The organism is Flavobacterium sp. WC2509 (genome assembly GCF_052683105.1).
Genome location: NZ_JBQZFG010000001.1, coordinates 3,863,986 through 3,921,656, shown reverse-complemented (window position 1 = coordinate 3,921,656; position 57,671 = coordinate 3,863,986). Strand labels below are relative to the sequence as shown.

At 34.0% G+C, this 57,671-nt stretch carries 31 protein-coding genes and 1 pseudogene (2 of these 32 only partly in view); 4 read left to right on the top strand and 28 right to left on the bottom strand.

All coding sequences use genetic code 11. From position 1 onward, the window contains the following. The 19 genes from ACUN3A_RS16385 to ACUN3A_RS16295 form a co-directional block, all read right to left on the bottom strand. Positions 1-109 carry the start of a glycoside hydrolase family 2 TIM barrel-domain containing protein gene (locus tag ACUN3A_RS16385; RefSeq protein WP_445552360.1) on the bottom strand. 2,285 nt of this gene lie to the left of the window's left edge, so 109 of the gene's 2,394 nt are visible here — the first part of the coding sequence; the start codon lies at positions 107-109; its stop codon lies beyond the left edge, outside the window. A gap of 156 nt (positions 110-265) precedes the next feature. Continuing rightward, entirely contained in the window at positions 266-3,649 is a 3,384-nt protein-coding gene (locus ACUN3A_RS16380; protein ID WP_445552359.1) for a polysaccharide lyase family protein, read from the bottom strand. Positions 3,650-3,818: 169 nt separating this feature from the next. Next, the gene (locus ACUN3A_RS16375) at positions 3,819-5,390 is read right to left on the bottom strand and encodes a T9SS sorting signal type C domain-containing protein (protein WP_445552358.1); all 1,572 of its coding nucleotides are present in this window, start codon (positions 5,388-5,390) and stop codon (positions 3,819-3,821) included. Positions 5,391-5,816: 426 nt separating this feature from the next. After that, on the bottom strand, positions 5,817-9,476 hold the full coding sequence (locus ACUN3A_RS16370) for a hybrid sensor histidine kinase/response regulator transcription factor (RefSeq protein WP_445552357.1): 3,660 nt from the start codon (positions 9,474-9,476) through the stop codon (positions 5,817-5,819). A gap of 629 nt (positions 9,477-10,105) precedes the next feature. Beyond that, entirely contained in the window at positions 10,106-11,998 is a 1,893-nt protein-coding gene (locus ACUN3A_RS16365; RefSeq protein ID WP_445552356.1) for a rhamnogalacturonan lyase, read from the bottom strand. Between the two features lie 230 nt (positions 11,999-12,228). Further along, the gene (locus tag ACUN3A_RS16360; protein ID WP_445552355.1) at positions 12,229-15,690 is read right to left on the bottom strand and encodes a polysaccharide lyase family 8 super-sandwich domain-containing protein; all 3,462 of its coding nucleotides are present in this window, start codon (positions 15,688-15,690) and stop codon (positions 12,229-12,231) included. A 415-nt stretch (positions 15,691-16,105) separates the two neighbouring features. Further along, positions 16,106-16,693 carry a CBM96 family carbohydrate-binding protein gene (locus ACUN3A_RS16355; protein ID WP_445552354.1) on the bottom strand — a complete coding sequence of 196 codons (588 nt, stop codon included), beginning with the start codon at positions 16,691-16,693 and terminating at the stop codon, positions 16,106-16,108. A 161-nt stretch (positions 16,694-16,854) separates the two neighbouring features. Next, the gene (locus tag ACUN3A_RS16350) at positions 16,855-18,198 is read right to left on the bottom strand and encodes an Ig-like domain-containing protein (protein ID WP_445552353.1); all 1,344 of its coding nucleotides are present in this window, start codon (positions 18,196-18,198) and stop codon (positions 16,855-16,857) included. Positions 18,199-18,822: 624 nt separating this feature from the next. Continuing rightward, positions 18,823-19,593, bottom strand: a complete 771-nt coding sequence (locus ACUN3A_RS16345) for an SDR family NAD(P)-dependent oxidoreductase (RefSeq protein ID WP_445552352.1) — start codon at positions 19,591-19,593, stop codon at positions 18,823-18,825. Between the two features lie 62 nt (positions 19,594-19,655). Next, positions 19,656-20,765: a formylglycine-generating enzyme family protein gene (locus ACUN3A_RS16340; protein ID WP_445552351.1), complete on the bottom strand. Its 1,110-nt coding sequence runs from the start codon at positions 20,763-20,765 to the stop codon at positions 19,656-19,658. A 17-nt stretch (positions 20,766-20,782) separates the two neighbouring features. Continuing rightward, positions 20,783-21,910, bottom strand: a complete 1,128-nt coding sequence (locus tag ACUN3A_RS16335; protein ID WP_445552350.1) for a DUF4861 family protein — start codon at positions 21,908-21,910, stop codon at positions 20,783-20,785. Between the two features lie 125 nt (positions 21,911-22,035). Further along, entirely contained in the window at positions 22,036-22,824 is a 789-nt protein-coding gene (locus ACUN3A_RS16330; protein WP_445552349.1) for a gluconate 5-dehydrogenase, read from the bottom strand. Positions 22,825-23,260: 436 nt separating this feature from the next. Then, a complete protein-coding gene (locus tag ACUN3A_RS16325) occupies positions 23,261-24,739 on the bottom strand; it encodes a sulfatase family protein (protein ID WP_445552348.1) in 1,479 nt (492 codons plus the stop codon). Between the two features lie 46 nt (positions 24,740-24,785). Beyond that, positions 24,786-26,201 carry an alpha-L-fucosidase gene (locus ACUN3A_RS16320; RefSeq protein WP_445552347.1) on the bottom strand — a complete coding sequence of 472 codons (1,416 nt, stop codon included), beginning with the start codon at positions 26,199-26,201 and terminating at the stop codon, positions 24,786-24,788. A 41-nt stretch (positions 26,202-26,242) separates the two neighbouring features. Beyond that, entirely contained in the window at positions 26,243-27,808 is a 1,566-nt protein-coding gene (locus tag ACUN3A_RS16315; RefSeq protein WP_445552346.1) for a DUF4955 domain-containing protein, read from the bottom strand. Positions 27,809-27,878: 70 nt separating this feature from the next. Further along, on the bottom strand, positions 27,879-29,003 hold the full coding sequence (locus ACUN3A_RS16310) for a glycoside hydrolase family 88 protein (protein ID WP_445552345.1): 1,125 nt from the start codon (positions 29,001-29,003) through the stop codon (positions 27,879-27,881). A gap of 157 nt (positions 29,004-29,160) precedes the next feature. Next, entirely contained in the window at positions 29,161-30,873 is a 1,713-nt protein-coding gene (locus tag ACUN3A_RS16305; RefSeq protein WP_445552344.1) for a RagB/SusD family nutrient uptake outer membrane protein, read from the bottom strand. 21 nt (positions 30,874-30,894) lie between these two features. Beyond that, the gene (locus ACUN3A_RS16300; protein WP_445552343.1) at positions 30,895-34,131 is read right to left on the bottom strand and encodes a SusC/RagA family TonB-linked outer membrane protein; all 3,237 of its coding nucleotides are present in this window, start codon (positions 34,129-34,131) and stop codon (positions 30,895-30,897) included. Between the two features lie 155 nt (positions 34,132-34,286). Further along, positions 34,287-35,816 carry a sulfatase family protein gene (locus ACUN3A_RS16295; RefSeq protein WP_445552342.1) on the bottom strand — a complete coding sequence of 510 codons (1,530 nt, stop codon included), beginning with the start codon at positions 35,814-35,816 and terminating at the stop codon, positions 34,287-34,289. A 453-nt stretch (positions 35,817-36,269) separates the two neighbouring features. Between ACUN3A_RS16295 and ACUN3A_RS16290 the strand changes: the two genes are divergently transcribed. Together ACUN3A_RS16290 and nagB are read left to right on the top strand one after the other, a co-directional pair. Continuing rightward, positions 36,270-37,649 carry a sugar MFS transporter gene (locus tag ACUN3A_RS16290; RefSeq protein WP_445552341.1) on the top strand — a complete coding sequence of 460 codons (1,380 nt, stop codon included), beginning with the start codon at positions 36,270-36,272 and terminating at the stop codon, positions 37,647-37,649. 37 nt (positions 37,650-37,686) lie between these two features. Then, positions 37,687-39,642, top strand: a pseudogene (nagB, locus tag ACUN3A_RS16285) (glucosamine-6-phosphate deaminase); the annotation flags it as partial. A gap of 367 nt (positions 39,643-40,009) precedes the next feature. Here nagB and ACUN3A_RS16280 read toward each other — a convergent pair. The 5 genes from ACUN3A_RS16280 to ACUN3A_RS16260 all read right to left on the bottom strand — a co-directional run bounded on the left by ACUN3A_RS16280 (position 40,010) and on the right by ACUN3A_RS16260 (position 48,902). Further along, positions 40,010-44,101, bottom strand: a complete 4,092-nt coding sequence (locus ACUN3A_RS16280) for a hybrid sensor histidine kinase/response regulator transcription factor (protein ID WP_445552340.1) — start codon at positions 44,099-44,101, stop codon at positions 40,010-40,012. 362 nt (positions 44,102-44,463) lie between these two features. Further along, a complete protein-coding gene (glmM, locus tag ACUN3A_RS16275; protein WP_445552339.1) occupies positions 44,464-45,846 on the bottom strand; it encodes a phosphoglucosamine mutase in 1,383 nt (460 codons plus the stop codon). Positions 45,847-45,953: 107 nt separating this feature from the next. Continuing rightward, positions 45,954-46,877, bottom strand: a complete 924-nt coding sequence (locus tag ACUN3A_RS16270; protein WP_445552338.1) for an NAD-dependent epimerase/dehydratase family protein — start codon at positions 46,875-46,877, stop codon at positions 45,954-45,956. Between the two features lie 16 nt (positions 46,878-46,893). Continuing rightward, positions 46,894-47,988 carry a phosphotransferase enzyme family protein gene (locus ACUN3A_RS16265; protein ID WP_445552337.1) on the bottom strand — a complete coding sequence of 365 codons (1,095 nt, stop codon included), beginning with the start codon at positions 47,986-47,988 and terminating at the stop codon, positions 46,894-46,896. A gap of 2 nt (positions 47,989-47,990) precedes the next feature. Beyond that, positions 47,991-48,902: a nucleotidyltransferase family protein gene (locus ACUN3A_RS16260; RefSeq protein WP_445552336.1), complete on the bottom strand. Its 912-nt coding sequence runs from the start codon at positions 48,900-48,902 to the stop codon at positions 47,991-47,993. A 197-nt stretch (positions 48,903-49,099) separates the two neighbouring features. Here ACUN3A_RS16260 and ACUN3A_RS16255 point away from each other — a divergent pair, with 197 nt between their 5' ends. Beyond that, a complete protein-coding gene (locus tag ACUN3A_RS16255; RefSeq protein ID WP_445552335.1) occupies positions 49,100-50,140 on the top strand; it encodes a substrate-binding domain-containing protein in 1,041 nt (346 codons plus the stop codon). Positions 50,141-50,143: 3 nt separating this feature from the next. On the opposite strand, the gene ACUN3A_RS16250 is transcribed toward ACUN3A_RS16255, so the two are convergent. Beyond that, on the bottom strand, positions 50,144-50,794 hold the full coding sequence (locus tag ACUN3A_RS16250; protein WP_445552334.1) for a carbohydrate-binding family 9-like protein: 651 nt from the start codon (positions 50,792-50,794) through the stop codon (positions 50,144-50,146). A gap of 277 nt (positions 50,795-51,071) precedes the next feature. Here ACUN3A_RS16250 and ACUN3A_RS16245 point away from each other — a divergent pair, with 277 nt between their 5' ends. After that, positions 51,072-54,137, top strand: a complete 3,066-nt coding sequence (locus tag ACUN3A_RS16245) for a chondroitinase family polysaccharide lyase (protein ID WP_445552333.1) — start codon at positions 51,072-51,074, stop codon at positions 54,135-54,137. Positions 54,138-54,272: 135 nt separating this feature from the next. On the opposite strand, the gene ACUN3A_RS16240 is transcribed toward ACUN3A_RS16245, so the two are convergent. The 3 genes in view from ACUN3A_RS16240 to ACUN3A_RS16230 are tightly spaced (at most 29 nt apart) and all read right to left on the bottom strand, a layout consistent with a single transcriptional unit that may run on beyond the window. Beyond that, a complete protein-coding gene (locus ACUN3A_RS16240; RefSeq protein ID WP_445552332.1) occupies positions 54,273-55,571 on the bottom strand; it encodes an AMP-binding protein in 1,299 nt (432 codons plus the stop codon). Continuing rightward, positions 55,571-57,232: a C45 family autoproteolytic acyltransferase/hydolase gene (locus ACUN3A_RS16235; RefSeq protein WP_445552331.1), complete on the bottom strand. Its 1,662-nt coding sequence runs from the start codon at positions 57,230-57,232 to the stop codon at positions 55,571-55,573. Before ACUN3A_RS16235 ends, ACUN3A_RS16240 begins: the two co-directional genes overlap by 1 nt. 29 nt (positions 57,233-57,261) lie before the next feature. Further along, positions 57,262-57,671, bottom strand: partial view of a phytoene desaturase family protein gene (locus ACUN3A_RS16230; RefSeq protein WP_445552330.1) — the end only. 1,105 nt of this gene lie beyond the right edge of the window; the window shows 410 of its 1,515 coding nt (coding positions 1,106-1,515); its start codon lies beyond the right edge, outside the window; the stop codon is at positions 57,262-57,264.

Below are 57,671 nucleotides of genomic sequence, written 5' to 3'. Positions count from 1 at the left end.
CTTTGAATTTCCAACCAAAATTAAAAAGTTGGTTTATTCGAACATTGTCATTCTGGGCAAAAAGGAATGTTGTACAACAAAAGGCAATAATAATTGATAATTTTTTCATTATAATATATTTAAGTAATTGTATCAATTCTATGATTACAAGATCAATTCTGATCGTTATAGAACTAATACTTTATTGTATGATGAGCACCATGAGGACTCAATTGTAGCTAATTTTATTTGTTAATAAATAGTTCTCATCGCTACTGAAAACAATTTAAAGCTTGATAATCTTTTCAACATACTTTCCTGCAGATGTAATGATTAAAAAGTAATAATTACCGCTATTCAAACTTTCTAGTGAAACTGTATTTTTAGATACAGTAGTAACTAATTGTCCTAAACTATTGTATACCATTATTTTCTCTAAAACAGTCGTTTCAGGTATGTCTATTGTTACTATATTACTAGTTGGATTTGGATAAGCTCTAACCAAAGTTGTTTTTTCAAAGGAATCAACTCCCAAAGTGGTTCCAGTAGCTTCTAATCTCACATAATCATACATTACTTCTCCACTGGTTGCACTTCCCGTAACTCTTAAGGTAAAAGTGATTTGATTCGTACCTGCTTTAAGATAACTGGCTGGAAAAGTAATACGAGTATCTGCAAAAGCACCGTGAATTCCTTTACGAATCATAGCATTACTGTTGTTACCTGGTGCGAAACCTGTTGTAGGTACAGTTACATTTGTACCATTTACAGTAAGAATTAATGCTGCACTGAAATTGGCTGCCAAACCTACATATACCGAAGCATTGGATCCAGTAGTTGGTGCAGTAGCTAAATTGAAATTAACATTCCATTTTGGCGAAGTACTATTAATACTTTTATTGTAAGGATGTACAAAGTTCCAGTCGGTGGCGATATTACTTTGCCCAATAGTAAAGTTTACATCGTTCGGAAATTCAAGCGGATAATTCATAAAAATTCCATAACGTTCATCAGGATACGTATTACTTGTCCACCAATCATTACCATGTTTAAATTCCATGGCATTTCTATCTGGTTTCCCAATTTCCCAAACCGTAGGTGCTACTCTTGTTGGAACCCAGTTTACATTTCCTAACATAGTTGTATTTGCCGCAGTTACTGTTGCATAATTAGCCAAAGAAAGTTGTCCTGCTGCACCTGGGCCAAATGCGAATAAACTATAAGTACCTGGTAATACGTGAGGAATGGTAAAGTTTCCACTAGCATCTGTTTTTACCCAGAATTGGTAATTTTTGCTCCAATCTTCAAAATCAGTTGTACTACTGCTACCAGATGGAGGAATCCCAAGCCCTACCCAAGTATCGGCAGCAGATGCAGATGGATTACTTGCATCATTAATAACTAATTTACCCATAACCGTACCACGACCGCTTTCTTTTACATAAGCAGAATCATTGTGCCAGCTATAAGGCCATGCTGCTTGTTCTGTTTTGGCTTGTGTTTTTGCATCTTCCCACAAAGCGATAGATGCATTTGCAGTACCAGCAGCTACTTTGTTACAATAAATCAAAAATGGACCATAGTTTTTTTGCCAATTTTCACCAGCGGCAACTGCAGTTTCATTTCCTTGTTCATAATGGGTTCCTCCCAACATATTCAACAAAACGGGATTAACATGTCCCATTAATTCTCTCTTCATAGGACCTCCAGGGTAATATTCTTTACTTGGCGCTGTCATCCATAAACCTACATTATCAGCCGTACTGCTCCATCCCCAAGTATCAATAGCACCAAAATCAGCACTGTAATCATATTTGCATTCGTATTTGTCTTTGTAAATACCCGTTGTTAACCTCGTAATTTCAGGAGGAGCACCTGTTACTGCTGCTGCGTTTAAAAGATCAGTCCCGCTTGCCATCTTTCGGTTGCGTAGGTCATCTACACTCAACCAATCGAATCTTGGATTTGGATAACTTGCCATTCTCCATTCCCCACCAGGAAGAGCTGGATAATTAGCTGGATGCGAAAGCGTTGCTGATGCATATAATCCAGAAACATTTCTCTGAAGTGAATAATAAATATCTACATCCATAGCAGCTGTAGTGGTAGTACCATCCCAAGTCATATGTAATTTTATTTCAGCTGAATTGAAGTTATTAGAACTTGGATCTGTGATTAAGGAATACGTACATCCGGATGGATTTTGATAAATAGGCATATTCCAACTCCAATAAATGGAGCCACCACCATAACCACCCTGAATCATTTCAAGTCCGTTGTAAATAAGACTAGTAACCGTTCCACTAGCTTTGGTAATGGTAGCCTTAACAATTCCGTTGTTCAAAACTACTGTGGTTCCGGTATCAGCAATTCTAACATTAGTTGGATCAGATGGCGCAAAAAGACGAACGACAGGGGTTACAATACCTCCTGAATTTGTTTTTGTATATATTATATAAGGCGTTGTAGTATCACTTCCTACAGCAATAGAGAGGTTTGCAATTTTAGGAGTTCTCGCTGTAGTAGAATTATCTCCAGTAGCATCAATACCAATACCTGATGGTGAAGTTACAGGAAGATTTTCTAATTCAGCAAAAGCATTACCTCCACTTGGTTTTTTAAATACCCTTACCGAACTGGATAAACCATTACCAATTAATGCATCCGCAAAAATATTATATAAATTTCCTGCAGTATCTGTAATCAAGTATAAACTGTTAGCATCTCTTGTACTTGTAGTAACTGGAGAATCCCAACCAGATATCGCTTTATTGTAACGAACGATAGTAGATTTACTATTATTAGATGAATTAAAATAACAAATTTCAGGATTATTATCACTGTCTATTGTAATACTGCTATAACGAGCAGTAAGAGTTGATGTAGATACTACAGGGCTTGGAGGTGATATGCTTTCCCAATTGTTACTAATATAACGATACGCTTTTATTGGTGATGGAGTAGTAGCATTATAAACTTGATTAATATATACCAAGTAAGGAACATTGCTAGAATCAATTGCAATATCAACCGCTGCTGCATAAGTGTCTGTTGATTGAACAGCTCCTGTACCGGCAGTTTCCCATACTCCATTAACCAAACGCTTCACCCAAGGATAACCTGATGTGGTACTGATACGTTCTGAATACCCAATATAAGGTATGTTATTACTATCAAATGCAATATCAAATCTTGTATCGGAAGGGCCAGTGTAGGCTACCGAATTTGTAGAAATATTCGTTCTCACCCATGCATTATTTCCATCTAAAGTGGCAACAGATAACAAACCGCCAGTTTTATCTACAGCTCCAACATAGAGCTTACCTGTATTGTCGTTGAATATTCGAATGTATGTTACCTGAGTAGCAGCAAACGGATTATTAGTCCCTACTTGAGACCAGGTCCCATCTGTGTTTCTTTTTTTTACTCTAGATGTTCCTCCGCTTACGTTACCTTCAACATAAGCAACATAAGGCACATCATCCACAACGGTAATTGATGTGAAGTAAGAAGCAACTGCAGAGATACTGGTTTCATCCCCTATCACATTCCATTTCTGGGCAAAAGCAGGTTGCACTGTCAAAAGAGTCAAAACTGCAAAAGCAAGAAGTCTAAAAGACATCATTCTCAAAAGAGATTCTACAAAATTTAAAAGCTGTTTTTTTTCCATATGATTGGTTTAATAATTTCTTTGGGGGCATGCGAATCAGAATCAGAAGCTGAAATAGAATTCTTTTATTTTGCAATTTGGACCCAACAGTTTTTAAAAACTGTTAGGTCTTCCTTGCATTACAAAAAGTTATAGATTCAATTCTTTATTATTTTTTTATTGATATTAATTATAATATTATTTTTTTGACAACAACATTTCCATCAGCAGTAGTCACTTTTAATAAATACACTACTGAAGATTTTAAAGAAAAATTAGCTTCACTTGAACCAATATTTTTTCTCTCAGCTACCAAACGACCATTTAAATCATATACTTCCACACCAGATATAACTGAATTTTCGGACTGAATATAAACGTCTTGGTTTTGCAAATAAACCGCAATCGCTTTAGCATTCGCGTTATAATCATTAATGCCAAGTGTTGCTGGTTCAAAAACACGAACAACAGGAGTTACAAAACCTGCAGTATTTGTTTTAGCATAAACAATATAAGGTTTTGAAGAATCGCTTCCCAATGCAATTGTCGCGGTTACAATTGATTTAGTTGCGGCTGTTGTAACATTTGTTCCTGCTGCGTCAACGCCAACACCAGATTCTGAAGTTATTGGCAGGTTTTGCAATTCAGTAAAAGTGGAAGCGCCAGTTGATTTTTTAAACACACGAACCGTTGCAGATGTTCCACTGCCTATTAAGGCATCTTGGAATATAGTATATAAATTTCCTGAAGCATCATTAATCAACATATTTCGATTGGTATCTCTGGTACTGATTTCTCCTAGCCAAGTCCATGATTTAGCAACTTTGTCAGTAAGACGAATGGAAATTCCTTTTGCACTTGTTGTATTAAAATAAGTTACAACAGGGCTATTAGTGTCGTCTATGGCAATACTGGTATGACGAGCTGCACTCGTTGCACCAGTTGTAGCGCTACCTGGAGTAACTGGGTTTGCTGGTGACACATCTTCCCAACTATTATTAGTTAGACGATAAGTTTTAATCACTCCTGAACCTGAATTAGATGCTGTTTGCTGAATATAAACAACATAAGGTATATTATTGGAATCAAAAGCAATACCATTTCCAGCACTGAAAAGATCAGAAGAAACAGCACCTCCACCAATAGTTTCCCATGCATTGTTAACAAAACGTCTTACATACGCATATCCTGATGCATTACCTGCAGGACGTTCTGTATAAGAAACATAAGGAATATTGTTATTGTCAAATGCTAAATCGCCTCTCATATCAGATGCACCAAATGTACCGGTTCCTTGAGCAGTTGAAACAAAGTCGTTGCCTGTACTTAATGGAACCCATGCCCCGCTAACAAGTTTTTTAACAGCTAATTTGTAACCGTTATTTCTATCGATATAAGTAACATAGAGGTCTCCTATTTTGTCCTTATATATTCTAGTGAAACCTGCAAGAGCGGATAAGTTTGTTCCTACTTGTTCCCATAAACCCGTAGTGGTATTTTTCATTTTTACTTTACCCGGACCAGTAGCACCAGCAGTATATGTAGCTTCAACATAGGCAACATAAGGTACATCATCCTTGACAACAATTGAGGTATAGCAAGTGTTGACTGTTGATATTTCGCTTTCACTCGCTAAAACATTCCATTTTTGGGCAAAAGAAGATTGTGCTGTCAAAAGAGTAAATACAGCTAAAGCAGTAATTCTAAAACCAATCTTCGGGGAAAGATGTTTCGCAAAATTAAAAAGTAATTGTTTTTTCATAATATAATTAGTTAATAGTTAAAAATTGATAGTGTTCTTTTCATTTTAAATAAAAAACAACTTGTTGATTCCATAGATTAATATTATTATGTGCTTTTATATTTATTCAGTATAACATAATCATACTACCTGTAAAAAAAGAAACACATTTTTATATCATTACTTTTTAAAATCATAAATAATTAAGAATTACCTAATTATTTATCTTATAATTCATTTACAAAATTACCTTCGGCTGCGAAAAAGGGACTATTCAAAACAAGTCAAAACAATTCATTTTGGAGCAAGTCCAGTTATTATGGCTGTTGAGCGGTCGTGAATTGAAGAATGTCTAAATATTTTTTTTCTTTAGACCAAAAAAAAATTGCTACCCGAGTTTCTCGAATAGCAACTATTTTCAGTTTGTAATAAATTATTTTAGAGCTTTTATTTCTTTATAGACTCAATGTATTTGGAAGGACTTATTCCAAAATGACGGGTAAAAGTTCTACTAAAATTACTGGACATACTATATCCAACTTTAAAGGCGGTTTCTGAAACATTATAATCTCCACTTAATAAATATTCTAAGGCTTTGTTCATCCGAATTGTAGTGACAAAATCAAGCAAGGATTTATTGGTAAGTGCTTTTATTTTGCGATAAAATTGCGAACGGCTCATACTAAGCATTTCAGAAAGAGAATCAATAGTAAAGTCTTCATCTTCCAAATTTTCATGAATACATTGAATTACTTTATTCAAGAAAGCTTCATCGGTAATATTTATGGCAATTTTCTTTATCTCAATATCCGAACCTCGTGAAAATAACTCTCGTAAACGTTGCCTTTGATTAAGAAGGTTTCGTATTTGAGCCAGAAGTACATTTGAATTGAAAGGCTTAGTCACATAAGCATCGGCACCGGTTTCGTATCCTTCCGTTTTCGATTCGTCTGACTGGCGTGAAGTGAGTAAAATTACCGGAATGTGACTGGTGCGTACATCAGATTTAAGGGCACGACACAATTCAAAACCATTCATAAGAGGCATCATTACGTCGCTTACCACAATATCTGGAATTGTCTCTATAGCCTGCTGAAAACCTTCTGATCCATCGGCAGCTATAATAATTCGGTATTCGTTGCTAAAGTTCTGCGCTATATAATTACGGATATCAACATTGTCATCTACAATTAACAATAGGGGCAAATCGGCTGACAAATCAAGCTGTTGGACTGTCTCTATATCCTCATTTTCCTCCAAAACGGGTATCACTTCCTGAGAGAATCCAATTTTAGGCACTTCTTGATCACCTGAAACAGGTAGAAAAATAGTAAAAGCAGTACCTAATCCCACTTTACTTTCTACCTCAATTTTCCCGCCATGAAGCTGGACTAGCTCTTTCGATAAAGCCAATCCAACTCCAGAGCCATCCTGTTGTGAAGTCGAATGTTCCGATTGATAAAAAAGATCAAAAACATTTTCCTGATCTTTTTCTGATATACCAACACCGGTGTCGTGTATCTTTATTAAAACAATAGGATTTTCTTCATTTAGAATATCAATACTGATCACTATTTCCCCATGCTCAGGAGTAAATTTAAAAGCATTTGACAATAAATTGTTTAATACCATATTCATTTTGGCAGTGTCAAAACGGGTGTTCAAGCTACTTACGGTTGATTGTATAACAAATTGAATACCCCTGTCTTTTGCTCTTGAATCAAAGGCGGCGGCGACTGTTTTTACAAAAGCAACAATATCTGATTGTTGCATATTTAACGTAAGATGCCCAGATTCTAGTTTTCTGAAATCCAGTAACTGGTTAATCAGTAAAAGCAACTGTTTGGCATTACGGTGCATCATGGTGTGGTACTGCTTTACAGTTTCATTATCCAGTTTTCCTGAAATAAGTTTTTCCAACGGATCAATAATCAGCGTGAGGGGAGTGCGAAATTCATGTGAAATCCCCGTAAAGAATTGAAGTTTGGATTGATGAATTTCCTCATTTTTGCTAAATTCTATTCGTGACATAATGTATTTATGAACAAACAAGATAATAGAGACACCAATAGCTATGTATATAACAATAGCCCACCAGGCAAGCCACCATGGAGGAAGCATTTTTATACCGAGAGTGGCAGGAGCATCACTCCAAACCCCGTCACTGTTGGATCCGTAAACTTTAAAGGTATAGCTTCCAGATGGAAGTTGAGAATAGGAAGCAGTTCGCATATATCCAGAAGAATAACGCCATTGACGATCATAACCCTCCAGTTTGTATTTGTATTTATTGCCAAGCGGATTGGCATAATGCAATGCCGCAAACTCTAGACTAAAAGTTTTATCCCACCAGGTAAGTATGATTTCTTTAGTGCAAAGCAGTGATTTTTCAAGGATAATATGGTCGTTAACTTTTGTCCCTGCCATCAGCTCCTGATTCATCACATTTAACCGGGTAAATACGATTTTCGGTTTGTTTTTATCAACATGAATAGTGCCGGGAAAAAATGAATTAAGTCCATTTTGACCTCCAAAAAACATTTCACCTGTTGAATTGTCTTTATAACAGGCATTTTGATTGAACTCATTACTCTGCAATCCATCGTTAACGGTAAAGTTCTGGAGTTCAAATGTTCTCGTGTTCATTCGGGTTAATCCTTTTTTATGGCTTATCCAAACGGACTCTTTTCCATCAAATAAAAGCCCCATAATAATTTCGTCAGGAAGACCATCTTTAATGAAAAAGTTTTTAACCGTATTGTCTTTGGGATTCAAGCGACTTAAACCCAAATTTGTGGCTATCCATATCATTCCGGCACCATCTTCCGCAAGTGAATAAAGCCTGTTGGAAATGAGCGAATCATCTTTTCCGTCGATATGTACATATCGTACCGATTTGAATTCGCCAGACTTGTTAGTGGTTCGTATCAATTTCGTCAAACCTTTGTCTTCTGTTGCAATCCAAAGATTTTTTTGACGATCTTCCATTATAACCCTAATTTGTAAACCTCCTATAATAGGTTGAGGCACATACACGAACTTATCATTTGCCCTGTCGTATTTTGCCAAACCACTGTAGGTTCCAATCCACAATGTGCCATTGCTGTCTTCTTTAATACTAAAAATAATTGGATTTGTAATACTTCCAGTTTTTTGTTTATCGGCAGCATAGTGCTTGAAAATTTTGGTATTAGGATCATATCTATCAAGACCTCCCTTGGTTCCAATCCACACAAATCCAAGCTTGTCACAATAAAGGGAGCGGACTCTTCTGTTGTCAATAAAAGTTTTATTATTGAAATAGGAGTATTTCTTTCCTTGAGATGTATTTTGAATAATTGTTCCCCCCATTTCTTCAGTTCCTATCCAAAGGCTACCACTTTTATCTTTGCAGATGGCTCTTACTTCATTACTGATTAGTCCTTTTCCAGGGCTGTCTGAGTGATAATAATTAAAGGGCTTGATATTTAGGTTTGCCTGATTTACTCCTCCTCTTCGCGTACCTATCCAAAGGTTGTCGGAATTGTCTATATAACTGGTGTAAATTGATATGTCGTTGATTGAAAATGGATCATTATGATTGACCTGATAGAGTGTTTTTTTACCAGTAATTTTGTTCAATTGCAATAACCCAGATTCACTGAAAGTAAATTTATATTTGTTGTTTTCCGCCGCTTTTGGTTTTGTAATAAGATTAAGAATATAGGGGGCAACTTTTTTTATGGGAAAGCGCTTAAAATTTTCATATTCATAACTGTATTTATACAAACAATCAGGTTCTCCTGTTTTTATCCAAATATTTTGCAATGAATCTGTAACTATCGCATCTATCATATTATCAGCAAAAGCAGTTGAATCATTATCATTTGCTCTAAAGACTTTAAAGGAATAACCATCGTATCGGCACGCACCACACCAGGTTCCAAACCACATAAAACCATATTTGTCTTTGGCTATGGTGTGTATTGAATTTTGAGGCAATCCATTATTTACGGTCAAATGATTGAATTTTAAAATATTGACCTGTCCCTGCAGTTGAAATACCGAGGATTGGAGTAATAAAAAGAATGCAATTATGGTTGTGGTTTTTTTGTAGAAAATAGACATTTGGTTGTATGTTAATTCTTAATTTAACAATTAGTGAATCTTTATCTTAATTTTTTAAATATTATGAAAATTTTAAAGATTTTTTGATTGAAAGGTTCAAAGGTACAAAAAACATAATTTAAATTATCTTCCTAAAGTTCGTTCACAACCAAAAGAGTTCATCAACAACGTCTAAACTCAAAAAAACTTAGCGATTTTTTACTTTTAAGTTTATAATAAATTACCCCGAAGCAGAGCCTCGAGGAATTCTTTTGATTAAATCTTTTTGATAACTGCAGTCTTATTGAGTTGTAAATACAATCAATTAATTATGGGGAATAAAAATCTAGCTATCCAATTTTAGAAAACGGCACCGTTACTGTAGATATGCGGGGCTACTACTGGGATTCCGATTTTTTATAAGGAATTGGATACCGCTTTAAATTAACTATTACATTGCATCTTCATCTGAGAAAACTCGCTTCTAATTTACTTTAATGAAGTTTGGGTAGTTTGGTCAAAACTAAGTAAAGCATAAAAATAAGTAATACAGCTTAATACAATAATATATACTTTTTATTTAGTTCTATTTTTTCAATATAGATTTAAATAAGTAATGGATACACGTCGTTTTTGAAGTATCGTGTATATTACTTTTTCTCCCCATTCTTTTGATTTGCCAAAACAATATTTGGCCTCGGAGCCTTCTTCATATCTTCACCGAGATAAAAACTTAAATGTGGCGGTTGATTATATCCCACGTTCTGCCAAGTTATACTTAGTCGATATTGCGGATCATGCATTAGTGTATATAGACGATGTGCTGTTGGTATTGTAGTAGTATAAATGCGTAGTTCATCAGGAGTAGGACAAAGGAAGAGTTCTTCTCTCCAATCTCCAAAAATGTCAGCGCTTAAAAGAGGTGGATCACGAAAACGCATTGTTTTCGCCTCTGGCACATTAAAAATGGTACCTATCTTGTATTTGTCAATCCTGCTGCCACTCAATAATTCCCTTGTAAAATCACCATCCCACCAGATCACAAAAGCACTTGATGTAGGGCTGGGACCAATCATTTCGCCTTTCATATTATACAATCCTTTGGAACCAGACCACCACATTTCAGCTCCGGGATTATCAGGATCTACATTTTCTGCCACACCTCTTCCAACGTCCGTGTCCATCGATCCTTTAAAATAGGCTTCTCCTGTACGGGCACTGTAGACTACTACTCCAGGTCCAGCACCAAGGACAAATCCTGAGTCGCCTTTTGAATGATCCTCTATTTCATGAATGCCAAATACCTCCAGTCCAGGATGAGTGGGATCAAGGTCGCTTACATGTAAAGCGTCACCGTGACGAAATCCGGTAGAGAACAAGCCTTTACCGTCATCATCAACCACCATTGAGCCATACACAATCTCGTCCTTTCCGTCGTCATCCACATCTGCAACAGTAAGACTATGATTTCCCTGACCCGAAAAAGGATTTTTACCATCCTTAGTATCAAATACCCAGCGGGATGTTAACTTTCCATTTCTGTAATCCCAAGCTGCCAATACTGTTCTTCCGTAATAACCACGGCACATCACCACACTAGGTAATTTACCGTCAAGGTAGGCAGCACAGGCTAAAAAGCGATCTACCCTGTTACCGCTGTTATCATTTCCTCCGTTTCCACCAGGACCGCCCCAGCCATCTGTAGGATAGCGGTTGGGAATATAATCTGTTGTCGCAAGGGCAGCTCCCGTTAAACCATCAAATATGGTAAAGAATTCTGGACCATCTAATACTTTGCCCAACATTCTTGGATTTTTACTCCTGTAATCTTTAATAGAATCGCCAATCACTTTTCCTTTCCCGTCTATCGTACCGTCTGCCGTTTTCATGGCTACCTCCGCTTTTCCATCGCCGTCCATATCGGTTACAATAAACTGAGTATAATGTTGTCCCTCACGAATATTCCTGCCAAGGTCAATTGTCCACATTAGTGTTCCATCTAATCGATAAGCCTGAATAAGGGGCTTACCTGTAATGCCATTAAAGGAATTATCAAGACCATCTTTTGTTTGGTGCAATATCAGTTCATATTGACCATCCCCATCAAGGTCACCAACCGAAAAGTCTCCTGGCTGATAGCCCGCAGGAGTTTTTAGTGGTACAGAAAGATACTGCCTCACAGGTGCATTTGCCGCAATACTAAATGGCTTGCTTACATTTGATTCCTTACCTTTCACAACCGCTTTTACGATATAGGCAAAGTCTTTAGTAAAATCGGCCTTTTCGTCTATAAAATTGGTAGCGCCAGTTATGGGTTGCAAATTCAACTTTACAGGCTGTTCACTAATAGATTTTCTATAGATATTAAAGGCCAGGCCTTCCGGTTCGGTTCCCAGTAAGCGCCAACTAATAAAAACAGCCTCTGTACTATAACGAACTGCTACAACGCCTCGGTCAAGGTTTTCCATAATACGCTGACCATAAAGTAATGGAGTAGCCATTACTAATAACACATATAATAATTTCTTATTCATTTTAATCATTGGTATAGGCAGGTTAAGTTTAATTAAGACTATTATATGACTAATTGGTTTATTCCATCTCAATAAATTCTGATTCAAAAAAAGCGATGTTAAATTTCCCATCGCTTTTATTGTTAGAACATACTATATTAACATACTTAATATCAATACTTTGAATATAATTAGTCAGCATTAGAATGTGACTCCCATAAGATACAAAGAAAACAAAATAATAGAGCACAATAGCTAATCTATTCTTTAATAATAGTATTTTTCATAATCTGAGCACCATTTTTAATAATTACAACATAAGTCCCGACTGCTAAATCTCCAACAAAAACCTCTTGTGTTAGATTTGTAAAACGAACATCACGAAGCTTACTACCAAGCATATTATAGACCGTAATTGTTGCATTTTCTTCTAGTTTTGATACCTTAACATAAAGAGTGTCGTGTACAGAATTTGGATAAACAACAACATTTGATCTGTTTTCCTCTTTATCAAAATCATTATTTGACAAAATTGTTATTACATTTATATTCACAGCTGTAGAAGTGGTGACAGCACCATTGTTATCGATTGATTTTGCTGTTAATGTATAAGAACCCGCAGTAACGTTATTCCACTCGAAGCTATAAGGAGAAGTTAAAGATTCTCCTAATTTAGTTCCTCCCTGATAAAATTCAACCTTACTTACTGCCCCATCTGCATCGGCACTATCGGCAGTAATTACAATATTTGCAGGAGCGTTATAACTCGTATCAGCTGTAGGAGATGTTATTGATACCGTTGGAGCCTGATTGTCTACAACCAGTTTTATAGTAGCCGAAACACCATCAATCACCGAAAATGCTAATGTTGTGTTAACTCCATCTGCAGTCAATCCAACATTATTAGGATTCGTTGCTGCTTTCCACTTTCCATTTAGTTTAAGGGTTACATTATAAGCAGTAGAACGCCATTCTGTTGCATCATCGGCTACTGTATTTAAATTCGGATTATTAAGTGTAACTTCTAATGCACCATCTATTTCTTTAATACCTACCAAAGCTTCACCAGAAATACTGTTTACTTTACCAATATTGATATTAGTTGCCGAACTAAAAAAAGCATAAGAAGTTGAGTTTTCCGGCAAGTATTTAACCGCATGCAAATTGTCTGTTTGGCTTAATACCTGATAAATTTGACCCGCATTAATTTGAGTACTCAAGGTGCTCATATCTTGAGGTGTTGTTCCAGGTACCATTACAAATTGATATTTTGCATTACTAGGCGATGTACCATGACCGATATAAGCTTTGCTAAAATTAGCACTAGCTGTTGGTGTACCGGTTTTACTGGAATTTACTGGTGTCGTTTGTACACCTCTTGTTACTGTTATGTCTCCTCCGCCTACGGGTACATAATACCCTGTTGTTTGACCATTTACCAACCAGACACTAGCGCTGGCAGTAGATAATGTATTACTATAATTCACATCGGAAACAGCGGCACTAGAATTAACATAAATGTCAGGATTAGTAGTCGCCAATGCTGATTGGAACAAATTGGTAGTTGTATTACTCACTGCATTTGTAGAACCAATACCGCTACCTAAACATACGAACACATTATCGAAGTTAAAAACCGATTTATGAAATTTAAGATTATTAGCCGTATATTTTGTTCCTGCATTTTCAGAAAAGTCCATTGCGAATATACCATCCTGCCCTAACGATAAAGCACCTGCAAAAGCTTTTTGATTGTATTCATCCGCTCTGTCTATTTTAGGCTGTAGTTCTGTGTATGGAATTTGCACAGTAGTTGATCCGGGAGGCATATTCCAATCCCAGCCATTACCACCTGCTGCGGGTATACCACTGGCTGTACGGTCACCATTGTACATTACTTCCAATGCACCATAACTTTGATAACGACCATATCGATTTTCTGTTGTATAAATCTCAGTTCCCCAAAGCTTATCTGTCAATCCTTTCATCATTACTATCCAATTGTTCATTCGTTTAACACCTTGGTTACCATAATTGAAATGATAAAAACCATCTAGTGACGCAGCAGCAACCGGATATGTATTAGTTTGATATATATAATTGTATAAGGCTGCCAAATTAGGTTCATACGCTGTACCAATCAAATCTCCCCCTACTTCTACCATTTTCCCAAATCCTGCCTGAGTAATAGGAATTGCTTCAAAAGGTGCTCTTCCTGAAACTGCATTTGCAGAAAGTTGTCCTTTTGAGGTTTGCAGCAACTGAGTTTTATAAGTATTAGCAATGTTATTATAAGCCTGTTGTGTAATTTTATATACAGTTCCTTTTAAAGAATAAGCTCTATCAGCGTAGGTATTAAAGGCATACATATAATGTGGATAAGCAGTACCATGATGCATACCACTTCCATCGGGTTTAATACCATCCCTACTACCCTGAGTAACATTCGAAAACAAACTGAGATAACGAGAAATTGCCTTTAAGTCACGTACCTGATTATCAATAGAAGGTTCCCAACCTGCCAACTCAAATAAAAAATTCATTTTTACATGGACGAAATCAGTATTAACAGGAAGATAAGGTGTTCCCGGATGATAAATGACATTATATTGGTTAGACCATTTAAGCATTTTGATTACTTCAGCCTGAAGATTTGAAGCAGTAGCTAATGCTGGTAAGCTGAGCAAAAATCCAGGAGGAAAATCACGGCAATTTGTATATGTATTCGTTTGCATAGAATTTCTACCACCTTCCGCTAATCCCTGATCTAATAAATATTCTATAAAAAGCAATAATTTCGTTTTCGCATCAGTATCATTATTTTTTAAGGCTGCTCTGGACAAATTACCTACATGAGTTGCTATTGTAATAAGTGTAGCTGGAACATCGAGTTCGGTTGTCAATCCTTTTCCATTAATAGAACCATCAGTATTGCGGGTAATATTACAAGCCGTTACATAATCTTTGGCAGCAGTTACATCAGCAGGCAGAGGGACAAAAACGGTACGTGGATAAAGTGCTTTTACCTTTCCGGCATCAGTCTGCTCCTGCACTGTAGAAGCTGGAGCTACAGCAGGTGTTTGCATATTGCAAATTAGAGCACTAGCATTTAATCCCTCAAAAAAGACCATTTTGGAAGCATCTCCATCAACAAAATGTGCGACATCTAATTTCATGTGCGGACCAGGAGTCCTGCCTTTATTATCGCCATACATTGTAAAAGCATCAAAGTATAAAGTAGTAGTAGAAGCTGGATTTTCTGGCTGGTAGATAATCTCCATCCTAGTCAATGCAAAACCTGGTAAATCGGCTCCAAAATTATAATCAGAGCGATAGCTTCGGTGGTAATCACGCCAGCCTTTATAATTCAAGAGCATGTGCCCCTCTCGCATCAAATTATTGTTATTATCGTAAAACCTAAAAATAAGCATATCATTACTCACATTTTGACTATAGATAAAAAACTGGGCATTATTGGCACCATATAGAAAAGTCTGAGCTGCTGTTATTCCTAAGTTATCAGCTTTTAACACATTACCAGATGCTGCATTCCATTTAAGAGAATTGGTACCGTCTTTGAGATGTTCAGTACTTAAACTTAACGGTGTTGTACCCGATGAAGAGAAATTGGCAGGAACCGATGAGTCAAAATTGTATTTCTGCTGGCTATACGCCAAACAACAATATAAACTGAGTAATAAAATCACGTAATTTTTTTTCATATAAATACTTTTTAGCAAAATTGGTTTAAAGTCGAAATTAGACAAAGTAATAAGTAATCAGGAGTATAATCCTCCCTATTTAGAAGAAAATTATCCTAAAATAAAAAGCTGTTAAACTGCACAATATCATTACAAAACTTACTCTCAGTATCATTAAATTAAGAGATTTTAGATTGAAGATTGCTTCACCTGTTCACCTTTCAGGCTCGGGTAACGATTTTAGATTTCTAATTTGGTTGGACTAAATATTAGATTGTACATTTTACGAGGCTTTTTACATCTGAAATCAAAAATCGTTAATCAAAAATCACCAATCATTTAATGCATAACTTAATACCATTGCCCATACTCCTTCTAAACAAACAACCCCAAAGTTTTCGCTTTGGGGTTGTTATTTAAAATTATGGTGTATTCTTTATTCGATAATTAAGTAAGCATCTTTTCCATTTATTACAGAACCAATTTTACCTTCAACATTATTTGCCAATGCGATTGTAATTTCTCCATCTTTTGAATTCATTAATAAATTATTTACGGTTTCGTTATTTAATTTTATAATTACTAAATGTGACTGATCGTCTAACGATTGTTCTATCAATGTAGAACCTATAACCTCTCCTAATTTCGGTGCATTATTAAATGTAACCGTTTCTGGGCTCCAAGTACCTTCTGTAATAGCCTGTACATCTAAAACAAATTTTTGTTCTGGATTCGCTGGATTTTTAAATATTTTCACATTAAGATTCAATTCAACTGATTTTAAAGATTTTACATCTTTAGGGAGTTTAAACTTCAAGAATCCAATTCTAGAATATTTGGTATTGGTTTTAGAATTATAAGCAAATAGAGTACCTGGTTTTGCTGTTCCAATAGTTTCATTAGCTGTTTCTCCACCCTGTACATAAGAACTTTCAAAGGCTTTTACCTTTTTACTTTGTGCGTTTACAGCAATAGTAGCGCTCAAAAAAAGTAGCGCAATAAGACTTAGTGTTTTTATTTTCATAATTATTTACTATTTAAGTGTTTATTTAAATCATTTATCAAACAACCGTTTTTCATCGAAAACAAATTACAATGTTGAGTGTAATCATAAAAGCATTATTGCTACTTTTTTTGAGCAAGTATTTAGAACCTACTTCGACAGCATAGCACAATACGTTTTTTTTAGTTCTTAATAAACTTCTTTGTCAAAGTTTGTTTACCGTTCTCGATAACTACAAAATAGGTTCCAACTTGCAAATCTCCAACAAATACCTCTTGTGTTCCCTTAGTAAAAGAAACATCACGAAGCTTATTACCAAGTAAGTTATACACACTAATTGTCGCATTCTCTTCCAGACTTGGAGCACTAATAAAAAGATTATTTTGTACTGGGTTTGGATACACAGCAACATTGTTTCCTTCCTTGTCAAAATCACTAGTTGACAAAGCTGCTGTTACGGTTATATTTACAGTTGTTGAAGTCCTAACAGCTCCACTATTATCGGTTGCTTTTGCAGTTATGGCATACGAACCTAACGCAACATTTTGCCAATCGAAACTGTAAGGTGCAGTTAAAGCTTCACCCAATTTTGTAGCTCCTTGAAAGAATTCTACTTTACTAATACTACCATCTGCATCAGCTGCATCAGCAGTAATTGTAACATTTGCAGGAGCAACATAACTTGCATTCACAGCAGGCGAAGTAACAGCCACAGTAGGCAATAAGTTTACAGTTGTAGGAGCTGTAACAAATCCATTTAAATTATTAAACGCAGCTGAAAAAGCTGCATCTGCCCCACCTACTTTTCCTGTAATATCTGGAATACTAGTTGCAGTCCCCGCATCAAAATCATAAGCTGCAATTAAATTTGTTGTAGTAGGTGCAGTTGTAGCGTCTATTGATGCTGTTATATCAGTAGTTACTCTAGCAGAACTAAAAGCAATATCCCAAATACGAATGTCATCAATAGCCATATTAACTGAAGAGCCTCCTCCAGATGTAGCTCCAAAATAAAGATTGGCATTATTTGACATATCTATGGCTTGTGCTGCAGTTGTAACAACAAGCACATCTCCATCATAATAAACTCTAGATTTCCCATCAGTATCATTTAATACTACTGCAAAATGATGCCATGCACCATCATATAAAGTAGATGCAACACTGTTATTATTAGTGTTTCCTGTATTGGTAGTACTACCTGCACCATAAGCTAGTAACCTAATATCTTTGTGTGGTAGGGTTCCTGAGCTACCAAAAGTTAGTGCATACTGAGGAGTAGTTGCACCATTATCCGATTTCAACATGATTTTGTTAAAATTGGTAGTATTTACCGCAACAGGCATCATAATTCTAAAAGTAATTGTTTTATGATCCGATGCTGAAACATTGGTCGTGGCACTATTTGAAACTCTAAGACGATTACTAGTGGTCGTTTGATTATCAATTCTTAGATAGCGGTTTTGTGCTTGAGTTGTTACTGTTAGTCCAACAAACATTGAAATTAAAAGAGTAATTTTTTTCATACAGATAGTATTTAATTAACAAATTAGTTATAAACCAAAATTAGTTAACCAAATAAAAAATCAGGAGTAATTTTATCCCTAATTAGGTGAAAATTATCCTTAATTAAGCATTCAACTATGTCATAAACGTCACAAAAACAGCATTTTACATACTCTACACGAATAAATACTGATTTTAATGCTTTACAAATGTTATAGCTAGATTGGGCGGATTTACAATCCGTGCCTAGAAAATATTTCAACTATCTAAAACAAATAATTCAACCAATTAAAAAAAGCTAGAAGGAGAAATCACCTTGTAACTTACTTGTGTCTCAACATTGCGGCCACGGATTGCAAATCCACCTATCACTACGAGAGAAAATATGAGTAAAACTAAACTTTCAGGTATTAGCTGCGTTACAAACAAGTACGACTGAAATTGATAGAATAATGAATAGGTCGCAATAATTACTGTAATCATCCGTAGAGTTTTTATTTTAAGCGAAAAATATTGACTACATATAATAAAAAATAGGAGTAACTTTAGGTAAGTTACTCCTGTTTTAGTCAGTGAGGTTCTCGACTGCGCAACTAGCAATAAGACACTTTTATATATCCAAATGGAATTAGGTGATTTTTTATTTATCTCCCCATCCATCCGCCGTCTACAGCTACTAAAGTACCGTGAAGGTAATTAGCTGCATTGGAACACAGAAAAACAATTGGTCCTTTAAAATCTTCAGGATTTCCCCAACGATTCGCAGGGATTCTTTCTAGTATAGAATTGCTTCTATCTTCATCAGAACGCAATGCAGTAGTGTTATCAGTAGAAATATAACCTGGAACTATACCATTTACATTTACTCCTTTGGAAGCCCATTCGTTGGCAAATGCTTTGGTTAATTGCCCGATTGCTCCTTTACTTGCTGCGTAACCCGGAACATTAATTCCTCCCTGAAAAGAAAGTAACGAGCCTATAAAAATAATTTTACCTTCCTCTCTTTTCAACATTTCCTTTCCAATTTCGCGAGTCAAAATAAAAGGGGCTGTTTGATTTATGGCTATAACTTCGTCCCAATATTCATCAGGATGTTCGGCTATAGGTTTGCGTAAAATGGTACCAGCGTTATTTATTAAAATATCGATTTTTGGATGTTCTTCCTTTACTTTTTTAATAAAAGCATTCAAGGCATCGCGTTTAGAAAAATCGCATTGATATGAATAGAATTTTCTACCGGTAGCCAAAATCTCTTGTTCTACCTCACTCCCGCTTGGCTCTAAATTGGCGGATACACCAATAATGTCTGCACCAGCTTCGGCAAGGGCTATTGCCATCGCTTTGCCAATTCCTCTTTTACATCCAGTAACTAAGGCTATTTTTCCGTTTAAGTGAAAAAGATCAAGAGTTTTCATTTTTATATTGGGTTTACGTGTATTATTTTAATTTACAATTAATAGACTTGAATTATTTGGAATTATTTTACATCGGCAACACATCTAAAACCAGTGTGCTCTAAACCTGTATCGGGTGATGATTTCATTCTTGCCGTAACCCGATATCCTTTACAATAAGATGCATTGCAAAGAAAAGAGCCACCTCTAACCACTTTTTTAGGCGTAGTAGGTTCCATTGGATCATAGCTTTTTGAAGGTCCTTTCGGATTATCAGTAGTGTTGTTACCTAATTCGTTGTAATATTCTGGTGTATACCAATCACTACACCATTCCCAAACATTTCCTGCCATATCATATAAACCATATCCATTAGGCAAAAATGATTTTACAGGGGCTGCACCAATAAATTTATCAACAGCTGTATTCAAATATGGAAATTTTCCTTGCCAGATATTTGCTTTTGGCTTCCCTTTTTCAGGAGCATCATTTCCCCAAAAATATTTTTTATCAATCAATCCTCCACGGGCTGCAAACTCCCATTCGGCTTCGGTGGGTAATCTTTTTCCTGACCATTTTGCATAGGCATTAGCATCGTCCCAGGAAATGTGTACTACTGGATAATTTTCTTTTCCTTTAATGCTACTCTCAGGTCCGTGTGGATGCTTCCAATTCGTCCCTTTGATCCATTTCCACCATTGTGAAGCATCATTTAAAGGGACGGCAGTAGTTGTTGGCGTAAAAACAAGTGAAGCAGCAACTAATACACTTTCATCTGGCTTTGGAGTACCTAGAGGTAATTGCTTTTTTATTTCTTCCCAATCTGGTTTTATTTCCGCAGTAGTTATATAACCTGTTGCCTTTACGAATTTTTCAAATTGAGCATTGGTTACTTCCGTGGCATCCATCCAAAAACTATTAACCTTAACCTTGTGCTGAGGATATTCATCAGCTCTTCCCTCATCATCCGAAGCACCCATCAAATACTCATTACCAGTAATTTTTACCATTCCTTCATAGGAAGCTTCTTTAGATGTGTTAATTGACATACTACCATTTGCTCCTGAAAAACGAGTTGGTAAAGACGATTCACAACTCATGGTTTCAGCAGGGACTACTTTTTTATCTTCCTTATCTTTGCACGCAAAAAATAAAAAAAACAACAATCCAAAAATGGCATCACTAGATTTCATCAACTATATTTAAAATTTTATTTTATCGTTACGACTAACGGATTTTTTAATTCTTGTGAGAAAGTGTTTAAATAATCAAACCATTGTGTTGCATTCGTAATTTTAGCTCCTTTGTCCCAGGCTGCACCCGCATAATACACAACAGGTTCATTATTTTTAACTTCTGTTTTAGCTAATAATTGCTCAGTCCCCACTGTAATATTACTTACTGGAGTAGACAAAATTGTAGCAACACCCGTAGTACCGTCTGTGCCATGAATAGGTTCCCAATAGCCCATAATACCTTGTTGCTCATTTAAAGAAAGGACTCCTGTTTCTGGTCTTTTGGCTATACCCACAACAACTGGCAATGGTTTATTGCCTTCGTAAGTGTATACATTTTCAATACGGTTTAATTGTGAACCTGCATCTAAAGTAATCATTTTTGTGACTTTCACTTTAATTCCACCAGCATTCCAAGTATCATACTCCAATCGAAAAGTAAAACGCAATAAACCACTATCTAATATTTTCCAACGATGATAATTTACAGAATAGCGAACGGTATCTTTAACATAAGGTGCCATATCACCAGCTCCTAATGTAAAACCAACTTTATAATAGTCTAATCCATTTCCATGATCCACATGATATTCTCCTAATTTATAACGTTCATTGATAACCATTTTATCAGTACGTTTTATCCAAACATCAAGACCATAGGCATTATCTTTTGACCCCTCAAGAGCTTTACCATAGGCACGAAAAGCGATACGATCATTTTCCCAGGCGAAATCATCGAGTCTTTCGGGAACATAACGACCATACGTTTTTGTTTCGAAAGCAGAAGGTTTACCTTTTTCTATTGAAAGCTGCACTGCCGATTTTGCTTTTACATCAACTTGTACCAATAAATTTTGGATTGTTTTATTACCATGATGTTCTAATTGGAAAGGAATTTGCTTTTTAGTCACTGAATTAATCACAACAAAATTAGTCGTATCAATTTTTGGATATTGTGATAAAACAGTTTCCCATTTTATGGCTACTACCGCTTCTTTTCGTTCCAAAACTGTGTTGTTCTGGATACTAATAGTTGCTTTTGTTTGTGCCAAAATCGTAAAAGGCAATATCAAGGCAAGCAAAAATAATTTGGTTAATTTCATGAGATGTATATTAATGTATGTCATAATGCTGCAATTTTTATTTCCGTCTAATTAACGGTTTTTATTCAAAAAAACATTTAATTTTCTAAAAGTTTAACAAGAGAATAAGAGACTGTTAAATATTTTCATTCATTTGAAGGTTTCCCGATAGTAGCAAGAATTCCTCCATCTACATAAAGAATATGACCATTTACAAAATCACTTGCTTTTGAAGATAAAAATACGGCAGCACCTTGTAAATCTTCTGGATCTCCCCAACGATTAGCTGGTGTTCTACTAATGATAAAATCATTAAATGGATGTCCGTCTACTCTAATTGGAGCGGTTTGAGTTGTTGCAAAATATCCTGGTCCAATTCCATTTGCCTGAATATTAAACTTGGCCCATTCTGTTGCCATGCTTTTAGTCAGCATTTTTAAACCGCCTTTTGCAGAAGCATAAGCACTGACAGTGTCTCTTCCTAATTCGCTCATCATAGAACAGATGTTAATAATTTTCCCTCCTGTTCCTCTGCTAATCATTCCTTTGGCAACATTTTTTGATACTATAAAAGGACTAATTAAATCTACATTGATTACCGCTGCAAAATCTTTAACTTCCATTTCGATAATAGGAGTTCTTTTGATGATTCCGGCATTATTTATTAAAATATCGATAGGACCAACTTCGGCTTCAATTTTACTGATAGCTTCAATTACGGCAACTTCATCGGTAACATCAAACAGATATCCGTAAGCTTCGATTCCAACCGATTTGTATTCAGCAACAGCATTATCTACAGCTTCTTGTGATGAAAGATCGTTTACTACAATTTTTGCACCCGCATGACCAAGTCCTTTTGCCATTGCCATTCCTAATCCATGTACTCCGCCTGTTACAAGTGCTGTTTTTCCTTTTAAATCGAATAAATTCATTATTGTTTTTTATTTTAATTTGTTATTTTGATAGTGATTCATATCACCATAATATATTTTTTTGCTAGCTATCGGCTAAATAAAGATATAATTTCAATCAGCTTGAGAGTTTTATAAGTCAATGTCGTTGAGTTAAACGATTTTAGATTTCAGATTTGGTCTACTAAATATTAGATTGTTAATTTTACGAGGCTCTTACATCTGAAATCAAAAATCGTTAATCAAAAATCAGCAATCATTTTATCATTAATCCTTTGCTTAATAAAATTGAATTATAAGTGGATTTTCATTCTAGTGTATCAACATGAAACGATAATTATTACAAGCTTTATTGACTTAAAATAATACCAATTGTTTGAAATTATATTTTAGTTCCATTTGTGTTAATAAAGTAAGAAAGATATAAAATGAAACTAAACACTAGAATGAATCCACATTAATCAATAATGAAACCATCTCCTGTTTTCTTCAGCCATTGCTTTAAAACAGGTTCTAATTTTTTTACAATTGGTAAATCTGGCTTATATATATTCGTCAATTCAAAAGGATCTGCTTTTAAATCATATAGAACAAATTCACCATGGCCTTTTTTCCTTACAAAAGCAAGTTTATAATCAGCAGTACGAATACCTCTAAAGCCTGTATTTATTTTAACATTATCACTGACAATAGCTCCTAAAATATATTGTTCAGTTGGTTTTTCTCCTTTGCCATTAAGATAATACTGAGCATAACTTTTACCATCTATATTTTTAGGAATTTCATTTTTCAAGCCCATAAGATCTAAAAGTGTTGGATAAATATCCGGAATACTTCCCAAGAACTCATTGTCTTTTCTAGGAGTTATATGATTTTTCCAACGAATGATAAACGGTATTCTTAATGATTCTTCAAAAATATTATTTTTAGAAATCTCAGAATGTTTGCCTAAACAATTACCGTGGTCAGCCATAATCATCACTATGGTATTATCATCTAATTTTGAATCCTTCAATCCATCCAAAATACGACCTATTTGCTCGTCAACACCTGTAATATTTGCATAATAATAGCGAATATCTTTTCGATATTGATCGCCCATTTCTGTTCCTTCAGCAGGAATATTTGGGTCTTTTATAAGATTTTCTAATGGAATATCTTTGTATAGATTATAATACTTTTGGGGAACAGTTTGGTATCCTGAATGCGGCGGATTCATAGAAACCACTAATGAAAATGGCGCATCACTTTTACGGATTTTTCCATCCTCATTTTTAAAGTAAGCCAATGCTTTATCAGCTTCGTGTATTGGCCCCCATTGATTCACATATTTAAAATCGTCTCTTTTATCATTGGTATCCCAATACATAGGTTTGTCGTGCTCATCGTAAGTTCCATATCCATACCAATAATCAAAACCATGTCTTCTGTCTGGAGAAGTCCATTCATTCCAAGCTACTTTCCCTATATTATTTGATGTTGGTATATAAGGTTTGTATGGAGAATCGAGATGCCATTTACCAATATAACCATTAAAATAACCGTTTTTCTTTAAAACATCTGACCAACAAATGGCGTCTTTTTGTAATTCAACCCCAAAAGGAGCCGATGAAGAATTTACATTACTATACACTTGATTTTTAATAGGATACTGACCTGTCATAAGCATCGCTCTTGCCGGTGAACAAACAGGATAGTTACTTACCATTTGATCTAGCACCAAACTCTCTTTAATATATTGATCCAAATAAGGAGTCATTACTGGTTCTTTCCCTTCAAATCCTAACGCTTGACCTCTCCATTGATCTGCAATAATAATCAATAAATTGGGAGCTTTTTTAGATTTAGCATTATTCTGAGCATTGCATAAAGTTCCAACTACTAATGAAAGCAAAAGAAAAAACTTAGTATGCATACTGTATTTTAAATATTTCATGATGATCTATTTTTTATTAAATTTACTTAATCTATTTTGGCAAAACTTATTTTGTAATCACTTTAAAAATATAAATAGGAGCCTCTTGTGGTAACTGCTTAGGCATATTTATAGTAAGTCCCTCAGGTAACTGTTTCCATTTGATTGCTTCTGAGGAACCTAACATTTTTATAGATTTAATATCTTGCTTTCCTTTTGCTAAATTTTCAACTTTCAAACTGGATTCTTTCCAGCTTCTTGCAAATACATATATAGTTTTTCCTTTTGAAGCAAAATAAATATCAGGCGAAATTACTTTTGAGGTAGCATCATTATCAACATCAATTTTGACTTTTTTATCACTTAAAGTCGCTGTAGAAATTTGTTCTCCGGCTACTAACCAAGGTTTAACTCCATAAATTGCCTCGTTGTTTATCTTCATCCATTTTCCAACAGCTTCTAAGCTCTCTACAGCTTGTGGTGGAAATGTCCCATCAGGTTTTGGTCCAATATTCAATAAAAGATTTCCTCCTTTACAAACAATTTCTACCAATTGTCTAATAATTAATTCGGGACTTTTCCAGCCTTTATCGTGTACATTATATCCCCAACCTTTACTAATCGTTATACATGACTCCCAAGGATTGTTGTCAATTTTATCAGTAATCTGCTGTTCCGAGACCTTATAATCACCCATTTCTCGCGCTGGTTGGGCAATCCGATTATTTATGATGCATTTAGGCTGAAGCGTACGAATCAATTGTATCAATTCCTTACTTTGAGCTTCTGTCAAAATACCTTCTGGAGTATCAAACCATAAAACGGCAACAGGTCCATACTGTGTAAGCAATTCCCGAATTTGAGGTTTTACTTTACGCTCAAAATATTTAGAAAAATCCTTTGCATCCTCATTAGGATAATCTACTAAATTACTTCGTCCTCCTTTTGTTGGCCAGTCAGTAGGACAATCCGGATCTTCCCAATCACGACCTAATGAATAATAAAAACCTAATTTTACATCTTGTTTTTTACAAGCTTCGGCTAATTCCTTTAATGGATCCCTTTTAAAAGGGGTACGCTTTAAAATATTATAATCACTGCTCGGCGAATTGTACATTGCAAAACCATCATGATGCTTGGTCGTAATTACAATGTATTTCATTCCTGCCATTTTTGCATCCTCTACCCATTTATCTGCATTAAACAAGGTTGGATTAAAATCATTAGCCAGGCTTCCGTATTCTTTTAATGAGAGTTTTTCATAAATCATAAAATGCTCATTACCTTTATAAGGCTTTCCTTTCCAATCACCTGCTGCCTGAGAATAGAGTCCCCAATGCAAGAAAAGACCAAACTTAGCGTCCTTCCACCACTCCATTCTTTGCTCATTTGTAATCGGTTCTTGCGCAATAGTCTTAGCACAAATCAGTATTAAAAATAATCCTATCAGACATTTATTAAATATTCTATTTATGATATTCATTTTAATTATTTTTATAACAATCAACAAAAAGCATCACTTTTTTATTGGATTTCTTTAATCCATTTTGGTAATTTCTTCAATCTTAATTTTAATTGAGCTGTATATAAAGAAGCTGGTTCGACCTCTTTTCCAATTGATTCCGATTGTCCTAATTGCTCCGTTTTGAAAGTGGTGTCTTTACTTGTAAAACCAACAATTGTAGGATTTGACATTTTAAACCACTCATATACTTCTGAAGGAGGCCAAAACTCAAAATCTTTTACTGATTCATTGGTTTGTTTATAATTCCAAAGTACTAAACCCTGCATGTGATTGGGCATGTTTTCTAATGCTCCACCCGCATGGTCTTTCATTAATCCGCCTTCAACACCATCCAGTAATGTATTTCTTGGTTGACTTGAATGTGATTCGAAACAAGTAGTAGCAGGATAAATACATTTCCAAATTACAGTATTCATAGAAGTACCTGCTGTACCAAAAGAATGCCATTGTGATGCTTCATCAACACATTTAGCGATCAATACATTGGTAGCACCGTTAGAAGTTATAGCTTCATGTCCACCGTTTCCATCTACTTTACAATTAAAAATAGTAATATTAGCACTTTGTGTAACCGTTGCTGCAACACTACAATCGGTAAAGCGGCAGTTTTTCATCCATGAATTAGTGCTTCTGCTAATTCGTAGCATTGTATAACCGCTATCATCTTTCCATGAGCGGTGATGAACAAATTTTTCTTTCCAATTACCTACAAAAGCAATATCTTCTATCCCCACTTCTTCACTATTGGCAAACTTATACACTTCCCAATTGTGTTTTGGGTTAATATTGTATGAGATCGGCGCTTCAAGAGTAAGCGTATTGTCTTTTATGCTTTTTATCTGGAAAAAAACTTTGACATCAATCCCCTTATTTATAAGATTGGTCCATGTAGGCTCAACTACATTGTTTTTTAATTCTGCTGCGATTAGATCTTTATCATTATTCAATACTTTTAAGAAAATCCAGCTTCCAGGTTCTAAACCTTCAACTGTGTTTACTTCTATATTAAATTCACCAATGGAAGCAGCAGCCGTAACAGTTCCAATTTTTTTGTCAGCCCCTCCGCTACTAAAAATAAATAATGGGGGAACTGTCCACATTTTTAATGAATCTGCTGGCGGAAGCATATTTTTCATAAACAATTCGGTACCGTTAGCTCCAGAACCACTTCCTCTAAAAATAAGATGCCCTTTTTTTGATAAAATAGAATTAGTAGCATCGCCATCTTCATTAATTAAAAACCTCCCTTTAGGAAAAAAAACTATCCCAGAACCATTTTTATTAGCCGCATTAATTGCATTTTGTATGGCTACTTTATCAGAGATACTGTCATTAGGTATGGCTCCAAAAGTAGTTACGTCAAAAATTTTATAATCAGTTACATTCGGGATTTCCTTTTCCCCATTATGGTATCCTACATAAGAGAAATCAGGTAAAATACTTCTATCCTTCTTATAATCTTCAAATATTTTTGAATCTTTCTGAGCAGAAACCGATGTTATAGCGAGCAAATTCAAAATTATAATTGATAGCTTTTGAATACATTTCTTATTGTAATTGTACATCTTAATAGATTTTAAACATAATATTAAAAATTATTTTTAACTACTCTATGATTTTTGCTTTTAAAACCAATTACAAATACCATTTTTTGTATCGCAATAATGCTTCTAAGAAATAGTAATCAGCATAAGTAAGTGGTACATCAATTTCGCTATTATGTGGAATAGAACCTACACTGTGCATCAATAAATAACCACCATTTGAACCTAATTGAGCTCTATATTTTGAACTTGATAATGACTTCAAAATAGTTTTGGCTACAGCTACATAATTTTGCTTTTCTGTTCCTGATGTATATTGTCCTAATTCAAGCAATGCCGATGCATAAACAGCTCCCGCTGAAACATCACGCAAAGCATTAGGAATATCTGTAGCATCAAAATCCCAATAAGGAACTTTATCAGCTGGTAAATGTGGATTATTCAGAATAAATTTAGCAATTCCCTGCGCTTGTTTTAAGTAAGCTGGATCTTTTGTAAAACGATACATCATTGTATAACCGTACAATGCCCAACCTTGTCCTCTGCTCCATGCACTGGCATCTGAAAACCCCTGAGCTGTTACTTTTTTCTTAACTTCTCCTGTATTTAAATCATAATCCAGCACATGATAACTGCTGTAATCAGGTCTGAAGTGATTTTTCATCGTAGTATTGGCATGATTTACTGCTATGTTGGCAAAACTTTTATCGCTACTATTTTGGCTTGCCCATTCCAGCATTTCAATATTCATCATATTATCAATGATAACTGGACCAACAAACGCTTTTCCTTTCAAACCTCCGTCAGTAAGATCCCAAGACTGAATTACCTTTGCATTTGGACGATATCTCGTTGCCAATGATTTAGCCGACTCAAGAATTACTTTTTTATACTCTTCGTTTTTTGTTATTCTGTAAGCATTTCCAAAACTACAATACATCATAAAACCTAAATCATGGTTTTTAGTAAAATATTTTACAGTATCCAGAATAGCCAATCTCTTTTTTGCTTCTTCAAGTATTACTGGCTTTTTTGTATATTCATAAATGTACAAAAGTGTTCCAGGGTAAAAACCACTGCACCACCAATATACATCAGAACTAACATGGCGATTTTTATCAAATGTACGAGGCATTGAATCCACAGGAGTTGCTTTCTCTAAATATTGATACTGTTTTGCAGCAAATGTAAAGTTATCAGCAATTAAATTTTTCATTGCCAAATCATTTTTTGTCTTTTGGGCAAAATTGGTAAGGCTAAAAAAGCATAAGGAGATTAGAATGAGTTTTTTCATTTTTCAGATTTAAAAATTGTATTGTTTTGATTCAAAAAATAAGCCCGGAGAAATATCTTCCGGGCTTATTGCTAATTGATTAAAAGCCAGGGTTATTTTCTTTTATTAAAGTGTTTGAAGACATTTCTAAAGAAGGGATAGGAAACAACAGGAATTTATTACCATTGGCAAAAGCAGTTTTCCCGGCTAAAGCCCCATATCGTTGTGGTGCTGCAATAATCAAAGCCCCATTAGTAAGAGGACTTGCATCCATATCATCACTTGCCGCTTTCAAGTTAGTAATAAATTTGCCCCAACGGATTAAGTCCATTCTACGTAATCCCTCAAAACACAACTCGCGCATACGCTCGTCTTCAATAAATAATTGAAAAGAATCTTTTCCACCCGCAGCAGCTGTAGTTGTTGCTGCATCGGATAGTGCGTATGGCGCTGAAACATTCACTTGTCCATATCCTCTACGACGTACCTGGTTGATCGCCGCTTGAGCAGCAGCAGTTGGACCGTTAACCTTATTCTCTGCTTCAGCAAACATTAAAAGTACATCAGAATATCTCAAGATAGGAAAATTGATGGCAGTATAATTTTGATCTCCAGAAGTGTTAATTTCATATTCTCTTCTCCACTTTCCACAATCCCTTCCATATTGTACTGTCTTGGCTATATTGCCTTTAACAGCCGTAGTGTTATTAATTGTGTAAGTAGTCAAATTCCAGTCACGACGCAAATCGGCACCTGTGGCATCATACTTTTTGAATAACAATCCTGTTCCTTTTATGAACCCCCAGCAATAAGTTCCAACTAAAGGACTGGTAGTAGCTGGTTGAAATATAATACCAATATTATTTCCTACACGACCACCTTCATTATATCCTCCACCACGAGATTTAAAATCAGCTTCCCACATCAATTCATTTGTATCGTAAATATCTGCAGCTTCATTGATAAATACTTGACGGTAAGCGTTATTAGAGGCAACACCATTTGAAGGATTAACCACATTATAATAAGTTGCAGGTTTACCAGCGGGTGCTGTAGTCTGAAAACTAACATTTAAACTATGCTGGCCTGAATCGATTACTTTTTTGGACCAAGACAACGCCTCAGCGTATTTTGAAGTATCATTTAAAGGAAAACCTGCCATTTGCAAGCACACTCTGGCAAGAACTCCCTGCACTACAGTCTTGTAAACACGGCTTGAATATGTCAATTTGGTTGGGCTTACTTTAGCTTCAGCATCTGTCAGGTCCTTCAATATTTGGGCATAAACATCTTTGGCAGCTGTTCTGGCCATTTGAACATTATTAGGGCTTGTCGTAGGTGTCAATCGCAAAGGCACATCACCAAATCGAGTTACCAGCATAAAATGGTAGTACCCTCTTAAAAATAAGGCTTCACCCAATATTTGTTGTCTTTTTTCCTCATCCATTTGGGGCAAATTAATATGCGCTATCAAATCATTAGCTCTATTAATTCCGTCATAAAGATTAAACCAATAATCAGAAACGTTTACTGCAGTATTATCAAAACTATAAACCATTGTACCTGTTAGTTGGGTTGGACGGGCATAATACCCTTCATCTGTAGCAGAATCCAATTGCCACCACAACTGGCTACCATATAATTTTTCTGATCCTATTGGATCATATACTCCCGCTAAAGCATTGGTAATCCCTTGTTCATCTGTATAATACTGCTCTATTGCTATTTTCTGAATAGGCTCTGTACTTAAATAATCTTCACAAGAACTGGTGCTCAATACTACCAGGCCTAATAATATATATATCTTTTTCATTTTGAAAGTAATTAAATGTTATTAAAAGGAAATGTTTGCTGTAAAAAATACAGTACGTGCTCTAGGATAAGATGAATAATCAAATCCAGGTGTTAAAGCAGAATTGTACGTATTTACTTCAGGGTCTGATCCGCTATATTTAGTCCATGTATATATATTCGATGCTGATAATGAAAATCTCATCGATTTAAGGTGCATTTTTTCAATAAATTTTTTATCAAAATTATATCCCACTGCCACATTTTTTAATCTCAAGTAAGAACCGTCTTCAACTATTCTTGACGAATATGCAACAGGTGTACCTACATAACCTTTTGTTCTTACAACATCAGAATCTGGATTTTCCGGAGTCCAACGATCTTCATAGCTAGAAAATTGATTTAAGCCTTCACGTCCTGCTCCTAATCCTAATTGATTACCATCGAATACAATACGGTTGGCGTTTATAATATCGTTACCATATGACCATTGGAAGAAAATGTTTAAATCAAAGTTTTTGTATGTAAAGTTGTTGCTAAATCCACCTGTATTAAGTGGGTTACCATTTCCTATTGTAGTATAATCTTTTGATGTAATAGTATTATCCCCATTTTGATCAACATATTTCACATCACCTGGCTGAACATTTACATTTCCATTATTGGCAAGACCTGCTTTTAACTTGTAAGGATCTGCTGTTGTACCACTACCTGTAAAATCCTGGTATTTATAAGTTCCGGCATACTCAAATCCGTACATTTGCCCTAAAGGCTGTCCTACAACTGCATTATATGCACTTACTCCTTTATAATCCCCATCCCAATTTACAACGGATTCCAAGTTATTTTGTCCTTCTGCCAAGGATAACAATTTATTTCTGTTAAAGGCAATATTGGCACTCGAGGTCCAGCTAAAATCTTTAGAAACAATATTTTTTGTTGTCAAAGTTAATTCCAAACCTTTGTTTTCTACACTACCAATATTTTTGAACGCTGAGGTGAATCCTGTTGATAATGGAAGGTTGGTTTTAAGTAACAAATCTTTGGTTGTTTTTTTATACACATCTGCACTAAAAGTGATTCTTTGCTTAAAGAAGCCTAAATCCAGACCTGCATCAATTTGTTCGGTAGTTTCCCACTTCAAATCAGAGTTTCCAAGTTTTTGAGCTGTTGCTCCTGTTACATGATTGTTGTCGAATACATAAGTACCATAAAAAGGGTTCCCTGGATCATAATAAGTTGTAAGATAATCAAAATCACCTACACGGTTGTTACCAGTTTGTCCATAACTTGCACGCAATTTACCCTCAGATAATGGTTTCCATTTTTTTACGAACTTCTCTTGGCTAAATTTCCAGGAAACGGCTCCCGATGGGAAATATCCCCAATGGTTGCTTGAAGGGAATTTAGACGATCCATCAGCTCTGTATGAAGCTGTTAAGTAATATTTAGATGCATAATCATAATTTAGCCTTCCTAGAAAAGAAGCCATTGTCCAAACTGAATTACCTGGATCAATTCTTAAAGCTGTACCTAAATCAAGTGCGTCAAACATCAAGCCTTCACTAGCAGCAGGTATTTTGTTTGCTGCCTTACCATAAGACTCACTTTCTTGTTTTTGGTTGGTAAAACCTCCTAAAGCAACAAAATGATGTTTTTTTATTTTTTTATCCCAAGTTAGGGTGTTTTCATTCAGCCAGTTGGTATAATTATTATTCATCATTTTTCCATTAACACCACTTGCACTACCTGGACGTCCCAATGCAGTATAGGAATTATAGAATTCATCCTTTTCGACTTTGTTACTAACATAACCCAATGTTGATCTCAATTTTAATTCTTTAGTAATAAAATATTCAAGATATCCATTTACAGAAAAATTGTTCGTAGTAGTTACATTGTAAGTGTTCTTAAGATTCAGGACAGGGTTTACTCTTAAGTCAAATCCTGAGTTAAGATTTGGATCTATAAATTCGTCCTCTGGATTTGCTACACTAGGCGAATATGGGCGCATTCCCCATACAGAAACCATCACATTGGCTGATCCATTATAAATTGCTGCACTTGGGTCAATTCCTGTTTGTTTCAAATAGCTATAATTTGAATTACCACCAATTTTTAATTTATTAGTAATTTGATAATCAACATTGGCACGTCCCTGATATCTTGTATAATTTGAATTTAACAAAATACCGTCCTGATCAGTAGTTGATCCGCTAACTAGATATTTGATTTTTTTGGTTCCTCCTGATATAGAAAGATCATTCTTTTTGAACAAAGCGGTACGGGTTGATAAATCCTGCCAATCTGTTGCTGGTACATTTCTATAATCTTCAAGTGTTTTCCCTGGATCTGTAATATAGAGTTTATAAGGTGGTATCGGAGAAACTGTAGTTCCAGGTGGAATTGGACTTGATGGACTGCCTAAAGTGTTATATTCCAATTGATACTTTACAAAATCGTAAGTACTCATCATGTCCATCTTGTTGGCAATTTCCTGAACACCAATGGAACTGGAAAAATTGAAAACAGGTTTCCCTTGCTTACCTCTTTTAGTTTGGATTACGATAACACCATTAGCTCCTCTTGCACCATAAATAGCGGTTGCAGATGCGTCTTTTAAAATGTCTATAGAAGCGATATCTTCCGGATTGATTACGTTATTGTTTGCTCCTTCAACCAAAAAACCATCAATAACATACAAAGGACTATTAGCTTGTGTTACCGAGTTGTTCCCCCTGATAACGATATTAGTACCTGCACCAGGCATACCGTCTGCCGATGTTACCTGAACCCCAGCCACACGTCCAGCCAACGCATCGTCGAAAGAACGAATAGGAGTTTTGCTTAAATCAGACATAGATACACTGGAAACAGCTCCCGTTAAATCTTTTCTTTTTACAGTTCCATATCCAATTACTACAACCTCGTCTAGATTACTTGTTGTTTCGTTTAAACTAATATTTAATACTGATGAACTTCCAACAGTTACCGTTTTAGTTTCAAAACCTATATAAGTAAAAACCAACTGATTATTTGACGATACCGTAATTTTAAAATGCCCGTCAAAATCGGATTGAACTCCAGTTTTTGATCCTTTGATTGCTATAGTAACCCCTGAAAGAGGTGTTTTATTTTGATCTGTAACTAGACCGCTAATCACTTTACTTTGTGCTTGCGCTTTAGTAGACATTGCAATTACTAATAAAAAAACACCAACGAGCAATTGTCGCAAAACAAGAGCATAAGGTTGTCTTTTTTGGTTTAAATCTTTTTTCATAGTCATTAGAATTAAATTTTGGTTTATTATATATTACTGGTTAATTAATTACTATTATCAATTGTCACAAAGACAGATAGTACTTTTTGAAAATTTGCACAACTTTTTTCCGATTCCCAATAAACAATGTGCAATGTTTTTTGAGTCTAACTATTCTATTTCAATTCTGGTACTTTCATTATTTTTGCTAACTGGACAGCTAATGCTTTCGCTTTTTCTGGCATTTGCTCGGCCAAATTATTTTCTTCCTTTGGATCTTTATTTAAATCATAGAGTTGGGGCGTTTGCTGCAAACCAGATAATACATCTTTATTAGCCAGCCAATCTGGTATTGCTTTGTTTTGTGGAGCAATGTATTTCCAACCATCTTCTCTAATACTCATCGCAAAAGCTTCTTCTAACATAAATTTACGCCCTTTATTGCTTTTGCCCATTAGTACATCAAGCATATCAAAACTATCGACTGCAGTTTCTTTATTTTGAATTTTCATCCCCATTAATTTTGCAAATGAAGCAAAGAAATCCACCTGACTAATTAATGCCTGACTTTTAGCAGGTTTAATTTTACTTCGCCAATATACAATGGTTGGTACGCGTGTTCCTGCTTCATAAGCACTGTATTTACCACCCTTATATTGTCCACTTGGTTTGTGATTACCAACATTTGTTACTGCTTTATCTGCATAACCATCGTCTAAAACAGGACCATTGTCGCTACTAAAAACTATGATGGTGTTGTTTTCTATACCTAATTCTTTTATTTTTTTTACAATCTGACCTGTCATCCAATCCATTTGTACAATTGCATCGCCACGAGGTCCCATATTTGTTTTACCTACAAATTTTGCATTTGGCGCCCGAGGTACATTGATATCAGGTAATGAGAAATAAAGAAAAAATGGATTGTCTTTATTTGCTGTAATAAAATCAATTGCTTTTTGGGTTAATACATTCGAAAACTCTTCGTCTTTCCAATATGCTTTATGCCCCCCACTCATAAAACCAATTCTACTTATTCCGTTGACTATGGTTCCGCTATGTTGGGTATCGGCCCACATTTTCAAAATATCTTCATCTTCAATTCCAATCGGATCAGTACCTATTCTCTTATCATAACTCACCGTAATAGGATCATTTGGATCTAAATTAGCTACTCTATGATTTTCAACAAATACAGTAGGCACTCTATCAGGAGTCGCTGGAATTAGAAAACTATAATCAAATCCAATTTCTAATGGTCCTGGTTTAATCTCTGCATTCCAATTTGGTTTCCCATTTCCCAAACCTAAATTCCATTTGCCTACTACTGCTGTTGTATAACCCGATTTTTTAAACATATCGGCAATAGTTTCTTGTTCAGGTTTTATGATTAATGGAGCATCTCCATTTAGAGTAGTAGTATTGTTTCTAAAACCATAACTTCCCGTAAGCAAAGCAAATCTAGATGCTGTACTAGTTGAAGCAGCACAATGCGCATCAGTAAACTGTATTCCTCCGCTTGCCAAAGCATCTACATTAGGCGTTTTAACCGCTGTTGCTCCATAACAACCTACATCGCCGTAACCTAAATCGTCAACATATATAAAAATCACATTCGGTTTATTAGCAGATTCGTTCTGCTTTTTCTGCGAACAGGATGTCAATACTATTAATGACAATGAATAAAGAAGATAGGTTACTTTCATGTTATACTATATTACTGTAGCTACACCATTGTCAAAAAATATTGGCTACTATTATTGAAACCAAATTTACAACGATAACGTTTTCTATAGAGATATAATCATCCTTTTTTAGGTTAAAATCTTCCTTTACTTAATTTATAATTTTTAAAAATCATTTTTTATAAAGCTCATTTTCAAGCTTTATTTCTTAAAAAATCTTACCCATATTGAGTTCAATAAAATACTAACAAAAGGAAAATATTACTCTTATTACGGACGCATTTCACCTCTGCTTTAAGCCATTAATCTGAAATTTACAAATCAATTAAAGCCAAATTATTTTAGAAAGAGTGTCTTATAAAAATAATTAGTCGCTAAATAAATAGTCTAAAAATTCACCCTTAATGAAATAGTAATCTTACTATTCCTCAAACTATTCGCAACCAAATTAATTATCTTTTAAAAACAACCAATATGTCAAAAATTAAAAGTGCAGTATCGCAGAATCAAAGTGTTTTCATTCCAATGGTTATTTTAACCTTGTTATTTTTTATTTTAGGATTTGTAACCTGGCTAAATGGGCCATTAATCCCATTCTTTGAAATTGCTTGTGATTTAACTGGCTCACAAGCTTATTTTGTAGCTTTTGCTTTTTATATCGCTTATTTTGTAATGGCAATCCCATCTTCTTGGGTTATCGAAAAAGTAGGCTATAAAAATGGAATTTCGCTAGGACTTATCGTAATTGCTATTGGAGCATTTTTATTTTATCCAGCGGCTGAAATGAGAACCTTTCTTCTATTTTTAGTGGCTTTATTTATTATGGGTACGGGTTTGGCAATTTTACAAACTGCTGCAAATCCATACGTGGTTGTTATTGGTCCAAGAGAAAGTGCCGCTGCAAGAATCAGTTTATTAGGTATCGCAAATAAATTGGCAGGATTTATAGCTCCGCTTGTATTAACGGCGTTAGTATTATCTAATATGAAAGAATATACTAAAGAAAAAATCGCAGTACTTGATATTGTTGAAAAATCAAAAACTCTTGACTTATTAGCATTACAATTGCAAACTCCCTATCTTTATATGGGAATTGTTATTCTTGTTTTAGCGCTGTTAGCCAAATTATCTCCTTTGCCAGAAATTGATTTGGATGAAGATGGTCATGTATCGCATTTAAGTGTTTTCAAACAAATGGTTAATGCGTCAAAATACCCTCAATTGGTTTTTGGAACCATTACTTTGATGCTGTATATAGCTGCAGAAGTTATTGCAGGAGATACCATTGGAAAGTTAGGCAAAGAATTGGGCGTTTATGGCGAAAATGGTGATTTTTATCTAAAACTAACCTCATTTACTATGACAGCAATGCTAATTGGTTACATAATCGGAATTACATTAATACCAAAATACCTTTCTCAGGTTACTGCTCTAAAAATTTCGGGTGCACTGGGTGTAGTCTTAGTGATTTCGGTAGTGCTGATTTCTCCAAGTATCATGATTCAATTGCCGCTACTTCCTGCTATGCCAGTAGTAATTATTTTGGTGGCACTTTTTGGACTTGCCAATGCACTTTGTTGGCCAGCTATTTGGCCTTTGGCACTTCAGGATTTAGGAGGATATACAAAAATAGCAGGTGCGATTTTGATTATGGCGATTATTGGTGGTGCGATTTTCCCATTGCTTTATGGGTATTTAGCCGAAATAATAAACTTGGCAAATGAATCTTCGGATACCTTAAAAACGGTAAAAAGTGGCAATCAAATTGCTTATTTAATGCTTTTACCTTCTTATTTAATGATACTTTTTTTCGCATATGAAGGACATAAATATAGAAGCTGGCAACGAAAATAATATTGAAAGTGAAATAATTTAAAACAATCGATAAAATAATAAACAACACAAAAATAACTACAACATGTTAAAGAGTATTATAGATAAAGCGACAGGCTTTGAAAAAAGATTCGAAAGTATTGATACAATAGTTTTTGAAAATTCTGGTACTGCATCCATTGCAGTTGCGCAACAAATCGCATCACTCATCAGATCAAAACAGCAAAACAATGAAACTTGTGTTTTGGGATTAGCAACTGGTTCTTCTCCAAAAGGATTGTATGCCGAATTAGTTCGTTTGCATAAAGAAGAAGGATTGAGTTTCAAAAACGTGATTTCTTTCAATTTAGATGAATATTACCCAATGGAACCTGATTCCATAAATAGTTATGTGCGTTTTATGAAAGAATTATTGTTTGATCATGTTGATATTCTTCCTGAAAATTACCATGTTCCAGACGGTCTTTTAACCAAAGAAGAAATTGCAGAATATTGTGCAGCATACGAAGTTAAAATTGAAGCTTTAGGTGGAATCGATTTGCAGGTTCTTGGAATTGGAGGAAACGGGCATATTGGTTTTAATGAATCGGGCTCTTTGCTGAATTCCAAAACGAGATTGGTTGCATTAGATCATATTACGAGAGTTGCTGCGAGCAAAGATTTTTCTGGATTAAGCAATACACCAAGAACAGCAATTACGCTTGGAGTGAAAAAAATAATGGAAGCCAAACGAGTAATCTTAATGGCTTGGGGAGAAGGAAAATCCAATATCGTTAAGGAATCTGTTGAAGGTGTTGTAACCAACCAAATTCCAGCTTCATTTTTGCAAGAGCACAGCAATGCTGTCTTTGTTTTGGATAAAGAGGCTTCTTCTAAGCTGACAAGAATCAATACGCCTTGGTTGGTACAAGAGGTCGTTTGGACAGAAAAATTGATTAGAAAAGCTGTATTAGGGTTAGCTCTTAAATTAAAGAAACCAATTTTGATGCTTACTGATGCGGATTATATCGAAAATGGAATGAGCGATTTGCTTGCCCACTCTGGTCCTGCGTATGACATTAATATTAAAATATTCAATCAATTACAAAATACAATTACTGGTTGGCCAGGTGGAAAACCAAATGCTGATGATTCTAATCGCCCAGAAAGAGCAGAACCTGCTAGAAAACGCGTTTTAATTTTTAGTCCACATCCTGATGATGATATTATTAGTATGGGAGGAACTTTTATGAGATTACAACAACAAGGACATGAGGTACATGTGGCGTATCAAACTTCGGGAAATATCGCTGTCGCAGATGATGAAGCGTTACGATTTGCACGATTTGTAATTGATTACAACGAAAAGTTCGGAATTAAAAGCCCCGAAGCTGATTCTATTTACGAAAAAGCAATTACGTTTTTAAGCAATAAAAAGAACAGCGAAATTGACATTCCAGAAGTTCGTTATATCAAAGGATTAATCAGAAAAGGAGAAGCACGTTCTACCAGTCATTTTGTTGGATTGCCAGATGAACAAATTCATTTTATGGAACTTCCGTTTTATGAAACGGGTACCATTGAGAAAAAGCCAATCGGTAAAGAAGATATTCAATTGACAATGGATTTAATCGAAAAGATAAAACCTCATCAAATATATGCAGCAGGAGATTTAGCAGATCCACATGGAACTCATAAAGTATGTCTGGATGCCATTTTTGAAGCGGTAAAAGCGTTAAAACCAAAACCATTTATGAACGATTGCTGGTTATGGCTATACCGTGGTGCTTGGCAGGAATGGGGTATTGACGAAGTTGAAATGGCTGTTCCAATGAGCCCAGATCAGGTTTTAGAAAAACGTCATGGAATCTTCAAGCATCAATCACAAAAAGATGGAGTTGTTTTTCAGGGATCTGATGCCAGAGAATTTTGGCAGAGAGCTGAAGACAGAAACCACGAAACAGCAATGCTTTATCAGCAATTAGGTCTTGCGACTTATGCCGCAATGGAGGCTTTTGTAAGGTGGGAATATTAAATTAAATTAAATTAAACTAATCTTGCTACTGTTTAAGGGGACTCTATGAGTCCCTTTTTTATTTTATGACAGTTCGAAATATTTTTTTACCACTGATTTCTCACATCCAATTTATAGAAATTTGTACGAACCTTTTTTATCTTAATTTTATTAAATCTGCTTAAATCTGCAAAATCTGCGTGATAAATTATCACGCAGATTTTGCAGATTTAAGCAGATAGTAAAAATGCTTTTTATGCATCTATAATTAATTATGGAATCTTTATTTTTTTAGCAACTATTTTTAAAAGTCCCAAACGCATTTTCTTAAAAAATGTGGCTGATTTTATCGGCATAGTCTAATCACGGATACTCAATATTTTATTGATTAAGATAATTCCTGCCCCTTATTTTTAATATACTCATTTGGAGTAATGCCGTATATCTTTTTGAATTCTCGGCTAAAATATTTAGCATCATTAAAACCAACTTGTATAGCAACCGATGAAATAGAAGTTTCACCATTTTGGAAAAATTCTACAGCATGTTTTAAGCGTTGGGTTTTAATAAACTCGTTTAAAGACAGGTTCGTAAGCGCACTAAATTTCTTGTACAAAACAGATTTACTCATACCAATTTCTGAAGTAATAAACGCTAAATCTAAATTGCTATTCGCAATATTATCCTCAATAATTTGATGCAATTTATGCAAGAACTTTTCGTCATGTGACGATTCTGTGCTAATTATAGCCGGCAATTTTGATAGTGATAGCTGTTCACTATATTTTTTTTGCAATGCAATTTTTAACGAAAGGAGATTGCGAATATTAAGCTGCAAAATCTGATCACTAAAAGGTTTTGTAATATAAGCATCGGCACCATGTTGCAGACCGTGTATTTGATGTATAGGAGCCGATTTCGCTGTCAACATGATTACGGGGATGTGAGAAGTACGCACGTCCGTTTTTAGTTTCTTACAAAGCTCTAAACCATCCATGACAGGCATCATTACATCACTGATAATTAAGTCTGGAAGGTGTTGAGTAGCATTTTTCCATCCTTCTAATCCATTTTCGCTTACATGAACATGATATTGATTTTCTAAAGATTGCCTGATAAAATCTCTTACCTCATCGTTATCTTCTACAATTAAAATATGCGCCTCTTTATTTTTATCGCTTACAACTGGATTCTCAATAAAATTTCCTGAAGTATAATCATAAACTTCTTGATCGATAGAATTTTCAATGTTTGAAGTCGTAGTAATATCAATCTCATTCAAATGATTTTTACCTAGTCGCAATCCTACTGTAAAAATAGTTTTCCCCGTTTTATCTTCTGTAGCCGGAGTACTTGTTACTTTTATTTTTCCTTTATGAAGTTCTATCAAACTTTTTGAAAGTGCCAGACCAATTCCTGTACCCATACTTTGATCAGCTTGATAAAAATTATTAAAAATATCATCGATATTATTGATTGCAATACCTTTACCATTATCTGTTACCATAATTTTTACTTTTCGTTTGCTTAAAGCAATTTCTAAACTTATAGTACCCTGATCTGGTGTAAACTTGAAAGCATTTGATAATAAATTAAAAAACACCTTTTCTATTTGGTCTTTATCAAAATAAACTAAAATTTGAGGATCACTACTTTTGAAAGTATAAGTAATGTTTTTTGATTCGGCGAGTGTTTGAAAATACTCAAAAATTTCTTTCAAAGAACTTACAATATCTTCTTCAAAAAAATGCAGGCGTAAGTTACCAGAATCTGCTTTTCTAAAATCTAATAATTCGTTTACCAATCGATACAAACGTTCGGTATTATTTTTAATACTAAGCGCATATTTATTAGCCTGAGTATTTTCGGTAGTTAATTGCTCTAGTTTTTCAATTGGGCCTAAAATTAGGGTTAATGGTGTCCTGATTTCATGAGAAACATTAGTAAAAAAATCAAGTTTCATCTGATATTCTTTTTGCTGATGCTCTGCTTCTAATTGTTCATAATAAAGCTCTTGTTTCAATTTTGCTCTGGCTTTGAAAAATTGAATGATGTAATAAGCAATGACAAAAGCTGTAATAAAATAGATAATATAAGCCCACCAAGTTTCCCAAACAGGCGGAAGTATCTTTATGTTAATTTTTTTGATATGAGTGTTCCAAACACCGTCGTTATTCGATGATTTAATTAGAAATTGGTACTCCCCTGCTGGTAAATTCGTATACGTTGCAGATGGAATATCTACATAATTCCAATTTTTCTCAAACCCATCAAGGATGTAGGCATACTTGTTTTTGTTTGATTTTATGAAATTTAATGCCGAAAACTCAATTGTAAAAATGTTTTGACTGTGGTCAAAAGTTAGTGTGTTACTAAAATTAACATCATGTTTTAAAATTCCGGTTTCATCATTTATTTCAACTGGTATATTAAATAATTTGAGATTGGATAAAACAACATTCGGTGCTACAGTATTTTTCTCAATATTATTTGGATTAAAACTGACTAAGCCATTGTAAGTACCAAAAAAGATTTTCCCCTGACTGTCATTTAAAAAAGAATTTATATTGAATTGATTATCAGGAAGGCCATCTAGAATATTAAAACTTCTAAAAGAATTTAAACTACGATTGTATTTTACCAAACCATTATCGGTACTTATCCATAAGTTGGTTTCGTTATCTTCTGTAATGGCTAATATGTTGTCGCTAGGCAAGCCATCAGCAATATTAAAAATTTTATAACTATTCTTTTTTAGGTTAAGTAATGCTAATCCGTTATGGTAAGTACCAACCCATATATTGCCTTGACTATCTTCCTGAAAGCAGTTGACATTGTAATTAAATGGTTTGTCTGAGCTGTCTTTAAATTTTCTATAAAGCAGTTTTGAACCTTGATAAGCATAAATCCCAATAGGAGTACCTATCCAAATGGCGCCTTTTTTATCTTCAAATAATGCGGTAATTTGCTTTTCCAGAAATACTTTATTGGCACTAGTGGCATAAAAACTGAATTTTTGTTGAGCAATATCATAAATATTAAGACCAATTTCTGTTCCTATAAATAATTTATTCTGTTTGTTAAGCAGTAAGCAATTCACATTATCTGAAGCGATACTATTACTGCTTTTAGCATTCCGTTTAAAAACCGTAAAATTAGAAGTTTTGGTATTAAAAAAATTTAAACCTCCTAAAGCTGTACCTATCCATAAGTTCTGATCTTTATCAATAGCGATGGCTTTAACTAAATTAGAACTTAAACTGTTTTTGTTAGTAATACTGTTTTTATAGGAACTAAACTGTTGGGTACTTCTATTAAAATAATTTAGTCCTCCAGCTTCTGTGCCTATCCATAAATTATTTTTGTTGTCTTCACGGATTGCACTAATTACATTGCTACTAATACTGTTCTTTTCGGTATAATTTTGATAAATAGTAAAAGGTGTATTTACAGAATAAACCACATTAGCCCCTCCAAAAAATGTACCTATCCAAACGGAACCATTTTTATCCTGAAAAATTTCATGAATAGAGTTTTGACTTAAACTGTGTGGATTTGCAGAGTCGTGTTGGTAATTAATAAAAAGATGCGTATAAGGGTTCAAAATCGATAAACCATCTTGAGTTCCTATCCAGAGACTTCCGTTTTTATGGCGTATAATTTTACGGACATTATTATTTACTAATGAGTTTTTGTTATTACTATTTTTTATAAAATGACTTAACTCTGAAGTTTTTTTATCAAAAAGATAGATTCCATTGCTTTTTGTCCCAATCCAATATTTTAAACTTTCATCTTGTACAATACTCGTAATTTGATCTGCACTTGCGCCACTTTTAAAAAGGGAGCTAAAATGTCTTTTTATAACTATTTTTTTATGTGCAAAGAATAATTCAAATAAGCCGGCAGAGGTTCCAACCCAAATATGATGTTCATTATCTTCAAAAAGTTCGGAAATTTCTATTCCGCTTTTTGCAATTGAAATAGGAATTATTTTTTTAGTATTTGCAGCTTTAAATTTTAGCTGCGTTATCGAACCTATCCATAAATTCCCCTTAACATCTTGTAATACCTTTAAAACATCTTCGCCTTGTGGTATAACAGATTCAAAAGAATTATCCTCCGAATGATATAAATCCAATCCACTGGAGGCAACCCACATATTGTTATTATTATCTAATACTAACTTTCTGATAAAACCATTCGAAGATATACTGGTTTTGTTTTTAGGGTCTTTTTTAAAAACTTTAAATATACGTCCATCAAAACGATTTAGACCATATTTTGTACCCAGCCAAATATAGCCTGTAGAATCTTGATTGATCGATAAAACCGAGTTACTTGAAAGACCGTTAGTAACGTCTAAGTGGTTAAATAATATTGGTTTTGTTTGAGCTAAACTTTTTGAAGTTGAAAAAAACAAACTCCAAAAGCAAATCACCAAAAAAAGAAATACCAGATTTTTATTTTTAAAAATCATTAAAGGTTTTTTAGGTTTATAAAATTAAAGTAGGGCATTCAAACTTTCATAATAATCCAATTTTATCCTAAGAACTAAAAAATAATCATTGGAAGTTATAAAGAATAAATTAATCAATTTGATAGTTGATTATTGTCAAAAGTAATAGAAATTTCTAAGTCTAAAAAATAAAAAAATTACCTTTAAAAAGAACATCGTAATCATCCAAAAAATCAACTCTATAATTCTTACTTATACTAAAAAAGGGGTCGTCTTTTAATTAAAAAATCAAACCCCAAATTAACTAACAAACTAAGTCTTTAGTAAAAATATAACTGCTATTCGTATTTACAACCAATTTTCGGTTGTACTCATTTCATGATTTAAAGGCTCTTTTTAATATCCTCTACAAGTTTATTGGCTAGTTCATCAGCTTTTTCCTGAGATGTACTTTCCGTATATATTCTAATAATTGGCTCGGTATTAGATTTCCTTAAATGAACCCATTCTGTTTCAAAATTGATTTTGATTCCATCAATACTATTCACCTCTTCGTCTTTATATTTTAATGCTATTTTTTCCAAAACGGAATCAACATCTATTTCGGGAGTTAATTCAATTTTGTTTTTACTCATAAAATAATCAGGATAGCTTTCCCTTAATTGTTTACAAGAAATTTTTAAATGGGCTAAATGTGATAAAAATATAGCAATACCAACTAATGAATCTCTTCCGTAATGTGACTCAGGATAAATAATACCGCCATTACCTTCTCCCCCAATAATAGCATTCGTTTCTTTCATTAATGTGACCACATTGACTTCACCAACAGCACTTGCCTGATAGTTTCCACCGTGTTTTTCAGTAATGTCTTTTAAGGCTCTTGATGAAGATAAATTAGATACTGTGTTTCCCTTAGTTTTGCCCAAAACATAATCTGCACAAGCAACCAAAGTGTACTCCTCTCCGAACATTGATCCATCTTCACAAACAATAGCTAGTCTATCCACATCTGGATCTACAACAATTCCAAAATCAGCATTTTCTTTGACTACCAGTTCAGAAATATCGGTTAAGTGTTCTTTTAAAGGCTCTGGATTGTGCGGAAATAGTCCATTGGGTTCACAATACAACTTTACACATTCTACATTTAATTTTTCTAATAAAGCTGGAACTGCAATTCCTCCAGTAGAATTTACTGCATCGACAACAACTTTAAATTTTGCTTTTTGAATGGCTTCAATATCAACTAAAGCTAAAGCTAAAACTTCATCAATATGCTTATTAATAAAGCCTTCCTCCTTTTTATAAATCCCTAAAAAATCTACTTCTGCAAAAACATAAGAATCCTCTTCAGCAATTTTTAAAACCAATTCACCATCTTCGGCATTTAAAAATTCGCCTTTACCATTCAATAATTTTAGAGCGTTCCATTGTTTTGGATTGTGACTGGCTGTAATTATAATTCCTCCATCTGCATCAGATAAGGTTACGGCAACTTCGACTGTTGGCGTTGTAGACAAACCAAGATCCGTAACATTAATTCCTAATCCAATTAAAGTATTACTTACCAAATTACTAACCATTTCACCCGAAATACGAGCGTCTCTACCTATTACGACAGTAAGATTTTCCTTTTCCGATTGATTTTTCAACCACATTCCATAAGCAGCAGCAAATTTTACCGCATCAATTGGTGTTAAATTTTCTGCTACTTTTCCTCCAATGGTACCTCTTATTCCTGAAATTGATTTTATTAATGACATTTTATCGTTATTTTATTTACTATTCCATTTGACAAAAAAGCTTCTATCGTTGCATAACCAGACCGTTCTAGTTAACTTGAAAGAAGCTATTTTGTATACTCATTACTTTATTTTACCAGTTCATTATGATAAAAACTAATTGTTTCCTCTAAGGCACTGTCTATGGAATAATCTGGTTTAAAGCCTAATTTATTGAATTTTGATGGATCAGCTTTCGAGTGTTTAATATCTCCTGAACGCTCTTCTAAAAATTGTATTTGAGATTTTGAATTGGTAATTTCAATAATTTTTTGGGCTAATTCTAAAATAGAAGTGCTGTGCCCTAAAGCAACATTGTACGTTTCATTTCCAACCTGCGAAGCCAAAATATTAGCTTTGACAACATCTTTTACATAAATAAAATCACGTGTTTGTGATCCATCTCCATAAATGGTTATTGGTTTGTTTTGAAGTGCTTTGTTTATAAAAATTGGTACTGCAGCCGCATAAGCAGATTCAGGATTCTGACGAGGACCAAATACATTAAAATAACGCAATGAAGCCGTTGGTACATTATACTGATCTTGGTACATTTTTAAATAATATTCCCCATCCAATTTCGAAATTGCATAAGGAGTCATAGGCTCAGGGAACATTGTTTCTATCTTTGGCAAAACAGGATTGTTACCATAATTTGCGGCTGATGTAGAAAGCACCACTTTGCAGCCAGCAGTATTTTTTGCCGCTTCCAAAATATTGATGGTTCCTGTTGTATTGATATCTATACATTCTCTAATTTTCAATAAAGATTCAGGAACACTAACAAGTGCCGCTAAATGAAATACAGCATTACAGCCTTCAACGAGTTTATTTACGAGTTTCTCATCTCGGATATCTCCATTTTCAAACTTCACGTTTAAACCTTCCAAGTTTTCCTTGAATCCTGTTCTTAAACTATCCAAAATAGTAACCTGATGTCCTTCTCCAGATAAATACTCTGCAATATGACTTCCAATAAAACCTGCACCTCCGGTAATTAAATATTTCTTCATTTCTTTTTGCTTTCTTTTAATTCTTATGCGACAAATTATCTATTTCTGTTTCCTTAAATTTTTCTGTTAAACTTTCTATAAGCTTAAATTGATTTTTAGCACGGTCTAAATTATGTTCAGGATAAGCCGTTTTATAATAAATATCTCCGTTTAAATAATCTGTCAAAAAGCGCAATGCCATTATAAAAATCATTGTTTTTGCTCCTAAAGGAAGATATTCAATTTCGATAGGTGAAAGTTCTGTTTCAATTTCTTCCAAAAAGCCTTTAACGTATGCTTTATAATAATCAACATTAAAATTTACTAAGTCTAGATTCTTTTCATCCTCAGCGGCGGTATTGCAGATCGTTCGTATTGCATCCCCAAAATCATAATGAACAATTCCAGGCATAACAGTATCAGTATCAATTACACAAAGCCCTTTATTATTTTTATCAAAAAGTGCATTCGATATTTTAGTATCATTATGAGTAACTCTTAATCTAATTTCCCCAGATTTTTTTAGATTTTGAAGAATATGCATTTCTTCCTTTAACTCATTAACCTGCATTATATAGGGCTTCGCTATATTCCATCTTTCATTTGAAGCTACTTTTAATGATGCTTCAAACTGAAAAAACCGAAAAGACATATCATGAAATTTAGAAATGACTTCGGTTAATTTCGAAGCTGGAAAATCACTTGTCAGGAATAAAAAATTACCAAATAACTTTCCTCCTTCATAAGCCACCTCTTCATTATTGACTGTTTCAAATGATACGCTATCTTCAATAAAAACCATCACATTCCAATAATTCCCATCTTTATCCTGGTAGTAAGGTTTCCCTGATTTTGTATTTACGAAATCAAGTACCTGTTGTCTGAGTTGCTCTTCTGGAAGATGTTTCAATTTTTCTTTCAAATGACGACTTATTGCCACCTTATTGCTTATCAGACCTGGAACATCCACAAATACTTTATGATTTATTCGCTGCAATACAAAATAAGGTTTTGCAATTGTTTTTATTAAAAACGTATCATTAATATGACCTGAAGCCAATTCTTCAAAAGAATCAAATTCTGAAGTATGATCGAATTGATCAAATAAAAACTTTAATTTATCTTCTTGCATAATCACCATAATTTAGATGGATAAATACCTTGCTGAATCAGTTTTTCTATTTTTTCCTGAACTATTTCTTTATCTTCACGATAGGTAACTCCAAACCATTTCGCATCAGATTTCAGTACTTTTACTGTCGCTTTTCCTGACTTTAAAATCTCATTTACTACTGATGGAATAAAGAATTCGGCTTTAAGGTTGTCTTTATTTTCTTCAAGGAAAGTATCAAAAAGTTCAACACCAAACTCAAAGCATTTTGGCGTAAATCCCCAAAAATTCATTGATACTACGGTGTTTTCATCAATAGGAATAAATGCTCCATTATCGTCTTTACGCATTAATTCTCCATTGATTTTTTCAATATGAGTACGTTCAGTAACATCAGTCAAAAACCCTTTTTCATTTACTTCACATTCTCCTCTGGAAACAAATCCATGATCCGAAATTGTATTTTTTAGCAAATATGCCATTGTATTAAAGTCATACGATTCTTTGTCTGTATTACTCAATACTTTTGCCATGATTTGAAAAGCCTCTTTACCATAAAAATCATCTGCATTTATAATTGCAAAATTTTCTTTTACAGCATCTTTAGCCATCAACAAGGCATGTCCTGTTCCCCAAGGTTTGTTCCTCTCTGGATTTTGATATTTTGCTGGCACGTATTCAATTTCCTGAAAAACATAATCAACTTCGGCTATGCCAAATAATTTCTTATCAAATACTTCTTTAAATTCTTCTTCAATGTTTTTTCGTATTATAAATACGATTTTTCCGAAGCCAGCTTCTACAGCGTCAAAAATCGAAAAATCCATTATGGTATCACCTCCTGGAGTAAATGTATCTAATTGTTTTAATCCTCCATAACGGCTTCCAATTCCGGCTGCTAAAATTACAAGAGTGGGTTTTTTATTTATACTCATTTTTTATTGATAAAAGATTAATACTATGGTCAAATCACCAACTAATTCCTAATTATTTTGCTAAAGTATAAATGATTTTCTAACCCACAAAGGAAAATACAAAAAAATGTGCTCGAACACACTAAAAAATGTTCTCGAGCACACTTTTTCTTAAGCCGTCTTATTTTTAATTAATATTTTATTTACATTTGTGCATTATGGAAAAAATTTACACAATAAAAGATATTGCTGAGTTAGCAAATGTTTCTAAAGGAACTGTTGATAGAGTTTTACACAATAGAGGTAAAGTTTCTAAAATTGCTCTTGATAAGGTAAATGAAGTTTTAAGAACCATTGATTACAAACCAAATCTAATTGCACGGAATTTAAAGAATACTAAAATTCACCTTATTTGTGTTTTATTACCTAGTCCAGAAAATGATTTGTATTGGCAGCCTTGTCTTGATGGAATTGCTGAGGCCAAAGAAGAATTCAAATCTTTTAATGTTTCTATAAAAACGTATTTTTTTGACCCTACCAGCATTTCGTCCTTTACAACGGCAAACGAAGCAATTTTAAAAACTTCGCCTGATGCTGTTTTGCTTGTACCCTTATTTTTCAAAGAATCGCTTGATATTATTGAAAACTATAATGCATTAGGAATTACTTCCATAACCTTTAATAATTATCTTAAATCAGATTCTATTAAAAATTTTGTAGGTCAGGATTTATTTCAAAGCGGAAGAGTTGCTGCACGTTTACTAGACTTGCTTGTTAAGAAAGGTCAAATTGCAATTATACATATAGATGAGGATTATGAGAATGCAGTCCACATGCAGGAAAAAGAAAAAGGTTTTAAAAATTATTTCAAACATCTAGATAATAATGATTTTGAAATTATAACCTTCAAATTAGAGCACCTAGACTTCAAAAATAAATTAACCAATTTCCTAAATGAACATTCTAATCTGGCAGGCATTTTTGTTACCACTTCAAAAGCCTATCAAGTTGCAGAAATCACTTCTGAAATGAATAAAAATAAAATTTCAATTATTGGTTATGACTTATTAGCGAGTAATGTAGAATTCATGAATAACAATGCAATTGACTTTTTAATACATCAAAATCCTAAAAGACAAGCTTATCTCGGAACAACTAGTCTTATTGATTATTTTATTTTTGATAAAGAAATTCCACGACTGAAAATTTTACCAATCGATATTATAAATTCTGAAAATGCTACCAATTACATTTTATAGTTTTTAAGGCCGAAGAAGTTGTAAGACACCAAAAGAAGATGGTGTATGAAAATTTGGAGACTCTGTATTTGGATTTACCCATGAAATCCAAACTGGTTCATAACTTAAATCTTGTTGTTTTTTATATTTGGCACGAAAAATTCCAGTTTCGATTTTATTGTCTTTTATTAAATCCAGTTCTTTCAAAGATTGGATGCTTATCGAGATTTCAACTGTAAATTTAGAACTATCAATTGTAGATTGAACCTTTAACTGTTCTTTTGGCCATTTCCATTCAAAATCAAAATCTTTATTGGGAAGCGCCATAAAATCCATAATTCTGCTGGTAGGATCAATTTCTAAACAATAATAAGGATTCAATAATTCGTCCTTTCTAAAAAAAAGTTCAACACGGTCAGAATTATTTATACTGTCACTACTATCATCTTTTTTATCGATATAAACCATAGCATCATAAACAGTAAAACAAAAATAAATATTCTCAAAATCCCACATGGATTTGAATTCTATCGTTGCGATTTTTTCTTTATCCCAAGCAGAAACAAAATCGGTCAAGATTTCAGCAGAATCCCATAATGGATTATTTCCTTTACCATTTAAACTAAAAGTTCCTTTTTCAATATAATTTACATTATAACATTTCAACTGGTTCATTTTGAGAAAATATTAGATTTTAAACAAAAGTGTGTTCGAGCACAAAAATACATTTATGAAACAGAATAACCAATTTTTAGTCATTTATTTTTTTCTTTGTCAAAATAAATTTCAACAAAAAATCAATAAAAGGAATAATTTACCTTTAATGAGGATATAATTCTACTCCGATATTAAACATTAATCTGAAATTTGAAAGTCAGAAAATAGTTCAAACATTTCTAATTCTAGAAATTAAAAATTATTCATGACATTTTAAATAACCAATATAACTACAATGAAAATAGAGACTACAATCTTTGAAAAGTTCTTTTTAATACATTTCTTTCTAATGGGTACTTTGTGTTTTTCGCAACAATCAGACAATCGACCAGCAAAGGAATCTTTTGAAAACGAAACTTCAATAATCAATTTTAAAAAGGACAAATCAAGTACGTTGACGATAAGCAAAAAGCACCGCCAATTTGGAGAATCGTCACTACAATGGGAATGGTCTCGTCAAAGCTTTTTTGAAACTTCAAATTTTAGAATATTAAGTAAAAAAGAAAGTCCATTACTGTACGGAGATTTTTTTCCTGCAAGTCCAACTTTGGTGATGTCTATATATAATGAAAAAGCGCAAAATGAAGTCATTAAAATTGCTTTTGGAAAATCAGGTACAGAAGAAGTTTGGTTCCCAATTAAATTAGATTTTACAGGATGGCGAACTATTCGGGTTCCTTTCTATGAAATGAGCGGAAATAAGCCTAAAAAAGGAAATGATATTATTGCTTATGATACTTTTAAAGTAAGCTGTAGTTCAGCCAAAAGCAAAGGGATATTATTTTTTGATGACATAGTGTTTTCTCAATATATGGATAATCGTTTTCCATATCCTGATGTAATGGTGCCTTTTATCAAACAAGATTTAGAAATAGGAGAAGATCATTGGATGCCTTTGATTAGAGACTTGAAACGAACTCAGGATATCACTGTAAAACCAATCTCTGAGGAACAGAAAAAAGCCCTCTCCATTATTGAAAAGCGCATTGATGAAACTTTTAATAAAACCCCTCAAAAAAACAATAACTTATTAAAAGTAAAAGAAGAATTTGCCAAACTTAATTTAGTAAAAAAAGAGTCCGTTTTGGGATCTCCTTTAGTTTTCCATATAGACGAAATTTACTTTGACAAAGGAGATCTTAGCATAAAAAAAGCTATTGATATTGGTGATTTTGGCAAAATTTTAAAAAAAATAGCCACTTATTATCTTCAAAGCACAGATGAAAACAAACCTGAAATTGCAGCAATGTTTATTACGGCGTCTCAATATTTTTTAGATCAAGGATGGCAGGAAGGAGCATCTGGAGGAACGAGGCATCACATAGGTTATAATGTGAGAGAAATTACAGATGCCTTTTATATGATGAAACAACCATTAAAAGAAGCTGGCTTATTAAATGAAGTAGGAAGCAGCCTGCAATGGATTTTTAATTTAGGAAAGATTTTGGGACCTGAAAAAGAATTTCAAGCCAATATAGACTATTACAATACTCAATCTTTCTATCATTTAATGCTGATTCTTATGTCGGACAATATAGAAAAGCAATCTGCATTATTAGAAGCGTATTCAAACTATATTTCGATAACTCTGGCTCAGGATAATGAATTGGGTGTGTTTAAAATTGATGGTACGTCATGGCATCACAATGGGCACTACCCTGCTTACGGATTAGGAGCTTTTGGCAGTATTCCATCAGTGATTTATACGCTTTCTGGAACTCCTTTCAAAATTAGTGAAGCGGGGCATAAAAACTTTAAAAAAGCCTTTATGACGACCCGTTTGTATAGTCAATTATTTGATTATGGATTTGCAAATGCAGGTCGTCATCCTTTAGAAGATAATTCTATCAAATCGTTAAAAAATCCATTTTTGCTAATGGCCCGCTCCGGAAATCCTGAAGGCACTTCAAAAATAGATAATGAAGTAGCGGCTGCTTATTTACGATTATGGGGAAGCAATGATAAAGTAAGCAGTAAATTATTTAAAGATGATTACCAAGTTGGGAAAGATGAATTACCAGGCTATCATGTACTTCCTTATGCCGCAACAGCAATTCACAGAAGAAATGATTGGGCTGCATTTATCAAAGGATATAGTAAATACGTTTGGGCATCTGAGATATATGTAGATGAAAATCGATATGGAAGATATCCTGCGAATGGTAGCATTCAGATAAATAATATTGGAGGAAGTGAAGCGAGTGGCTTTAAACAGGAAGGCTGGGATTGGAATCGCTATCCAGGTACAACTGTTATTGATCTTTCTCTTAAAGAATTAGAACCTAAAGTGCCGTTGTTAATGTTTCGATCTGAGGAAACTTTTGCTGGAGCAGTAACATTAGATAATAATGGTGTTTTTGGAATGAAATTAAACGAAGCCAAAGGATCTAATGCTGATGGTGAAGAAAAAGATTTAGGTTTTCCTGGAAAATTGAAGGCTAACAAATCTGTATTTTCATTTGGGGAGAAATTGATTTGTATTGGTACAGGAATTTCAAGTATTGATACAGTAAATCCAGTTCAAACGAATTTGTTTCAGAACTATTTAAAAGATAGTTCAATGCCAATTTCTTCATCCGAAAGTACAAATATTTCGACTTTCCCTTATCAATCGTCTATGGAAGTTGTTGGGAAATCTAAAAAATGGATAATTGATGGATATCAAAACGGCTACTATATTTTGTCTCCCAATACAATTGAAATTCGAAGACAAGCGCAAGAATCCTATGACAATACCTATTCTATTAATACAGGCAAAATGAATGCAAAAGGAAACGGAGTTACTACTACGAAAGGAAATTTTGCTTCCTCTTGGATAGAACACGGAAAAGCGCCTAAAGCCGCTTCTTATCAATATGTTATTTATCCTGGTCTTACTAAAGAAGACGTTAATTCTTTTGACAAAAAAATCAAAAATGATAAATCATATCAAATAATAAGAGCTGATGATGTGGCTCATATTGTAAAAGATAATGAGACTTCAACCACTGGATTTGTAATATTTGATTCGAAAACGCCTTTGGATAACGCTATTTTGAAGAGTGTATCGGTTCCATCACTTTTGATGATTAAAGAGAATAAAACAAACATGACAATAAGTGCTGTTCAACCAAATTTGAATTTTGAAAAAGACAAAAGCAATTATAGTATGCCTGTTGAATTGACTCTTACGATAAAAGGAGAATGGAAACTTGCTGATAATTCTGTGGTAAAATCAATTACAGTTTCTGAAAAAAACACAGTAATAACTTTAGAATGCAGACATGGTTTTTCTAATCAAATCGATTTATTGAAAAAATAAACTACTCATTCGTAAAAATTCTATTATAAAAAAAGCGATTAAAGAATTGGTATTCTTTAATCGCTTTTAAATTTTAATTACAATTTAATTTTTTATCACTCTATTAATTTTTTGTGGCTAAAATATTTTTAGATGCTAAATCAGCGTTTTTCTATTATCAAAAAAACGAATTGGCTTTCTACTGTTTGGATTAAAAATTAATGGAGCTAAAACTTCATTTGTAGTGAATTCTATTTTAGGAGTCACTCTTAATTTAGATCTAAAATGATCTTTTAATTCTTGCAGAAAAACGGGAGTAGGATTCTGAACTGCAATTTTTATCAAAATCTCATCTGTACCCAAATCATTCGATGATATTTCAATAATATAGTTATCAATGTTGCCAAAATTATTCAGGACGTCATTCATTGCTGGTGGATACAAAGTAGTTCCTTTGTATTTAATCATGTGCTGTTTTCTTCCAATTACAGGGCCTACACGTAATGTATTGCGCCCGCAGGAACAGGGATCTGAATGTAATTGTACAATATCACCCGTTTTAAAACGGATTAAAGGCATAGCTTCTATTCCCAAAGTGGTAAACGTTAATTCCCCTGGTTCACCATTGGAAACTGGCTTATTATTTTCATCCAATACTTCCACAATAATCAATTCTGGATGATGATGTCCTCCTACTCCATGACTGCATTCGGTAAAAGCAGTACTCATTTCGGTCGAAGCATAAGTAGAAAACAACTTGATTTTCCACTTATCCGTGATCTTTTTACACAAAGTATTACTGGTAAAATCCTGATTTCTAATAGGTTCTCCAATACAAATTGCACCTTTTACACTTGAACTATTAATATCAATATTATGCTGTTCTGCATATTCGATCATTTTTAGCAAAAAAGAAGGAACGGTAATTAAATAAGTAGGCTTGTATTTTAAAATAGAATCCCATTGCAACTCTGGAAGTCCAGCGCCAACACGGATCACTCCTACTTTCATTTTTCGAAGTCCCAAAAAATAGGCCAAACCTGCCATAAAACGACGATCTATTGTTGTCATTAATTGCACCAAATCACCTTCTTTTATTCCAGCGCAATCAAATGAAATGGCTTCATTATAAGCCAAACGCTCTAAATCGTCATCTGTTAACCCAAAAGTGACCGGATCTCCCAAAGTACCTGATGTAGTAGCATAATCTATAATTTTATTCCTCGGCACACATAAAAAATCATCATTATACTGCTGTAAATCTTCTTTTGTAGTGACAGGCAATACCTCTATATCTTCGAGTGTTTTTATGGCGGTAATATCAATATTATTTTTAGCAAATAAAGAAGTATAAAAAGGCGAGTTAGTATCTACATAACTCAGCAATTCCAATAATTTCTCTTCCTGAAACGATTTTATTTCTGCTGTCGTGGCTGTTTCTATCTTTGGAATCATTATTGTTTACTTTTTATTTTTTTTAAATAATTGCTAATCTTTTCTTTTTCAGGAAGTGTACTAACCTCTTTGGTCAATGCTGTTTCAAATTGCTGTTGAGCCAAATCGTATTTTTTATTTTGATAAAAGTACAACCCTGCTTTATAATAAACAACCCAATAATCAGGATTTAAAGATTGATAATAACCAATATAATCTATCGAAGGCAAATTGGTTTTATTGGATAAAACTGCATCCATCTTTTTGTCTTCAATACGAAATAATTTATAGTTTTGATAAGCAGGCGATTTCAAAAAAGGGTCGGCTGCAATACTTTTACTTTCTACTTCTAAAGAGACAAAGTCATTGTTCTGTTTTTTAGTTTTAAAAACTTCATTCAGATCATAACAAACAAATTCACCTAATTGAAAAGAACTTGCTGAAACCCAAACCAATCTTTGATCGGGTTTAAAAACAACTCCATGATGCGCCAATAATTGATTAATTGCTTTTTCATTACCATAACCCAAAGGTTTACCATCGATTCCTTCTTTATTTCTAAGAATATCGACAGCAATTTGGGGAGTTATTTTTTTACTCTGACCAAGAAGCTGCTCCATTCGTTCAAAACGATATTCAGAATGACTATTTTTTATTTGATTTAAATTTCTACTATTATTTTTTAAATCATCACTTTGAAAATGATTAGAACAAATTAATTCATTTCCATTTGTAGCCTCAAAAACAGCAGTTTTATTAGGTGAAATTTCAATTATAACTGCTTTCTTATCATTTGCACTTCCAACCATAATAGATTCGGAAACAAACACTTTTTTTCTTTTAGCGATTGCAATAGCTTCGTCTATGTTTTTTGCATATTGCAAAATTTCGCGAGTTACGATAGAGATTGGAGTTTTGGCAATTAATGGAATTTTAGATTTACTGGCATTAATAGTTACAGTCAAACCTTCAACATTCATACCAGAGCATACCCCTATCATTCCTGGCCAAGTGACCATCATAAACGGATGACCTTCTTTTGGATTAATAAAGGCTATTATTTTATCTTTTGCAAAAGCATCACCTGCGTAAAAATCAAAATTTCGACCTAAAATTAAACTCCCATCCTCAGATTTATCGCCCCAAACTGCAAAAGAAGTACAGCCAACCATTGCCAAATCTTGCACAGCATGACCTATGTCATGGGCACCGTGCAGATATAAATCCCTCGTAAAACTAGAAGCTATATAATCAAAATCACTTGTGGTGTATTTAGAAAGTCCGTAAATCTCGGCTTGAAACTCATTATCGACATTCAGATACAGCTCCCGATTGTACCATTTTAAAAAACTCCATAAAACTTGCTTTTTAAAATTGGAAGGAATCAAATCATCTACCTTATCAAAAAGAGCATGTTCTTGTTTTTTTAATAGCGAATCTGTTAAACTGCCAATTGCTAATCCTCTTTCCAAAGGATCGCCTTCTACATAGAGTTCCCAAAAGTGGTGTTTGTTTTTAATGCAAAAATTAGTACCGGAATAAAATGAGGTATCAGAAAGCTTTTTTACGAGCGGAATAGTATTATTATAATTAACCAATGTAGGCTGATGACGCAACGATTTTGAAGTACCACAAGAGGCAAGAAATAGCACAAGAAAAATAAAGACTATTTGTTTTTTCATTTGTCGTTACTAGCTATTTAAATTGGCTTTCATTGATACTCGTTAATTTTGTTGACCAAATATTCTTTCCCTAAAATTTCTGAACAAGTAGCAACACCTCCAATAGTAACCCCTAAAACACCGTGCATATTTATACTTTGCCCCGTTAAATAAAGGTTATCCAATTTGGTTTTAGAAGGAATAAAATTTTTCATAGGATTTCCTGCGTCTTTTACATAACCGTACATATTTCCATTATAGCCTCCAATGTAATCTCTATAAGACAAAGGCGTTGAAGTATGAACGGAACGAATACAATCTTTTATTCCTGGAAATTTTAGTTCAATTATTTCTAAAAAACGATTGGTTTTTCTGGTTTTAAAAGACAGATAACTTTCCCCTCTGTCATTTTCATCGGCTACCGTGTTGAAGGTCTCTATCCAAGGACTTACATCAGAAA

Excerpts from the sequence above, each read along its gene's own strand:
- ACUN3A_RS16265 (WP_445552337.1), bottom strand. The coding sequence starts at position 47,988 with ATGCAAGAAGATAAATTAAAGTTTTTATTTGATCAATTCGATCATACT.
- ACUN3A_RS16340 (WP_445552351.1), bottom strand. The coding sequence starts at position 20,765 with ATGAAATCTAGTGATGCCATTTTTGGATTGTTGTTTTTTTTATTTTTT.
- ACUN3A_RS16290 (WP_445552341.1), top strand. The coding sequence starts at position 36,270 with ATGTCAAAAATTAAAAGTGCAGTATCGCAGAATCAAAGTGTTTTCATT.
- ACUN3A_RS16380 (WP_445552359.1), bottom strand. The coding sequence starts at position 3,649 with ATGGAAAAAAAACAGCTTTTAAATTTTGTAGAATCTCTTTTGAGAATG.
- ACUN3A_RS16245 (WP_445552333.1), top strand. The coding sequence starts at position 51,072 with ATGAAAATAGAGACTACAATCTTTGAAAAGTTCTTTTTAATACATTTC.
- ACUN3A_RS16355 (WP_445552354.1), bottom strand. The coding sequence starts at position 16,693 with ATGAAAATAAAAACACTAAGTCTTATTGCGCTACTTTTTTTGAGCGCT.
- ACUN3A_RS16320 (WP_445552347.1), bottom strand. The coding sequence starts at position 26,201 with ATGAATATCATAAATAGAATATTTAATAAATGTCTGATAGGATTATTT.
- ACUN3A_RS16280 (WP_445552340.1), bottom strand. The coding sequence starts at position 44,101 with ATGATTTTTAAAAATAAAAATCTGGTATTTCTTTTTTTGGTGATTTGC.
- ACUN3A_RS16260 (WP_445552336.1), bottom strand. The coding sequence starts at position 48,902 with ATGAGTATAAATAAAAAACCCACTCTTGTAATTTTAGCAGCCGGAATT.
- ACUN3A_RS16325 (WP_445552348.1), bottom strand. The coding sequence starts at position 24,739 with ATGAAATATTTAAAATACAGTATGCATACTAAGTTTTTTCTTTTGCTT.
- ACUN3A_RS16330 (WP_445552349.1), bottom strand. The coding sequence starts at position 22,824 with ATGAATTTATTCGATTTAAAAGGAAAAACAGCACTTGTAACAGGCGGA.
- ACUN3A_RS16300 (WP_445552343.1), bottom strand. The coding sequence starts at position 34,131 with ATGAAAAAAGATTTAAACCAAAAAAGACAACCTTATGCTCTTGTTTTG.
- ACUN3A_RS16305 (WP_445552344.1), bottom strand. The coding sequence starts at position 30,873 with ATGAAAAAGATATATATATTATTAGGCCTGGTAGTATTGAGCACCAGT.
- ACUN3A_RS16270 (WP_445552338.1), bottom strand. The coding sequence starts at position 46,877 with ATGAAGAAATATTTAATTACCGGAGGTGCAGGTTTTATTGGAAGTCAT.
- ACUN3A_RS16370 (WP_445552357.1), bottom strand. The coding sequence starts at position 9,476 with ATGTCTATTTTCTACAAAAAAACCACAACCATAATTGCATTCTTTTTA.
- ACUN3A_RS16365 (WP_445552356.1), bottom strand. The coding sequence starts at position 11,998 with ATGATTAAAATGAATAAGAAATTATTATATGTGTTATTAGTAATGGCT.
- ACUN3A_RS16375 (WP_445552358.1), bottom strand. The coding sequence starts at position 5,390 with ATGAAAAAACAATTACTTTTTAATTTTGCGAAACATCTTTCCCCGAAG.
- ACUN3A_RS16250 (WP_445552334.1), bottom strand. The coding sequence starts at position 50,794 with ATGAACCAGTTGAAATGTTATAATGTAAATTATATTGAAAAAGGAACT.
- ACUN3A_RS16335 (WP_445552350.1), bottom strand. The coding sequence starts at position 21,910 with ATGAAATTAACCAAATTATTTTTGCTTGCCTTGATATTGCCTTTTACG.
- ACUN3A_RS16255 (WP_445552335.1), top strand. The coding sequence starts at position 49,100 with ATGGAAAAAATTTACACAATAAAAGATATTGCTGAGTTAGCAAATGTT.
- ACUN3A_RS16315 (WP_445552346.1), bottom strand. The coding sequence starts at position 27,808 with ATGTACAATTACAATAAGAAATGTATTCAAAAGCTATCAATTATAATT.
- ACUN3A_RS16235 (WP_445552331.1), bottom strand. The coding sequence starts at position 57,232 with ATGAAAAAACAAATAGTCTTTATTTTTCTTGTGCTATTTCTTGCCTCT.
- ACUN3A_RS16310 (WP_445552345.1), bottom strand. The coding sequence starts at position 29,003 with ATGAAAAATTTAATTGCTGATAACTTTACATTTGCTGCAAAACAGTAT.
- ACUN3A_RS16295 (WP_445552342.1), bottom strand. The coding sequence starts at position 35,816 with ATGAAAGTAACCTATCTTCTTTATTCATTGTCATTAATAGTATTGACA.
- ACUN3A_RS16240 (WP_445552332.1), bottom strand. The coding sequence starts at position 55,571 with ATGATTCCAAAGATAGAAACAGCCACGACAGCAGAAATAAAATCGTTT.
- ACUN3A_RS16350 (WP_445552353.1), bottom strand. The coding sequence starts at position 18,198 with ATGAAAAAAATTACTCTTTTAATTTCAATGTTTGTTGGACTAACAGTA.
- ACUN3A_RS16345 (WP_445552352.1), bottom strand. The coding sequence starts at position 19,593 with ATGAAAACTCTTGATCTTTTTCACTTAAACGGAAAAATAGCCTTAGTT.
- ACUN3A_RS16360 (WP_445552355.1), bottom strand. The coding sequence starts at position 15,690 with ATGAAAAAAAATTACGTGATTTTATTACTCAGTTTATATTGTTGTTTG.
- glmM (WP_445552339.1), bottom strand. The coding sequence starts at position 45,846 with ATGTCATTAATAAAATCAATTTCAGGAATAAGAGGTACCATTGGAGGA.